Origin of the sequence: Sphingomonas sp. Ag1 (genome assembly GCF_000980895.1) — a bacterium.
Taxonomy (GTDB): Bacteria; Pseudomonadota; Alphaproteobacteria; order Sphingomonadales; family Sphingomonadaceae; genus Sphingomonas; species Sphingomonas panaciterrae.
In genome coordinates this window covers 56,643-114,313 of the sequence record NZ_LAZX01000094.1, presented here as the reverse complement: position 1 = coordinate 114,313, position 57,671 = coordinate 56,643, and the positions used below count along the sequence as shown (strand labels likewise).

Below are 57,671 nucleotides of genomic sequence, written 5' to 3'. Positions count from 1 at the left end.
CGAGGACACCGCCTTTTACCGCTACGGCCGCCTTCTCTCCCGCAATGACGTCGGCTTCGACGCCGGACACATGGCGCTGGAGCCGTCCGCCTTTCACCTGCGCATGCAGGCCCGCGCACGCGACTGGCCAACCGCCATGCTCACCACTGCGACACACGATCACAAACGCGGCGAGGATAGCCGCGCGCGCCTGGCGGTGCTCAGTGCGATCCCCGACCGGTGGGGTGCGATCGTCAGTGACTGGGAGGCCATCGCAGAGCCGCTGTCGCATGGCGTCGATTGCGGCGATCGCTACATGCTGTTCCAGACGTTGCTCGGCGCCTGGCCGGACAGCCTCGACGCATCGTTCGGCGGTCGCATCACCGCCTGGCAGACGAAGGCGCTGCGCGAGGCGAAGCTCCGCTCCTCGTGGGAAGCGCCGAACGAAAGCTACGAGGCGCGTTGCAACGACCTCGCGCTCACCTTGATCGACAGCCCGGCGTTCCGCGCCTCGATCACCGCCTTTTTGGCGGAGATCGCCCCCGCGGCGACCCGCAACAGCCTCGTCCAGGCCGCGCTTCGCTGCACCATGCCCGGGGTGCCCGACCTGTATCAGGGGACGGAGTTCGCCGACCTCAGCCTGGTCGATCCCGACAATCGGCGTCCGGTCGATTATGACGCGCGCATCGCGGCACTCGATCACCCACCCGCCAAGTTGCGGCTGATCGCCACCCTCCTGAACCTGCGCCGGGAGCATCCGGATGTGTTCGCCGGGGGCAGCTATGATCCTGCGAGAGTCGACGGCACCGACCGCCTGCTCGCGTTCGAGCGGCGGCACGGCGATGTGATCTTCCGCTGCGCACTGGCGCTGGACGGGGGTCAGTCGACCGGCGCGATTCGCTTCCACAGCGGCGCAGAGCGCGATGTCGCATCGCTGTTCGCGGACTCACCGATCTGGTTCGAAATGGGCTGATCGGTCACGCCGCTTGCGGCACGCCGAGCGGCGACGACCGCGGCATTGGCCTGCAGATAATCCTGGACCCGCCCGCGCCCGCTGCGCAGCGCGGTGCGCAGCGTCGCCACCTCGTCCAGCCGCTGCATCGCGGCGACCAGCCGGGCGCCAGCCGGCAGTCCCTCCTCCACGGGCGCATGCGCCAGCGAGCACGAGGGCGCAATCTGCACCGTCACCTTGCCGACCAGCGGCTCCAGCTGGTCGAGGATCGCCGACAGGTGCGCCGGCTCGCCATCCCGCCCGTCGACCACGCCGAGCGACAGGACAAGGTCAAGCCGCCCGCCCCGCATCACCTGCGCCAATTGCCCGGGCGCAGCCACCAGATCGAGGTGCAGCCCCGCGACAGGCAGGCCCAAGGCCGCGTCCAGATTGTCACCGATCGCACCGAAATAGCTCGCCAGCATGATCTTCGGCGCGCCTCTCCCGGCCAGCGCCCAATAGGTCGTGCGCAGCGCCGCGCGAACGGCCGGCGATGAATCCATCACCAGCACCGGCTCGTCGATCTGCACCCAATCGGCTCCGGCGAGCTTCAATTGAAGCAGCAGCTCGGCATAGACCGGCAGCAATCGGTGCAGCAGCGACAATGGCTCGACGCCGGGCTCGCGTGACCGCGCGAGGTGCAGGAACGTCACCGGCCCGAGGATCACTGGCCGGCAGTGATACCCCAGCGCCTTGGCCTCGTTGAACGCATCCAGCACGTTGCTGGTCGAGAGACTGAAATGCCGGTCGGCCGACACTTCCGGGACGGTTCCCGGACGGTCGTAGTCAAACCATCGCGCACGACCGGAGGCGCGCTGCATCGTCGGCAGCGCAGCGCCCTCGCCCTCAAGAAAACCACCCGCCATCGCGACATACAGGTCCAGCGACCCAGGTTCTCCGGCCGCACGGAACCGCTCAGGCACGGCGCCCAGCATGATGCTGGTATCCAGCAGCTGACCGGCAAAGGAGAAATCGTTGCAGGGGATGACCTCGATCCCCGCCTGCCGCTGCCGCTCCCAGGCGGCCGCGCGCGCCCGGCGGCCGAGGTCGATCAAATCCGCCGCGCTGATCCGGCCGGCGCGATAGTCCTCCACCGCTGCCGCCACGTCGCCATGCTGCGCCTCATGCGGGAAGCCGAGGCAAGCGGCGGCTATGGTCATCGCGCGTATTCCCCCATGGTCACAAACGCCGGATCGAACCGAAACGCACGAAATGGCAAGAAAGGGTCACGGGCCGGTGACACCGACGCTGAGCGGATGCGTGGCGGCCGGGCCGGACGCCCACTGGCGTGATGCCGCATAGCGGGACCGGCTATCGGGCGCCCGCCTGCGGCTCCCGCCGCCAGCGACCGACGCCGCGCCCTCAAATCGCCGCGCCGGCTCAGGACGGTTCGTCAGCCCCGTAGAACAGCTTCCCGATCTCGATCTCGGGCCGCCCCTGCGACACGCGATGCGCATTGGTGTCGCGCAGCGAATAGACGCAGCCGCAATATTCCTGCTGGTAGAAATGCTCGCGTTTGGAAATCTCGATCATCCGCGCCGCGCCGCCGCCCTTGCGCCAGTTGAACGTCCAATAGCTGAGGTCGGGATAATGCGATGCTGCGCGCTCGCCGCAATCGTTGATCTGCGCCATGTTCTTCCAGCGCGAAATGCCCAGCGACGAGGTGATGACGGGGAAGCCATGCTCATGCGCATATAGCGCGGTGCGCTCGAACCGCATGTCGAAGCACATGGTGCAACGGATGCCCCGCTCAGGCTCCTGCTCCATGCCCTTGGCGCGCTTGAACCAGTTCACCGTGTCGTAATCGGCATCGACGAACGGCACGTCATGCTTCTCGGCAAAGCGGATATTCTCCTCCTTGCGCAGGAGGTACTCTTCCTTGGGATGGATGTTCGGGTTGTAGAAAAAGATCGTGTAATCGATCCCGCTCGCCGTCATCGCTTCCATAACCTCGCCGGAACACGGCGCGCAGCAGCTGTGCAGCAGCACTTTCTTGTGGCCCTCAGGCGGGGTCAGCAGGGGGCGTTCGATCTCGGTCATGGCGCGGCGATATACGGGAAGTCGCGCCGGAGGGCAAAAGCGCGATCTTCGCAAAGTTCGCAGCACCAGCAGCACGCGTCCGCCGATCTTCGCCCTTTAGGCGCGGCGCGTGGGTTGCGTCTTTGCGGATAATGCACAAATGAAGGGACCGTGATCGTACGACGCGACGCGCACGCCCGGGTTAGAGCCTCGTTCCTGTGCGCCGAGCAACGCCAGGTAGAGTTTCGCCCATGAACAAAGCATTCCGCAAACAGCTTCCCGGCACGCCCCCCGGCACCAGTGTCGATTTCTTCGACACGCGCGAGGCGATCGAGGCGATCCGCCCCGGTGCCTATGACGGTCTGCCCTATGTCTCGCGCGTCCTCGCCGAGCAGCTGGTGCGCCGCTGCGATCCCGCCTTGCTCACCGATGCACTGACCCAGATCGTGGAGCGCAAGCGCGATCTCGATTTCCCCTGGTATCCCGCCCGCGTCGTCTGCCACGACATCCTCGGCCAGACCGCGCTCGTTGACCTCGCCGGCCTGCGCGATGCGATCGCCGACAAGGGCGGCGATCCGGCCAAGGTGAACCCGGTCGTCCCGACTCAGCTGATCGTCGATCACAGCCTCGCGGTGGAGCATGGCGGCTTCGATCCCCAGGCGTTCGAGAAGAACCGCGCGATCGAGGATCGCCGCAATGAGGACCGCTTCCACTTCATCGAATGGACCAAGGAGGCGTTCCAGAACGTCGACGTGATCCCCGCCGGCAACGGCATCATGCACCAGATCAATCTGGAAAAGATGTCGCCGGTGATCCAGCTGCGCGACGGCGTCGCCTTCCCCGACACCTGCGTCGGCACCGACAGCCACACGCCGCACGTCGATGCGCTTGGCGTCATCGCCATCGGCGTCGGCGGGCTCGAGGCCGAAACCGTGATGCTCGGCCGCGCGTCGATGATGCGCCTCCCCGACATCGTCGGTGTGAAGCTCACCGGCAAGCGCCAGCCCGGCATCACCGCGACCGACATCGTCCTCGCCATCACCGAATTCCTCCGCAAGGAGCGGGTCGTCGGCGCGTGGCTCGAATTCTTCGGCGACGGCGCGGAAAGCCTGACGATCGGCGATCGCGCGACCATCTCCAACATGTGCCCGGAATATGGCGCCACTGCCTCGATGTTCTACATCGATCAGCAGACGATCGACTATCTCCTCCTCACCGGGCGTGAGCCGGAGCAGGTGAAGCTGGTCGAAACCTACGCCAAGCACACGGGCCTGTGGGCCGACGCGCTGAAGACCGCGCAGTATGAGCGCGTGCTCGAATTCGACCTGTCGACCGTGGTGCGCAACCTCGCCGGCCCGTCCAACCCGCACCGCCGCCTGCCCACCTCCGCGCTGGAGGAAAGCGGCATCGCCGTCGGGCTTGAGGCTGCGCAGGAAGAGGAACGCCAGGGGCTGCTCCCGGACGGCGCCGTCATCATCGCCGCGATCACCAGCTGCACCAACACGTCGAATCCGCGCAACGTCGTCGCCGCCGGCCTCGTGGCGAAAAAGGCCAACGACCTTGGCCTCGTGCGCAAGCCGTGGGTGAAGACCAGCTTCGCCCCCGGCTCGATCGTCGCGCGCCTCTATCTGGAGGAGGCCGGCCTGTTGCCCGAACTCGAGAAGCTCGGCTTCGGCATCGTCGGCTTCGCCTGCACCACCTGCAACGGCATGTCGGGCGCGCTCGATCCGAAGATCCAGCAGGAGATCATCGACCGCGATCTGTATGCCACCGCGGTCCTCTCGGGTAACCGCAACTTCGACGGCCGCATCCATCCTTATGCCAAGCAGGCGTTCCTCGCCTCGCCGCCGCTGGTGGTTGCCTATGCGCTCGCCGGCACCGTCCGTTTCGATATCGAGCAGGACGTGCTCGGCGTCGTCGACGGCAAGGAGATCCGCCTCAAGGATCTGTGGCCGACCGACGAGGAAATCGACGCGATCGTTTCCGCGCACGTGAAGCCGGAGCAGTTCCGCAAGGTCTATGAGCCGATGTTCGGCGCCCGCGCCCGCTCCGCGGAAAAGATCAGCCCGCTCTATGACTGGCGCCCGATGTCGACCTACATCCGCCGCCCGCCTTACTGGGATACCGAGGGCGTCGGCGCGCTCGCCGCGCACCCGCGCACGCTGAAGGGGATGCGCCCGCTCGCCATCCTCCCGGACAACATCACCACCGACCATCTCTCGCCCTCGAACGCGATCCTGCCCTCGTCAGCGGCGGGCGAGTATCTGGCGAAGATGGGCGTGCCGGAGGAGGACTTTAACTCCTACGCCACCCACCGTGGCGATCACCTCACCGCCATGCGCGCTACCTTCGCCAACCCGCAGCTCGTCAACGAGATGGCGGTGGTCGACGGCCAGGTGAAGCGCGGCAGCCTCGCCCGTGTCGAGCCCGACGGTGTCGTCATGCGCATGTGGGAGGCGATGGAAACCTACCACCAGCGCAAGCAGCCGCTGATCATCATCGCCGGCGCCGATTACGGCCAGGGCTCCTCGCGCGACTGGGCGGCGAAGGGCGTCCGTCTCGCCGGTGTGGAGGCGATCGTCGCCGAAGGCTTCGAGCGAATCCACCGCACCAACCTCATCGGCATGGGCGTGCTGCCGTGCGAGTTCAAACCGGGCACCACGCGACTGACGCTCGGCCTCGACGGCACCGAAACCTATGATGTCGTCGGTGAGCGTCGTCCGGGTGCCGAGCTGACGCTGGTCATCCACCGAAAGAACGGCGAGACGATCGAGGTGCCCGTCACCTGCCGCCTCGACACGGCGGAGGAAGTCTCGATCTACGAGGCGGGCGGCGTGCTGCAGCGCTTCGCGCAGGATTTCCTCGCCTCGGAAGCGGAGGCCGCTTGATGGCGGGCCAGGTCCGCATCCCCGCCACCTATATGCGTGGCGGCACCAGCAAGGGCGTGTTCTTCCGGCTGGAGGATCTGCCCGAGGCCGCCCGGGTTCCGGGGCCCGCCCGTGACAAGCTGTTCCAGCGCGTCATCGGCAGCCCCGATCCCTATGGCGCGCAGATCGACGGCATGGGCGGCGCGACGTCAAGCACCAGCAAATGCGTCATCGTCTCGCCCAGCAGCCAGCCGGATCACGACGTCGACTATCTTTACGGTCAGGTGTCGATCGACACCGACTTCGTCGACTGGTCGGGCAATTGCGGCAACCTCTCCACCGGCGCAGGCGCCTTTGCGATCCACGCCGGCTATGTCGATGCGAACCGCGCCGAAAACGGCATGTGCACGGTCCGTATCTGGCAGGCGAACATCAACAAGACGATCATCGCCCACGTACCGGTTGCCAATGGGGAAGTGCAGGAAACCGGCGATTTCGAGCTCGACGGGGTCACCTTCTCGGCGGCCGAGATCGTGCTCGAATTCATCGACCCCGCCGATGACGGCGACGAAGGCGGCTCGATGTTCCCCACCGGCAACCTCGTCGACGAACTCGACGTGCCGGAGGAAATCGTGCCCGGCGGCAAGCTCAAGGCGACGATGATCACCGCCGGCATCCCAACGATCTTCGTGCAAGCCGCCGACATCGGCTTCACCGGGACCGAGCTGCGCGAGACGATCAACAGCAATCCCGACACGCTGCGCCGGTTCGAGACGCTGCGCACGATCGGCGCGCTCAAGATGGGCCTCATCAAGTCGCCCGAGGAAGCCGCCAAGCGGCAGCACACGCCAAAGATCGCCTTTGTCGCGCCGCCGACCGACTATCCCTCCTCCAGCGGCAAGATCGTGAAGGGCGAGGATATCGACTTCCTCGTCCGCGCGCTATCGATGGGCAAGCTGCACCATGCGATGATGGGCACCGCCTCGGTCGCCATCGCCACCGCGGCCGCCGTGCCGGGAACGCTCGTCAACCAGGCGGCCGGCGGCGGTGAGCACCAGGCGGTCCGCTTCGGCCACCCTTCCGGCACCTTGCGCGTCGGCGCGGAGGCGAAGCTGGTCGACGGCCAGTGGACCGTGACGAAGGCAATCATGAGCCGAAGTGCGCGCATCCTCATGGAGGGCCATGTGCGCGTGCCGGAAGGCAGTTTCTGACACCCGCCCCGTCCCATGTCGCACGGCGTCCGTCGATGCCGGCGACCGGAACGGTAGCGCTTGTAACACGCCCGCCGCAGGGCGACCGAACAAGAAGAAAGAGGACCGAAAGAGCATGACCGACACCGCCACCGCTCCCACCTTCAAGCCGAAGAAGTCCGTGGCCCTGTCCGGCGTCACCGCCGGCAACACCGCCCTGTGCACCGTCGGACGCACCGGCAACGACCTGCATTATCGCGGCTATGACATCCTCGATTTCGCCGAGACGGCGGAGTTCGAGGAAATCGCCCACCTCCTCGTCCACGGCTGGCTGCCCAATGCGGCCGAGCTCAAGGCGTACAAGGCGAAGCTGAAGGCGCTGCGCGGCCTGCCGCTCGCCGTGAAGGAGGCGCTCGCCGCCCTCCCCGCCGCCGCTCACCCGATGGACGTGATGCGCACCGGCGTCTCGGCGCTCGGCTGCGCGCTGCCGGAGAAGGACGATCACAACGCACCGGGCGCGCGCGACATCGCCGACCGGCTGATGGCCAGCCTCGGCTCGATGCTGCTCTATTGGTATCACCTGTCGAACAACGGCGTGGAGATCGAGGTCGAGACCGACGATGAATCGATCGGCGGCCACTTCCTCCACCTGCTTCACGGCGAGAAGCCGTCCGAGAGCTGGGTGCAGGCGATGCACACCTCGCTGATCCTCTATGCCGAGCATGAGTTCAACGCCTCGACCTTCACCAGCCGCGTGATCGCCGGCACCGGGTCGGACATGCATTCGTGCATCACCGGCGCGATCGGCGCGCTGCGCGGTCCCAAGCACGGCGGTGCCAACGAAGTCGCCTTCGAGATCCAGAAGCGCTACCAGAACCCGGACGAGGCAGAGGCTGACATCCGCAAGCGGATGGAAGCCAAGGAAGTCATCATCGGCTTCGGCCACCCCGTCTATACGATCAGCGATCCGCGCAACGTCGTCATCAAGCGCGTCGCCAAGAAGCTGTCGGACGAGGCCGGCTCGACCAAGATGTACGACATCGCCGATCGCCTCGAGGCGGTGATGATGGAAGTGAAGAAGATGTTCCCGAACCTCGATTGGTTCTCGGCCGTCTCCTATCACATGATGGGCGTCCCCACCGCGATGTTCACTCCGCTGTTCGTCATCGCCCGTACCTCGGGCTGGGCGGCGCACGTCATCGAGCAGCGCGAAGACAATAAGATCATCCGCCCGTCGGCCAATTACACCGGCCCGGAAGATCTCCAGTGGGTGCCGCTGGCCGAGCGCAAGTAAGCGCCCGCTGACGAAGTGAGAGGATCGGAGGCGCGGCCAGCGTCAGAAATGGCCGCGCCAAGCTGCAAAAGCGCGAAAGCGTACCCAAATCAGACGTCGAATAAACAAGGACCGACAATGCCTTACCTCCTCGCCTCCGACCTCCCCACCGAATCCGCCGGCAAGCGCTTCCGCGCCGGCCTTGAGCGTCCCGGCATCTTCCAGCTGCCCGGCGCGCACAACGGCCAGGCCGCGATCCAGGCGCGCAACGCCGGCTTCGACGGCCTGTACCTCTCGGGCGCGGCGATGACCGCCTCGATGGGCCTCCCTGATCTCGGCATCATCACCGTCGATGAAGTCGCCTTCTTCATCCGCCAGATCGTCCGCTCGTCGGGCCTGCCGCTGCTCGTCGACGGCGACACCGGCTATGGCGAAGCGCTCAACGTCATGCACATGGTGCGCACCTTCGAGGATGCCGGCGCCGGCGCCGTCCACCTCGAGGACCAGATCCTGCCGAAGAAGTGCGGCCACCTGAACGGCAAGAACCTCGTCTCGGCGATGGACATGGCGACCAAGGTTGCCGCCGCGAAGAAGGCCGCACGCGACATCGTCATCGTCGCCCGCACCGACGCCGCCGGCGTTGAGGGCTTCGACGCCGCCGTCGAGCGCGCCAAGATGTATGTCGACGCCGGCGCCGACGCAATCTTCCCCGAGGCGCTCAACACCCGCGAGATGTTCGAGAAGTTCGCCAAGGCGATGCCGAACGTGCCGCTGCTCGCCAACATGACCGAATTCGGCAAGACGCCCTTCTACACCGCGAAGGAATTCGAGGAGATGGGCTACAAGATGGTGATCTGGCCGGTTTCCAGCTTGCGCGTCGCCAACAAGGCGCAGGCAGAGCTCTACGCCTCGATCAAGGAACATGGCGGCACGCACAAGTACGTCGACCGGATGCAGACCCGTCAGGAGCTGTACGACACGATCGGCCTGCACGATTTCGAGGAACTCGACGCCAGCATCATCAAGACGGTGGTGCCGGTGATGCCGCAGGAGGGCTGATCCCTCTCGTCCACCCGGCTGGCCACGCGCCGGCCGGGCAGACACCTGCCTTTTCGCAACATCCGCAAGGCGCTAAGCTCCCCATCCGGTAACGCTGGCTCCCCGCCGGCCGCTGGATGCGAAAGGTGCAAAGGCGCACATGCGGAAAACCTTCATGGGCGTGCGGCTGCGGCGGCTGCGCGAGGAACGTCGGCTGAAGCAGGTCGAGCTCGCCCATGCGCTGGGGATCTCGACCAGCTACCTCAATCAGATCGAGCAGAACCAGCGCCCGCTCACCATGCCGGTGCTGCTGAAGATCAACGCCGTCTTCGGCATCGACGTGCAGCTTTTCTCCGAGGATGAGGAAGCCCGCCTCATCACCGAACTGCGCGACAGCCTCGCCGAGGCGCCCGAGCCGATCTCGCTCGCCGAAATCCGCGAACTCGCCACCAACATGCCTGCGGTCGCACGGACCCTGATCGGGCTCCAGCGCCGCCACCGCGAGATGATCGAACGGACCGAGGCGATGGCCGATCAGCTCGGCAACCAATGGCTTGCCGGCGGCTCGGCACGGATGCCCTTCGAACAGGTGCGCGAATTCTTCCACGCGCATAACAACCATATCGAACCGCTCGACCAGGCGGCCGAGCGCCTCTATCGCGAGGCCGGTTTCGCCCCGCGCATGGTTCATTCCGGGCTGATCGAGCGGCTCCAGCGGCTGCACGACATCCGCGTCGTCCATGCCCAGCCCGGCTCGGTGCAGCGCCGCTACGATCCCGACACCCGCATCCTCCACATTTCACCCGACCTGCGGGCCGGGCAGCAGGCGTTCCAGATGGCGACCCAGTTGGCCTTCCTTGAGGTCGGCGACCTCATCGACGATCTCGCCAGCAGCCCCGTCCTCACCGGCAGCGAGGCACGCCGCCTCGCGCGGATCGGCCTCGCCAATTACTTCGCCGGCGCGCTGCTCCTCCCCTATGCCGACTTCCTCGCCACCGCGGAGGCGCAGGCCTATGATATCGAGCGGCTGGGTCGGCATTTCGGCGTCGGGTTTGAGACGATCTGCCACCGTCTTTCGACGCTCCAGCGTCCCGAGGCGCGCGGCGTCCCCTTCTTCTTCATCCGCGTCGATCGCGCGGGCAACATCTCCAAGCGGCAGTCGGCGACCGACTTCCACTTCTCGCGCGTCGGCGGCAGCTGCCCCTTGTGGAAAGTGTATGAGGCGTTCGCCCAGCCCGGCCGCGTGCTGCGTCAGGTCGCGCAAATGCCCGATGGCCGCACGTACCTGTGGGTCGCGCGCACCGTCCGCCGCACCGCCGGCGCCTTTGGCGAACCGGGCAAGACCTTCGCCATCGCGCTCGGCTGCGACATCCGCCACGCGCATCGGCTGGTCTATTCGCGCGGTTTCGACCTCAGCGATCCGTCCGCCGCCACCCCGATCGGCGTCGCGTGCAAGGTGTGCGAGCGCACCGCCTGCCCGCAGCGCGCCTTCCCGATGATCGGCCGCGCAGTCGCCGCGGACGAGAACCGCGCCACGCTGACCCCCTATCCGGTGGCGCTTCCGGGCAGCGCCGACCCGCGCTAGCCCCGCATCGCCTCCAACGCGTCGGACAGATTGCCACCATGACGTGCCAGCAACGCCGCTGCGTCCGCCGCGGTCGCGCCGCGCGCGATCAGCACCGCGCGCCGTACATCGTCCCCGCCAGCGGCGAGTGAATCGCGCGCCGCTTCCGCCCCAACCCCGGCGATCGTCATGATCATCCGCTCCGCCCGGGCGCGCAGCTTGGCGTTGGACACGCGCATGTTGACCATCAACCCGGCATGGACCAGCCCGCGGCACACCATGATCGTGGTCGAGAACATGTTGAGCGCCGCCTTCTGCGCCGTGCCCGCCTTCATGCGCGTCGACCCGGCGACAATCTCGCTTCCCGTATCCGCCAGGATGGCATGTTCTGCGGCGGTCAGCAGCGGCGCACCGGCATTGTTGGCGATCCCGACGGTCATCGCGCCCGCTGCCCGCGCGGCCTCGATCACCGCCAGCGTATAGGGGGTGCGCCCGCTCGCCGCGACGCCGATCACCACGTCCTCGCGCGTCAGCGAGGCGGCGGCGACGGCGTCACGCGCCTTCTCTGGATCATCCTCCGCCCCTTCGGCGCTCTCGATCAGCGCGCGCGTGCCACCCGCCATCAGGAACAGCAGCCGCTCGCGCGGCCAGTTGTAGGTCGGGTACAGCTCCACGCCGTCCTGCACGGCCACCCGGCCCGACGTGCCCGCCCCCGCGTAGATCAGCCGCCCGTGATCGCCGAGCCGCCGGGCGGCGGCATCCGCCGCGGCAGCAATCGCCGCCACCTGGCTCTTCAGCGCCGCAACCGCGGCCAACTGCCCCTCCAGCATCGCCTCGACGGCGCTCGTCGCCGGCCAGCGATCGATCGCGGTGTAACGGGGATCGGCGGTTTCGGTACTCACGATTGACGCTCCTCCGCCCAGACACCGGCAAAGCCCGCCAGCCGCAACGCCCCGTGCAATGCATCTCCCTTCGGCTCGCTCAGTCTGGCGGACGTGCGCTCGCGCAGCCACGGACGAAGATGCGGGGCAAGCCCGCCGAGCAGCGCGCAGGCGGGCGCGCCACGCGCAAAGATCGTGTCGATGAAACACTCCACATGCCCCACCGCATCGGTCACGATCGACCGCGCAATCGCATCGTCCCGCTCGGCATAGTCGATCACGATCGGCGCCAGCGCGGCGTAATCTGCCGGCCCCGCCTGATCCATCCAGGCGATCGCGCGCGGGATCGCTTCGTCGAAGCGCGCGGTGATCGCACGGGTCAGCGGCGTACGCTCGCTGCGCCCGTCCAGCGCGCGCAACGCATGGCGCATCGCCGACAGGCCCAGCGCCGCGCCGCTCCCCTCGTCTGAAATCGGAAAGCCATATCCGCCGATCGAGGAATCCTCCCCACCGACGCGAAGCTGAGCGATGCTGCCAGTGCCCAGGATCAGCGTCGCGCCGTCGCCCCCGTCATGCGCACCGATATTCGCGATTACCGCGTCGGACGTCCAGGCGACCTGGCCCAGGCCAAGCGGCATCGCCTGGAGCGCGGCCTCGCTGCCCGATCGGGATATCCCCGCGATGCCGACCCCTGCCGCCACATCGGCGCGCGCCTCGCCGGTCAGTCCCGCCGCCGCCATCGCCTGGTCGATGACCTCTTCAAGCGCGGCGCGCACCGCCTCCATGCCAAGGCGCGTGCTGGCCGGGCCGCTGTGACCCGTGCCGACCACCCGTCCGGTCGGATCCACCAACCGCGCGCGGCAATGACTGCCGCCCGCATCGATGCCGAGATACCATTTTACCATGGCGGGCAATGTGTCTCTCCCGGGGCACGAGGGCCCATTCCCTTTGACCCCGCCGGTATAACCGCCAGTGATGCAGCCCGCCTATCGGGCGTGTCGCGGGATTGACGCGAGCGCCGTCGCGTAGAACGATCCCGCCATGACGCATATCGCCGCCGCTGCGGCGCCCGACCAAGCCGACATTACCCGCGCGCCCGTCAACCGGCGCGGCATGGCGTTGTACGGGCTGCTGGGCTTTGCCGCTGGCCTGCCCTTCTACATGTTCTCCACCGTGCTCGCGCTGCGCTTGCAGGCGCATGGCGTGGCGCTGGCGGTGATCGGCTTCTTCGCCTGGGTGCAGCTTCTGCCGACGCTGAAGTTTGTCTGGGCGCCGTTGCTCGATCGCTATGCCGTCCCCGGCTTCTCGCGCTTCTATGGCAAGCGGCGCGGCTGGCTGATGCTGGCGCAGCTCGGCATTTTCGCCTCGATGCTCGGCATGGCGTTGACCGCCGGCGACGGCAGCCTGGCGGTCACCGCCCTGTTCGCGGTGCTGCTCGCCTTCTGGACCACCACGCTCGAAATCGCCGCCGACGCCTGGCGTATCGAGCTGTTTCCATCGCAGGACGAACAGGGGCCGATCGTCGCCGCCAACCTGTGGGGATATCGCAGCGCGATGGTCGCGGCCGGAAGCGGCGCGCTGCTGCTCGCGGACTGGAGCGGCTGGACGCTCGCCTATCTCGCCATCGCGCTCGCCGCTTTCCTGCCCTTCCCTGTGCTCGCCGCGATGCGAGGCGCGGATGATCGCGACGTGGAGCGGGTCACCTCGCTCGCAACCGGCATCCTGGCGAGCGTCATCATCCTGGCGCTGACCACCGTGGCCACCATGGCGGTCGGCTGGGTGATCCTGCGCGCCGCGGAAGGGGCAGGCATCGACGCCGGCTCCAACGTCACCCCCTGGGTGCTCGGCCTGTGCATGTTGCCCTTCCTCGCGATGGCGGCGGCGCTCCCGCGCATCCGCCGCGCGCCGCCCACCTCTGCCTTGCGTCGCTCGGTCGCGCTCGGCCCGTTTGTCAACTTCTTCTGGCGCTTCGGCTTCGGCGCGCTGGTGCTGATGGCGTTCGTCTCGCTCTACCGAATGGGCGACGTCCTCGCGCTCAACCTGTCAAAGCCGATGATCAAGGATCTGGGCTATTCGCTCACCCAGATCGGCCGCGCGGACAGCCTCGTCGCACTGCTTTCCAGCATCGTCGGCGTCGGCCTCGCCGGCTGGCTTGTCACCCGCTGGAGCATGACATGGGCGCTGGCGGTCGGCGCGCTGCTCGCGGGCATCGGCAACTTCGCCTTCGTATGGCTGGCGCAGCAACCGGTGGATGAGGTGCTGCTCTACGTCGCGACCGGCCTTGACCAGTTCGGCAACGGCTTCGCAGGCACCGTCTTCGTCGTGTACCTGTCGCTGCTGGTCAATCCGCGCTTCGCCGGCGCGCAATATGCCTTTCTCACCGGCTTCGCCTTCATGCTCCCGCGCCTCCTCGCCGGCGCTGGCGGCACGATCGTCGGCGCGATCGGCTATGACAATTTCTTCCTTCTCTCGGGCGCGCTCAGCGTGGTGACCATCGTGTTCCTCCCCGCGCTCGCCCGCATCCATTCCCGTCCGGACGATGACGCATGATCGATACCGTTGTTGAACAAGCCTTCCGCCCGGCCGCAGAGGCCGTGGCATCAGGGCGGATCCCCGGCGCGGCGCTGGGGCTGGTCACGGCAAGCGGCGAACGCGCTGTCCGCCTGACGGGCGCCGCGCAAAAGGTGCCGGTGGAACAGGCGCTGAACCGCGACCATTGGTTCGATCTCGCCTCGCTGACGAAGGTGATCGCCACCACCAGCTTCATCCTGCGCCTCGCCGACGAAGGGCGGATCGACCTCGATCGCCCGTTGACCGACGCGATCCCGGACCTGCGGCAATATGACGTCGCCGGCGCGCCCGAACGGCGGCTCACCTTCCGCGACTGTCTCGTCCACCGCACCTTCCTGCCCGCGGTGGAGCCGATCTACACGTACGGCGATGATCCCGCCCGCCTGCGCGCCTTCGTGCTTCAGCGCGAATGGCGCCACGGCCCGCCGGTCTATTCCGACATCAATTTCATCCTGCTGGGCATCGCGCTTGAGCGGCTGACCGGCGCCGGGATCGACGCCCTCCCGATCGGCAACGGCCTCAGCTGGGGCCCACCGCCGGGCCCCGCCGTGGCGACCGAATATTGCCAGTGGCGCGGGCGCGTCCTCGTCGGCGAGGTGCATGACGAAAATTGCTCCGCCATGGGCGGCACGATCGGCCATGCCGGCCTGTTCGGCACGATCGACGGCGTGCTCGATTTTGCACAGGGCCTGCTCGACGGCACCGGCGCGAGCCCCGCGATGCTCGACGCGATCAGGACGCCGGTGGAGGGACACCGCACGGCGGGCTGGGAAATCCGCTTCCCCGGCTGGTCGGGCGGGCAATCCTGTTCGCCCGGTACGATCGGCCACACCGGCTTCACGGGCACCGGCCTGTGGGTCGATTTCGATCGCGGCCTCGCCTGGACCTTGCTCACCAACCGCGTCCACCCGACGCGCCACTTCGACAGCGGCATCTTCACGCTCCGCCCCGAGACGGGTGAGGCACTGATCGACGCCTTCGACGCCGCCTGATCCCGGGTTGGATCCGGCCGGGGCTGCCCGCCCCGGCCATTCGATCAGTTCGCTTCCGCCACCGCCACCAGCGCGGCGTCGATCGCCTTGGTCGCGCTGACATCGCCCGGCATGTCATTGGCATAGGCCGCAAAGGTGAACGTGCGCCCGCTCGCCGTGGTCATGTAACCGGCCAGCGCGTTTGACGCGTTCAGCGTCCCGGTCTTGGCGAACAGCCGCCCGGCGAGCGGCGTCCCCTTGAAGCGGTTGGACAAGGTGCCATCGACACCCGCCACCGGGAAGGTCTCGCGCCACGCCGGGCCCCATTTCTGCGTCGCGCCCCAGCGCAGCAGGGTCACCGTCCCGCGCGGCGTCACGCGGTTGTAGTTCGACATGCCCGACCCGTCGGCAAAGTCATATTGCCACGGCGACAGCCCCGCCCGGTCGAGCACCCGGCGAACCGCACGCTGCCCGTCCGCCACCGATCCGCTGCCCTCCACCGCGCCGACGCGCCGCAGCAGCAATTCGGTGTGAAGGTTCTGGCTCACCTTGTTGGTGTGGATCAAATCATCGTTCAGCGGCGGCGGCGACAGCTTGGCCAGCACCTGCGGCTGCGGCGCGCGTGCCGCCGGCGCGGTGCCGCGAACGTCGGGATCATCGCCCGGCATCAACGGGCGGTGCCGCACCGCCACGTCGCCGGTCACCGTCACGCCCTGCTCGCGGAGTAGCCCGGACAGCAGCCACGCCGCGCGATGCGCCGGATCGTCCAGCCCCACCCGCATTTCGTATGGCGCCGTCCCGGCCGGGATCGTTCCGGTCAGCCGCAGCAGGTCACTGCCCGGCTGGCGTGTCGCGCTGATCGACCTTTTGCCCCCGGCCGGCACCGTGATCACCCGGTTGTCGATCGTGAAATATCCGTCGCCGGCCACGACTGCCGATCCGCCGACCGCACCCGGCGCGACCGACAGCGCCACTTCATTGTCGTCGATGGTCAGCGCGGAAACGGCGGTGCCATATTTCCCGACCATGTTGTTCCAGCTCATCCCCGCCGGCCAACGCTCGTCGGGAAACGCGGTGTCGTCGCCGATCACATGGCGCACCCGCCGCGTCTTCTGCGCCACCGCTGCCGCCAGATCTTTCAGGCAATCGCGCGTGCAATCTGCCGCGCTCGACAGCCGCGCATCACCCGCGCCGCTGAGGATCACGTCGCCATCCTCCAGCCGGACGCTCGCGCCCGCCGCCTCGTCCGCGCCGCTCGTCTCCAGCAGGGCAAAGGCCGCCGCCGTCGTGTAGAGCTTGGTATTGGATGCCGGGACAAATCGCTCGTCGGGCCGGATCGCGACCACCTCGCGCCCTTCCTCGTCGACCACCAGCAACCCCAGCCGCGTCCCCTGTGCCGCCTGCGCGATCGCACTGGCGACCGGCGCCTCAACGGGGGGCGCAGCAGCCGCAGGACTGTGGGCGATCGCCAGCAACGGCAGCAGGACGAGCATCATTCGGCGTCAATCTCCTCTTTCAGTACCGCCAGGAACTCGCTCGCCAGCGCCGAGGGTGGCCGGTCGAGCAAGTGGATCGCATGGAGGTCGAACGTCAGCGACGGGCGCAGCGGCCGCATCGCGAGACCGGGGCACATCCACGCTTCGGCGGTGAAGCTGTCGACCACGGTCACCCCCACGCCCGCACGCACCAGACCTGCGGCGATATAGAAGGTGCGCGCCGCGACCACCTCGGTCAGTTCCAGTCCCAGCCGGTCGAGCTCGTCGGTCAGCAGCGTCCCGATCGGGCCACTTCCGGCCAGCGAGATGAACGGGCGGTCGGTGAGCTCGGACAACTCCACCCGCGCCGGCGCGTCCGGCATGTCGGCCTCGCGATACAGCACGACCAGTTCGCCCTCGCCCAGCCAGGTGGTGTTCAGCGCCGCGCCGCGCGGCGGCTCGCTCGCGATCGCGATGTCCGCCTCGCGCTCGTACAATTTGCGCAGCAGATCGTCGTGATGGACGGTCTGCAGGTCGAAATGGACCTTGGGGTGCTTTTGCAGGAAGCGCGATACCGCCATCGGCAGCACGCCCAGCGCCAGGCTCGGCAGCGCGGAGATGCGCAGCCGCCCGCCACCACCGCTGCGCATGTTGCGCCCCGCCTCGCGCAGCGCACGGACGCGCTCCTGGATCTCGGCGACGTCGGCAAACAGGTTGCGCGCGTCCTCGGTCGGGACCAGACGCCCGCCGGTGCGCTGGAACAGGTCGAAGCCGAGCAGCGTCTCGGCGTGGCGCAGCGTCTTGGAGACGGACGGCTGCGACACGTTGAGCGCACGCGCGGCGGCGGAGACGGAGCCGTTGACGTACACGGCATGGAAGATTTCGATATGGCGCAGGTTCACCGGCAAGGTCCTACCGCTGATGCCATCACTCTACCACCCGCCCCCTGAACCTGGCTTCGTCCAGCGCGCCTTCGGCCTTCGCCACCAGCGTCGCGACGGTCAAATTGGCGGAGGCTGACGGCACGGTGCGCGTCATGTCGAGCAGCCGGTCGAACGGCAGCACCAGCCCGACGACCAGCGCGGTCTGCTCGGGCGATACGCCCACCGCCGACAGCATCGCCGCCAGCATGAACAGCGAGGCGGAGGGCACCGGCGCCGTGCCAAACGCCGCCAGCGCCCCCGTCGCCAGCATCACCACCAGCATCTGCGCATCGGGAATGATGCCCAGCGCCTGAAGCGCGAACTGACCCAGCAGCCCGACGTACATCGCCGTCCCGTCCTTGCCGATCGCCGCACCCAGCGGCAGCACCGTTGAGGCGACGGGCCGCGCCACGCCCAGATTGTCGTGCGCCACCCGCAGCGCCACGGGCAGCGTCGCGGAGGAGGATGCCGTCGAGAATGCGATCGCCAGCGCGTCGACGATGCCGCGGAAGAACCGCACCACCGGCAGCCGCGCGACCAGCGCGATCAGCCCCGCATGCACCACCAGCATCTGCGCCAGCGAGGCGACGATGACGCACAGCGCCAGCCAGCCTACATTGACGAACACCGCCGCGCCGTTCGCCGCCACCGCATTGGCGATCAGCGCGAAGACACCGAACGGCGTCACTTCCATCACGATCCGCACGATATGCATCAGCACCGCGGCCAGACCCTGAAGCAAGGCGACGACCGGCTTGCCCGCCTCGCCCGCCAGCACGCTGCCGATCCCCAGCAGGATGGCGGTGAAGATGATCGCCAGCATGTCGCCGCGGGCCAGCGCCTCGATGATGTTGGCCGGCACGATCGACAGCAACTGGTCGCTTGGCGACACCGCCGCGCCCAGTACGTGCGGCGCGACGCTCGCCAGCGCGATCCCCTCGCCCGGCTGGACCAGCAGGCCGACCGCCATGCCCAGCGACACCGCGATCAGCGTCGTCAGCGCGAACAGCCCGATGGTGCGCCCGCCGATCGGCCCCAGCCGGCGCGGGTCGCCCAGGCCGGCAATGCCCGCGGCGATGGTGATCAGCACCACCGGGACGACCAGCATCTTGATCAGCCGGACGAACAGGTCGCCGACGATCTTCACCGCCGGCGCCGCGTCGGGCCAGAACATGCCGAGCAGCGCGCCGAGCACCAGCCCGGCCACCACCCGCTTCCACAAAGTTATCGCGAACCATCCACGCAGGATGGTCACGCGGGCGTTCCCCAGAAACCGGGCGCCGGCGGCTGCATCCAGCCGGCCTCGTCACGCACCCCGCCTTCGCGATCAGCGGCCAGCCACAAGGGCCCGTCCAGATCGACGAACGACGCGCGCTCCGCGACCAGCATCGCAGGTGCAATCCCTAGCGACGACGACACCATGCACCCCACCATCAGGCCAAACCCCATCCCCAGCGCCGCATCGGCGAGCGCCAGCGCTTCGGTCAGACCGCCCGTCTTGTCGAGCTTGATGTTGACGTAATCATAGCGGCCACGCAGCCGCGGCAGGTCCGCACGGGTATGCAGCGCCTCGTCGGCGCAGATCGGGATCCGGCTGCCCAGCCCTTCCAGCCCGGCGTCATCATCCGCCGGAACCGGCTGTTCGAGCAGGTCGACACGGTGCGCCAGCAACATGTCCTGCCAGCGCGCGACATCCTCGACGCGCCAGCTTTCATTGGGATCGACGATCAGCCGCGGCAGCGGCGCGACTGCGCGGACGGCGGCCAGCTGCGCCTCCGCTTCCTCGCGGTTCAGCTTCACCTTCAGCAGCGGCACCGACGTGTGGCGCTGCGCCACCGCCGCCATCGCCTCGGGCGTATCGATCCCGATCGTGATCGCGGAGGCCAGCGCCTCGGGCGCCCGGCATCCCGCCAGCGCGGCGACGCTCGTGCCCGCGCGCTTCGCTTCCAGGTCCCACAATGCGCAATCGATCGCATTGCGCGCCGCCCCAGCCGGCATCGCCGCGGCGAGTTCCTCGCGGGACGCGCCTGCCTCCACCAGCGCGCGCATCCCGGCAATCGCCACCAGCGATCCGTCGACCGTCTCGCCATAACGCGGATAGGGAACGCCCTCGCCGCGCCCGACCAGCTCGCCCTCGCGCACCGTGACGGTCACCACATCGGCGACCGTCTTCACCCCGCGCGAGATGCGGAACGGGGTGTGCAGCGGAAAGCCGTCGTGGCGGGCGTCAAGCGTTCGGCGCATCGGTCGCCAGCAGATGGTCGATGATCGGATCGGCACCAAAGCGGAACGGGTCGGTGCATGGCAGGCCATGCGCCTCGCTGGTCGCGGCCAGCAGGTCGCGGGCCTCGCCCTCGCCCAGCTTGGCGGTGTTCAGCGCAATCCCGACGAAGCGCACCGCCGGGCTGGTCAGCCGCGCGACGCGCAGGTTCGCGTCGATGCACTCGGCAAGGTCAACCAGCGGATAATGCGGCAGGCCGCGCATGTGCGGGCGGGTCGGATCGTGGCACATCACCAGCGCCTGCGGCTGCGCACCATGCAGCAGCCCGGTCGAGACGCCGGCGAACGCCGGGTGGAACAGCGAACCCTGCCCCTCGATCAGGTCCCAGCCATCGTCGGTGCGCGCCGGCGACAGGTCCTCGATCGCGCCCGCAATGAAATCGGCCACCACCGCGTCGAGCGGCACCCCGTCGCCGGCGATCAGGATGCCGGTCTGCCCGGTCGCCCGGAAATCGGCGGTGATCCCCCGCGCGCGCAGCGCATCGCGCAGGCACAAGGTGGTGTACATCTTGCCGACCGAACAATCGGTGCCCACCGTCAGCAGCCGCTTGCCCGCCCGCTTCTTGCCGTTGCCGACCGGAAGATCCGGCCGGGGATCACGAATGTCGAACAGCTGCACGCCAGCGGCCTTGGCCGCCTCGACCAGCCGGGGCTCATCCTTCAGCCGCTGGTGAAGCCCGCAGGCCAGGTTCATCCCCGCCGCGATTGCCGCCAGCGCGTCGGCCATCATCCACTCGGGGAAGCGTCCGCCCGCATTGGCGATGCCCAGCACCAGCGTGCGAGCGCCCGCCGCCGCCCCGGCCGCCGCGTCCATCCGCGGCAGGTCGAAACTGAATGGGCAATCGTCATGCCGCCACTCGCCGACGCAATCCTCGCGTCGGAACGTGGCGAGGCCGCGCGAGGTTTTCAGGCCGAATTCGTCGTCCGAATGGCCCAGGTACAGCAGATATGGTGCCGGAATGGTCATAGCGCAGGACGATAGATGCCGCTGACGGTGCCCCGCCAATCATGCTCGCAGCTTTGCCTATAACGCAAGGCTATTCCCCGCAATTTGCCGGCCGCGGCCGCAGCAGCGCCCGCCCCGCCGCCGCCCCGGTGACGGCCCCGTCCTTCAACGCCAGCTTGCCGTTGACGAACAAGGCGCTGACGCCGGCACTCGGCTCGCGCGGGCGGATGTAATCGGCCCGCGGCGTATAGCCGACGGGATCGAACACCACGACATCGGCAAAGGCGCCGGGCTTCAGATAGCCACGATCCTTGATGCGATACATGTCGGCGGTCGCCCCGCTCGATCGGCGGATGAACTGCGCCAGCGTGATCACCGGCCGCTTCACGACATAATCCTGATACAGTTTGGGGAAGGTCGCATATTGCCGCGGATGCCCGTTCGATCCGTCGGAGGAGGTGACGACCCACGGCTGCTTCATGATCAGGTCGACGTCGCCCTCCGCCATGTTGAAACTCGCGACGCCAGCGCCGGCGGGATCGGTGCCCTTGGCATTGGCCACCCGCAGGATGCGGATTGCGGCATCGATCGGGTCGAGCTTCCACGTCGCCGCCATCTGCGCCAGCGTCTTGCCGGTCCACGGCTGCCCCTGAGAGATCAGCAGCAGCGATTCCGCCCCGCCGCGCCGGCGCAAATTCTCGCGCATCTCGGACCTGATCTTCGCCATGGTCGCGGGCGTGTCGAACCGCTTGATCATCGCCTGATAGCCGCCATCGACCGCCCAGGCCGGGACCAGCGAGGCATCGACGCTCGAACCGCTGGCCAGCCAGGGATATTGATCGGCGGTCACATCCTGCCCCGCCGCACGCGCTTCCTCGATCGTGCGGATCAGTTCGGGCGCCTTGCCATGCAAATCGACGCCCAGCGCCTTCAGATGCGCGAAATGCACCGGCGTCCCGGCGCGCCGCCCGATCTCGATCGCTTCCTTGGTGGAGGCGATCAGGCCGATATTATAGTTGGATTCGTCGCGCTGGTGGCTGTCGTACATGCCACCGCGCTTCCCCACCTCGGCCGCCACCGCCGCAACCTCGTCGGTCTTGGCAAAGCTCTGCGGCGGATAGAACAGCCCGGCGGACATGCCATAGGCACCCTCGCACATCGCGTTCGCCGCCAGCCTTTTTTCCTCCGCCAGCTCGGCCGGCGTCGGCGCGCGATCGGCCTTGCCCAGCACGCGCTGCCGGATCCCACCAAAGCCGACGAACGGCACCACATTGGTCCCGATCCCGCTCGCCTCCAGCTTGCGTGCATCGTCGCCCACGTCGGGCGTGCCATAGCCGTCGACCCCGATCACGATCGTCGACACGCCCTGCGCCAGCCACGGCAGGTTCAACCGCACCTTGGGATCATCGGAACGGATATAGCTGTCGGGATGGGTATGCGCGTCGATGAAGCCGGGCGCCACGATCTGCCCCTTGGCCTCCACGATCTGCCCGGCGCGCGTACCCCGGCTCGGGCCGACATAGACGATTCGGTCGCCGGCGATCTCGACGTCGCCGGTGATCGGCGGCGTCTCGGCGCCGGTATAGATCGTCCCGCCGCGGATCACGACATCGACGTTCGGCCCGCTCGCGGCGCCCAGCGCCAGCAGCGATCCGATCGCCACGCCGGCCTTCAATGCCACGCGCATCACTTGCCCTTCCCCTTCGTCGCCGACCCCTGCGGCATCAGCGTCGACCGGCTGGCCGCCACCGCATCCACCGCCGCGCGGCTGAACGGCATCGGCTGCATCTCGCCCTTGATCCACGGCGCATACTGATCGCGATAATGCGGCGAGCGCGGGTCGTTCGACTGGCCCGGCAGGTTCAGCATCACCGATTTGTCCCAGTCGCCCACGTCGATGACATGGAGGTAGCTTGCGCCGCCGCCGGTGCGCCAGCCTGGCCCATTGCCCAGCCAACGCGCCATGACGGTGTAGCTGTCGCCGCCCGATCCCTCGCCCTCGATCGCCGGAAAGGCCGCGGCGATCGCCGGAATGCTCGACAGCGGATGCGCGATCCGCACCTGATGCAACGTGCCCCAGCGCCAGGCGGCGGGATCGCTGCCCATCAGCCGCTGCGCCTCGGCCCAGCCGCTCGCCAGCGCGGTGTCCACCATCGCCGGACGGCTCGCCGCGCGGCGCAGCAGCTCGGACGGCGCGATCTCGTCGACCAGCCCCTTGGCCTTGTCCGGCACGATCTCTGCCAGCATCCGCTTGCCAAGGTCACGCCACACGATCTCGTACAGCGCCGCCGCGCCGCTATCCCGGTCGAGCTTCGCGTCCCATCCGGACAGCATCTTCACCGCCGGCGCCGCGCCCGCGGATGGCTGCTTGGGCAGCAGCGCCAGGAACTGCTTGGCCGGGGTCGACAGCGTGTCGAACTGCAACGCCACGCTGCTGGCGACCGAATGGCGCTGGTGCGAGCCAAGCACCTCCGCGACGCGCTCGTAGCGATAGGGATCGCGGAACGAGAAGGCCGGGATCTTGTCGCGCGGCCAGTCGGCCGGCAGATTGTTCTGGTTGGCGGACGCGAACCAGCCCTTCTGCGGGTTGAACTCGCTCGGCAGCGCGCGGAAATCGCGATAGCTGTTCCAGTCATACCGCCCGTCGCCGGGGACCGGCATCAGCCCGTCGCCCTTCTTGCGCTGGGGCACGAACCCGATCACCTGCCAGCCGTGATTGCCGTCCACATCGGCATAATGGAAATTGGTCGGCGACGGGTGCAGCTTGAACGCTTCCTTCAGGCTGTTCCAATCGCGCGACAGGTTGATCGCCACCATCGCGAACGATCCGGAACCGCCCGGCTGCATCCCGATCGAGCCGAGCGCGGTCGCCCGCCCCTTGGCCGGATCGTGCATGATCACCGGCCCCTGCACGGCATAGCGCAGCACGACCTTCTGCGCCGGCCCGCCCTTGACCGGGATCACTTCCTCGACCCGCTCGAACCTTTTCCATCCGCCCTCGTGGCGATACCGCTCGGGATCCTTCGGATCGAGCTCGAGCACGAACAGGTCCTGCTGGTCGATGTGGAAGTTCGTCCGGCCAAAGGCGAAGCGATCGGTATGCCCCTGCATGATGCCCGGCAGCCCCGGTGCGCCGCCGCCAATCACGTCCAGCCCCGGCGCGGTCAGGTGCGCCACGTGCCGCGGGCCAAAGCCGCCGATGCCCAGATGCGGGTCGTTGGCCAGGATCGGGCGCCCGGTGGTGGTGCGGCTGCCCGCGATGGTCCAGGCGTTCGACCCCGCCTGCGCCCGGTCCAGATCCTCCTCCGGCTCGCGCGTCGGCGTGTCCGGCCCGAACGGCAGCCGGCCGAGCTGAAGCACGCCGAGGTCCGCGTCGCTCACCTTGGACGTATCCAGTCCCTCTGGCACCGCCAGCTTCCAAGTGGGACGAAGCGGCGCGATCACCGCGTCCAGCTCCAGCATCCCCATCGCGGCCAGCTCCGCGCGGCGGATTTCGTCATCGGCATTACCCATCGAGCTGCCACGCGCGCGCACCAGGTCGCGGATGTCCCAGCGCAGCGGCTTGACGCCGAGGATGCGATATTCCGGCGGCAGCAGCGCGGGGTCCTTCTCCACCTCCGCGATCCGCGCGTTGATCCCGGCGATATAGCCGGCGACGGCGTCGCGCACCTCCTTGGGCACCCGCGCCAGCTCCGCGTCCAGGTCGCCGCGGTAATGGAACAGCCGCGCCACCGCATCGTGCTTCGCGAATTCGGGGCCGAACGCTTCGGCCATCCGGCCCAGTTCGCGGCGATGCGCCAGGTCGATCTGGAACAGCCGGTCGCGCGCCACGACATAGCCCTGGCCGAAGAACGCGTCCGGCTTCGTCTGCGCGCGGATATGCGGCACGCCCCAGCGGTCGTCGATGATCTCGATCGGTGCGGACAGGCCGGCAACGCGGGTGGGTCCTTGTGCCGGCGCCGACTGGCCGTGGCAGGCAGCAGACACCAGCACGGTCGCCGCCGAACCAAGCAGAAATAGGCGCCGGTCGAGCATTGCTATCCTTTCCTTGTGGGTATGCCGCAGGCTAACCGCGTGAGGCGGGCCGCGTCCATGACAAGCAGGTCACGCCTTATAGCGGCCGGTTATGCGCCGCCCTACGGCTCCTACCCATATGCCTGATCTATGGATCAACAAACACAGGTAGGCCGATCTTCCCTTGACGGCTTTCTGCTCCTACCGGCACGTTCCACCCTATCGGCGATCTGCGACAACAGCATGACGCATGCAGGTAGGCACAGGTAACAAAAGCTCTCGGGGGACGGCACGTGCGTGATATTATCTTGTCCAGAACAATGCTCACGGGAACGGCGCTGCTCGCGCTCGCTTCGGGGCTCGCGGCGCCTGCTGCTGCGCAGACGCAGCCTTCCAGCACCGCCACCGCGCAGATCGGCGATCCGGCACCCGGGACCAGCAACGACGGCAATGGCCCGGACGTCATCGTCACCGGCACGCGCATCGTCCGTGATGGCTTCCAGGCGCCCACCCCGCTGACCGTCCTGACGCAGCAGGAAATCCAGAATTCCTCGCCGTCGAACAACGTCGCCGATTTCGTCAATCAGCTGCCGTCGCTGGCGGGCTCCACCCGCCCGGCGAACTCTCGCCTCAACCTTTCCAGCGGTCAGGCCGGCATCAACGCGCTGAACCTGCGCAACCTCGGCGAAACGCGCACGCTGGTGCTGCTCGACGGCCGCCGCTCGGTCGCCTCGACCGTCACCGGCCTCGTCGACGTCAACACGATCCCGCAGGCGCTGATCAAGAGCGTGGAGGTCGTCACCGGCGGCGCCTCGTCCGCTTACGGTTCGGACGCGGTCGCCGGCGTGGTCAACTTCGTCCTCGACAAGAAGTATTCGGGCCTCAAGGTCGCGATCGACAGCGGCATCACCGACAAGGGTGACGGCGGCAATTACTCGTTCAGCGTCACCGGCGGCCTCTCCTGGGGCAGCGAGGGCCGCGGCCACCTGCTGCTTAACGCGGAGCTCGCGCATCAGGACGGCATCTTCCGTGTCGATCGCGACTGGAACGCCACCGGCTACGTCCGCATCCAGAACCCGAACTGGTCCGCCAACAGCACCGAGCCGCAGTTCCTGATCCGTCGCCAGGTCGGCGCGGCGAACTCCACGCCGGGCGGCCTCATCACCGCCTCGACCGGCGCGCGCGCGAACAGCCTGCGCGGCACCTATTTCGGCTACAACGGCGCGATCGGCCAGTATCAATATGGCGCGCTGACCTTCCCGTCGCCGACCGGCACGGCCCCGCCGACGCTGACGCAGGGCGGCGACTGGCGCCTGAATGACTCCGGCCGCCGCATCGGCCTCAGCCCGGAGGACGACCGTCGCGGCATCTTCGCACGCGCCAGCTACGAAATCGCCGACGATATCGAGGTGTTCGCGGAGGGTTCGTACAACACGCAGGAAATCTTCTTCAACGCCGGCCCGAACCTGCAGACCGGCATCGCGCTGAACGCAACCGGCTGCACCACCGTGCCCGTCGGTTCCAACTGCAACGCGTTCCTCTACAACACGCTTGGCCCGGCGGCGCTGACCGGCATCACCGGTGTGACGCTCGCCACCACCGCGGCTGACCTGCCGTTCCGCGCGATCAACAACAAGCGCGAGGTGCAGCGCTACGCCATCGGCGCAGAGGGCAGCACCGAGGTGTTCGGCAGCAACGCGGTGTGGAACGTCTTCGGCCAGTACGGCCGCGCGGACCTGCGTGAACAGCTGCGCAACATCATGAACATCAGCCGGATGGCCAATGCCACCAACGCGGTGTTCGCGCCCGCCGGCAATCCGGGCAACTTCGCGACCGGCTCGATCCAGTGCGCGATCAACGTCGACAGCAATCCCAGCAACAACGACCCGAACTGCGTTCCGCTGAACCGCCTGGGCCTTGGCGTCGCCAATCCGGCCGCCTTCAACTACGTCCTCGGCGATCCGTACCGTGACGAAGTGGTCGAGCAGTACAACGCCGGCTTCAACGTCTCTGCCTCGCCGTTCCGCACCTGGGCGGGCGAGGTCAGCGTCGCGATCGGCGCCGAATATCGTGAGGAAAAGATCCGCGGCTTCGTGCCGACCGAGTTCCAGCCGATTGCGACCACCAACGCCGCCGGCAACCCCACGACGTCCAACGCCTGGTCGGTCGGCAACTACCTGCCCACCAACGGCAGCTACAATGTGAAGGAGGTTTTCCTCGAAACGGTGGTGCCGCTCGGCGCCGGTCTCGAGTTCAACGGCGCAGTCCGCGCGACCGACTATTCCACGGCTGGCTATGTCACCACGTGGAAGGCCGGCGCCACCTGGCAGCCGATCGATGACTTCCGCGTCCGTGTCACCCGCTCGCGCGACATTCGCGCGCCCAACCTGAACGAACTGTATCAGGGCGGCTCCGCGAACAGCGATTCGGTCCGCAACCCGGCCTATACCGCCGACGGCGCCAATGGTCCGGCCAGCTTCGGCTACTCGGGCCTCGTCACCGGCAACCCGCGCCTGGGCGTGGAAAAGTCGGACTCGTGGAATGCCGGTGTCGTCCTGACGCCGCGCTTCATCCCCGGCTTCGCCCTCTCGGTCGATTACTTCGACATCGACATCAAGGACGGCATCACGACGTTCAGCGCGCAGGACATCGTCAACCTCTGCGACTCCGGCAACACGGCCCTGTGCGACGCGATCTCCGAGGATCCCGCGCGCTCGGTCCCGGGCCAGCCGTACCTGCTGATCCGCAGCCAGCCGTTCAACGCGGCGAGCCAGGTCGTGCGCGGCGTCGACATCGACGCATCCTACCGCCTGCCGCTCGACCGCCTGTTCGGCGACACGGACGGGAACCTCACCCTGCGCGGCGTCGCCACCCGCTATATCGACAATATCCTCGACAGCGGCGTGCCGCAGGCGGTGATCACGAACTCGGTCGGCGTGAACGGCGGCCAGTCCACCACCCCGGATTGGATCTATCGCTTCACGGCAACCTACGACACGCCGAACTTCGCGATCACGGCCACCGGTCGCGGCGTCAGCGCGGGCAAATATGTCGCCACCGGCATCGAATGCACCAGCGGGTGCCCGATCTCGACGCCGCAGCAGCCGACCTATGACGTGAACCGCGTGTCGGGTGTGTTCTACGCCGATCTCAACCTGACGCAGAAGGTCCGCTTCGGCGACGCGGACGCTCAGTTCTTCGTCAACGTCACCAACCTGTTCGATCGTTGGCCGCTGCTGCTCCCGGAAACGGGTCTGGCTGCGAACAGCACCTATTCGGACCTGCTGGGTCGTCAGTTCCGCATCGGTCTGCGGATGCAAACCCGCTGATCGCAGATGCGCCGCTACGCTCCTCCGGGGGCGTGGCGGCCGCTGCTCCCAAGGCAACGCAACGTGACAGCATCACCTCCGCCACTTCGGGGGTGATGTTTTGCATCAGGGCTTCGCCCCACCCAGCGACCGTCTCCAGGTCCAGCGTCCACCAGCGTGACCGGGCGATCCGATCCGCCATCTCGGGCGAAAAGCGCCGGCCGATCACCCGCGCGGGCACGCCGCCAACGATCGAGAACGGCGCCACGTCACGCGTGACCACTGCCCCCGCCGCGATCACCGCGCCGTCGCCGACCGATCGGCACCCGCCGACGATCGTCACGCGATCCCCGATCCACACGTCATTGCCGATGGTCAGCGGATTATCGGCCTCCGCGCCGATCGTGTCGCGCGGCACCAGCCCCAGCTTCGCATTGTAGAAGAACGGATGCTGCGTGATCCGCCCGATCGGATGGTCCCGCCGCCGCACGATCAGCCCCTGCCCGACCGAACACCATCGCCCCACCTGAGTCCCACCGGGCAACAGGCCGGGTCGCAGAATGGGCCCATAGGAATAATCACCCACCGAAACCCCGTGCTGCCGTTGCAGCATCGCACGCAAATGACGGGAGTGGAGCTCGCCCCCCTCCCAGCGCTTGATCAGCCGCAGGTACCAGCGATGCGTCCGCCGGCCGCCGTACAAACGGCGCAGCAACATTTCGCGCAGATCCACGATCAATGCCCCCTCCCGGCCGACTGTCTGCCCCGCTGAATATCGGCCATTCGCTCCGACGCGGTGCGAGGTTGATCCGTTCCTGCGCTAACTCCTGCCGGCAGTGGCGCGGCGCGGTTAGAGACATCCCCGGATCTGCGAAGGGGGGAAGGGTCGAGCGTTCATGTCGGCACATGTCATCCCGCCCCTGTTCGGTCTGGCGACGATCTTCCTCGCCAGCACCTCGGTCGTCACCGCGCCCGATAAGCGTGAACTGATCGTCAGCACGGCGCCGCAACTGGTCGCCGCGGTACGCCAGGCACGGGGTGGGGAGCGCATCCGGCTCGCGCCGGGGCTTTACCCGCCCGTCACCCTGCAAAACATCAGTCCGGGCCGCGTGGTGACGCTCACCTCGCGCGATCCCGCCGACCCGGCGATCCTCACCGGGCTCTTCCTGCGCAACAGCGGCAATCTCACGCTCTCCGGCCTCACCCTGCGCAGCGCGGGATCACCGGTGCAGCATGGCTTCACCCTGCACCGGGTGCACGATGTGTCGCTCGATCAGGTTCGAGTCACCGGCCGCCCCGGTCCGATCGGCCGCGCGCAGGACAAGCTTCTGCTCGTCCGCGACAGCCGGGATGTCGGCATCACCCGGTCGGAATTCACCAATTCCTTTACGGCCATTTCGCTGCTCGACACGCATAACGCGACGATCACCGGCAATTACCTTCACCATCTGCGGATGGATGGCGTGCGCGGCGGCGGCAATTCGCACATCGTCATCGCCGAGAATGTGATCACCGATTTTGCCCCGGCGCCGGGCGATCACCCCGACGGCATTCAGATGTGGACCTCGCGTCAGGGCAGCGCCGCATCGAACATCACGATCCGCGGCAACATCATCGATCGCGGGGCCGGCGCTGCAATGCAGGGCATCTTCCTGCGCGATGAAAAGTCCGGCCTGCCCTATCGCGACGTCGTGATCGCCGACAACATCGTCATCGGCGCGATGTACAATGGCATTGCCGTCCTGTCGAAAAGCCCCTCGCTGGTGGTGAAGGACAATGTGGTCGCGCGCTTCCCCGATCAGAAAAGCTGGATTCGGGTTCAGGAGGGCGCTCGCCTCACCGGCAATGCCGCGCCGCTCTACCTGATCGGCACGGCCGCCCCGGTCACGCCGCCCAGCAACACGGTCATGCCGGTCACCGGCGACCGCGGCCGATCCGCGCTGCGCCGCTGGATCAGCAACCGCTCGATGGCCGGTTATCATGCGACGTGGCGGCAACAGGCGCCCGGCCTGTGACGCGCCGCGCGCCGCCGGGATGGCAGCCTGCCAGTGACTGATCTGAACCGGCCGCTCGCGCTCCGCCGCCCTATGGTGACGCCCGCTTCCCGTGCGCGTGGGCCTCAGCGCAAGGGGCCGCTCGTCCGCGTCCACAATGGGCGGCTCGTCCGTACCGATACGGCAGTGGAGCGGCAGCCGCTCGATACACCCTTGCTGCCGACGGAGATGGCGGCAGCACCTGCGCATTCGTCGCTTGCCCGCCGGCTGATGATCATCGGCTTCACCGCCACTCTTTTCCTGCCGTCGCTCTACGATGTCGGATCGATCCGGCTCTCGCCCTCCTTGATCCTCCTGATCGTCACCTTGCCGGTAACTTTGGGCCTGTGGGCAGTCGGCCGCGCGGGGCAGCGGTCGGTGATCGACGCCCTCGTGCTGGCCTTCGCCATCTGGGCCGCCGCCACCCGCTTCCTCCTGCTCAACCCGCGCGACGCGATCGAGCCGGCCGGCGTCGTATTGCTGCAAAGCGCCGGCGCTTATTTCGCTGGCCGCGTGCTGGTGCGCGACGCACCGTCGATGCGCTACACCTTCGCCGTCGCGATCGTCGGCGTCATCCTGCTCGCCCCCTTCCTCATCTGGGAATCGGTCAGCGGAACGAAGCCGCTGCTCGACCTGGCCGGCCGCTTCGGACAGGCACTCGCACCCACCTATATGGAGGAACGCTGGGGCTTCAGCCGCGCGCAGGGCGTGTTCGAACACCCGATCCTCCTCGGCGTCTTCTGTGCAACCTTGATGGCGCCGGCAATCTACATCACCGCCGCCCGTCGCACGCTCGCGTTCCGCAGCGGCATCGCGTCGACCGTGGCCATAGCCACGCTGACCTCGCTGTCCACCGGCGCGCTGCTCAGCATGAACGTCCAGTTCGCGCTGATGACCTGGAACCTGCTGCTCCGCCGCGTCCAGCGCCGCTGGATCATCCTCATCGCCCTGTGCGTCGCCGCCTTTGTCGTGACCGACCTGCTGTCGGATCGAACACCGTTTCACCTCTTCGTCGACTACGCCACCTTCAACACCCGCAACTCCTACAACCGCATCCTGATCTGGGAATTCGGCACGGCAGACGTGATGCGCAGCCCGCTGATCGGCCACGGCACCGACGAATGGGAACGGCCGGCGTACATGAGCAACAGCATGGACAATTTCTGGCTCGTCATCGCCTACCGTTACGGGCTGGTAAGCCTCGCCCTGCTGGCGTCCGTGTTCATGCTCACATTGTTCCGCGCATCAAAGGGCGGCACAGCCGGGGACGATGAGGCGGCAATCCGCCTCGGCTACGTCTTCGCCGTCGTCGCGACGATGGTCGCCATCGTCAGCGTTCACCTTTGGAACAACAGCTACATCTGGCTGATGTTCGTGCTCGGCGCGGGCGGCTGGCTGGTCGAGGCCGCTCGCCCCCGGAACGAGGCCAAAGTGCGCCGGGGACAGGCCGCTCCCCCCGTCGTCGCCGGCCATTTCGCGCCACTGCCATCCTGATCCAAGGCAAGGAATCCATCACCGTGCGCTTACTGCGATCAGGATCGATCGTGCTGTTCAGCAACTGCGTGGACGTCGCCGCGGTCCTCGTGCGCAACGTCCTGCTCGCCCGCTTGCTCTCCGTGACGGAGTTCGGCCTCGCCGCCACCTTCGCCATACTGATGACGATTGTGGAGACATTTCAGAACGTTGGCCTGAACCGTCTCGTGGTGCAGGATCCCCGTGCCGACGATCCTGCCTTCGTCTCCAACCTCCACGGCGCGCAGCTCGTGGTCAGCTTCATGGCGTCCATCCTTCTCATACTGGTCGCCTTCATCTTCGCCGCGGCCACCAATACTCTCAGCCAGACCGGCGACTACCTGATCCTCACCGTCGTTCCGCTCATCAACGCCTTCACAAACCTAGATATTTTCCGAATGCAGCGCGATGGACACTTCGCTCCGCAAGCGCTGCGGTCGCTGCTCTCGCAACCCCTGGGCCTGCTCGCCATCCTGCCAGCCTATTGGTTCTTCCACGATCACCGCGTCGCCCTGGCCGCCATCCTCACGCAGCAGGTGAGCGCCGTCGCCCTCTCCCACGTCGGTGTCCAGCATAGCTATCGGGTCAGCTTCGACGGCACGATCGCCCGGCATGCCTTCCGCTTCGGCTGGCCGCTGGTGGTGAACGGCCTGTTGATGTTCTTCATCCTCAACGGCGACCGGATGATCGCCCTCAATAGGTTCGGCCCGGAATCCCTGGGGTGGTTCAGCGCGGCGCTGATGCTGACGATGATCCCCAGTAATCTCGCCGCCAAGTCCCTCCAGACGCTGGCGCTGCCCGCACTGGCGAAAACACAGGCAAGGCCGCAGGATCATGCACATCTCTACACCGTCCTGATCGCCCTTTCCGCGCTGTTGGCAATGACCTTGACGGTGGGCGCACTGCTTCTCGGAGCGGTCGTGCTCGACCTCCTGTTCGGCGCCCGCTTTCATGCCGCGGCTGCGTACATCGTGCCGCTCGCTTGCCTGAACGCCTTGCGACTATTTCGCGCCGCGCCCGCGATTGCTGCCCTTGCCTCTGCCGAAACGCGCAGCCCGCTTTACGCCAATATCGTGCGGCTCGCCGGCGTGCCGGCCGCACTGGCGATCGCCGCAACAACCGGCAGGATCGACGCCATGATCCTCGCGGGGATCGGCGCGGAACTCGCCGCTGCCTACTGTGCTGGCCTGTTCACCAACGTGCCCCATGGCCGCATGCACGATGGCTATTATGCCACGCTGGCGCTTCTTGCTGCCTCGATCACGCTCGTCCTGCTCGCACACTATGTGAACGGCTATTATGCGCTGTTGCTCGCCGCCCCTTTCGCCATTGTCGGGCTGCGGCTCGCGGGATTGACGGCAAACCGCTCTGCAATCCCTCGGCTCGGCCAGCACAAAGCGGCGGAACAAAGCAAGATCTATCCATAACGGACCAGCCCGCTTGCCGGAACCCGCCCCCAGCATCACCGATGCTGCACGGTAAAATGAGCGGAATACGATATGCGATGGTGGTCTTCCCTGTTCGGCCAGGCACAAGAGCAGGCGACCACGCCGGAAATCGGATCGGCGCCGCACATCGAGCAGCCGGTCGCAACGCCGCGCCGCACGGCGCATGTCCTTCCCCGTTTCCGCGGCACAGCGGTCGATCGCGTCGCCCCCAGCACCAGCAGCTACGACCAGCTTCGCCTCCGGCTAAGGGCGGCCTTCACGCCCGCCCGACCCGTCATGGATCCAACGAGGTTCGCTGGACGGGGTGAATTGCTTCGAACCGTCATACGGGCGGTGGAGGATCAATATTTGCACGTCGTGCTCTTCGGTCCGCGGGGCATCGGCAAGACATCCACGCTGCACGTCCTGTGCGGTATCGCCCGCGAATCCCGTTATCTCGTACGCTACGTATCCTGCGGTGAACGCAGCAATTTCGACGCCTTGTTCCGCGCGATCCTGGCGGACACGCCGCTGTTGTTCCACGACAGCTATGATCCCACCGCCAATGAGATCGAATCCGGCCTCAGCTTCAAGGACCTGCTCGACGATCAGCCGCTGACGGTGGATCTCGTATCCGACATCTTCGATCGGCTTGCCGGAACGAGGCTGCTTGTGGTCCTCGATGAATTCGACCGGGCGGGCGATGCGGATCTGCGCCGGTCGATCGCAGAGCTCATCAAGAACCTGTCCGACCGCGGCAGCCGTGTTCAGCTGATCATCGCGGGAGTCGCGCAGAACCTGACCGAGATCATCGAGCATGTACCCTCGATCCGGCGCAACATCCTGGGCCTGCTGCTGCCCAACATGACGCAGGACGAGATCGCCGACTTGATCAACGCTGGACAACAAGCCAGCGGGATGAGCTTCACGCCCAAGGCGCTGCAGCTCATCAGCCTGGCGGCACTGGGGCTTCCTTATCTGGCCAGCCTCATCGCCCAGCATGCCGGGTTTGCGGCGCTCGAGCGACGCTCCGACCGGGTGGATCACAATGACGTCGAACGAGGAATGGGTCAGGTGCTTGACCATCTCCAGCTACGCATCGCGTCGGGCACCAGATTGCGTGTGGACGAAGCGATACGGGACGGTCACGAGCGGGCATTGGGCAGCCTCGCGCAGGTGTCCCTGATCAACAGCTTTCGACTGCCCGTGGCGCAGATCCCGCGTGATCCGGCCGGCCAGCCGAATACGTCAGCCCTCCTGCAGCCGCTTCATGACAGATATGGCCTGATCGTTCCCGTCGTCGACGAACCAGACACTTATGTGTTCAGCGACGATGGCGTACCCCTGTTCCTGTGGGTACGACTGATGCTCGCTCATGCGCGCAGCTGCAGCGACGCCGCAACCTGACCGACCAATGCTCTCGCCAACGTAGCGCGCGTAGGCCGTCTTAGCCCAGCTTGTTCACTTTCTCCTGAAGGCGGGACAATTCCGCCTTCAGCGCGGCGATCTCATCATCCTTGCTCGCGGGCGGCGCTGCCGTCGCCGCCGGCTTGAACGCGCTGGTCGCGGCTTCGAACATCGCCATGTTGCGCTTGGCCATTTCGGCAAAGGGCGATCCGGCAAAGGCGCCCTCGACCGCCGACTTGAACTGCGCCTGGTTGCGGCGGAAGCTTTCCATCGACGCTTCCAGATAGCCGGGCACCATGGCCTGCATCGAGTCGCCGTACATCGAGATCAGCTGCCGCAAGAAGTTCACTGGCAGCATCGGCTGATCGCCACGTCCCTCCTCCTCCATGATGATCTGGGTGAGGATGCTGTGGGTGATATCCTCGTCGGTCTTGGCGTCGACGACCTTGAACTCGCGGCCATCGCGGGTCATCGCGGCGAGATGCTCGAGCGTGATGTAGGAAGAGCTTTCGGTATTGTAGAGGCGCCGGTTGGCGTATTTTTTGATGATGATCACGCCATCTACGCTATGCTGCTTCTTCATCGCGCTGCCCCGCTAATGATGTCTTTCCGCGGTACAGCATCCCATATGGCGCTGCAACAAGTCTGACCTTTGAGACATCGGTGTCATGCTGCGCAAAAGGCGTGCAGCATGCAGAAACTTAGCTTCACTCGATCGTAGCAAGACCTGACGGCAGCTTGACGGCAGGCGCCGAATTCATGCCTGGGCGCGAAGAGCGCCGTCTGCGCGTCATTGGCCATGCTGCGCAGCATTACCCGGCGACCACGAAGCTGAGGGTCGCCGACCCCGTGGTAGCCACGTACGGCAAGGCTTCCAGAAAACCCGCCACGCGGCAGTCCACCAGACCCGGGCCGCCGCGGCTCAGTCCGGGCGAACGTCCAGAATCGTGATCGCATCCTCGCGTCCGTTGAATGCCATCACCTCGTCCGCAGCTCCGCCGATCAACGCACGGGCGAGCGGTGCCGAGAACGCGACCTTCCCGGCTGCCGGATCGGCCTCGTCATCACCGACGATGACGATCTCCTGCTCCTTGCCGTTGAGCGTGAAGCGGACGCGGCTGCCAAACGCCACCTCGTCCTCCGGCGGCCGCGGGGCGAGCACCGCCGTCACGCGGCGCGTATTCCAGTAGCGAAGCTCGCGCGCGATCTCGGTCGCGCGCATCTCGTCCGCGCCGGATTGTTCCTCGGTCAGCGCCGCGATCCGCTCCTCGATCAGCGCAAGGCCGCGCTCGGTGACGAGATTGGGGCCGCTGGGCAGCGGCAGTTCGAACCGCGGCTCCCGATGCTCCTCGTCGCTCTCCCGGCGAAAGGCGACGCTCACGGCTTGTCCTGAAGCGTGCGGATGATCCCGGAGAAATCGGTCGCCGCGTTGCCACCATTGACGAACGAGGAGTACAGCTCGGTCGCGTGCGTGCCGAACGGCAGGTCGACGCCCGCCTGCTCTGCCGCCCCCATGGCGAGGCGAAGATCCTTGAGCATCAGCGCAGCGGCGAACCCGCCCTCATAATTGCGGTCGGCGGGACTCTCCGGGCCGACGCCCGGCACCGGGCAATAGGTGTTGAGCGACCAGCTCTGCGCCGTCGCCTTGCTGGCGATGTCGTAGAAAACCTGCAGGTCCAGCCCCAGCCGCTCGGCCAGCGCCAGCCCCTCGCAGGTCGCAATCATCGTGCCCGCCAGGATCAAATTGTTGCACATCTTCACGGCCTGCCCCGCGCCGCTGTCGCCCGCATGGATGACCGCCTTGCCCATCGCTTCCAGATAGAGCTGCGCCTCTTCGAACCCCTTTGCGGTGCCGCCGACCATGAATGTCAGCGTGCCGCCATTAGCGGCGGCAATGCCGCCGGATACGGGCGCATCGACGGCCTCAAGCCCGCGTGTCGCCGCCGCCGCGGCCAGCTCACGCGCGGTTGCGACGTCGATGGTGGAACAGTCGATCAGAACGGCCGACGGCGCCGCATTGCTGAACACGGCCTCCTTGTACGTCGCGGCGACATGGGCGCCAGCGGGGAGCATGGTGATGACGGCCTCGGCGCCGACCACGGCCTCTGCCGCGCTTTGAACTGGCAGGCATCCCGCCTGCTTCGCCCGATTGAGCGCCTCGGCATCGAGGTCAAAGGCGCGCACATCATGGCCGGCCTTGGCCAGGTTCGCGGCCATGCCGCCGCCCATGTTGCCCAGGCCAATGAATGCAACGCGTGCCATATTCTTCTCCTTAGCGCCGCGCCGCTGCGGCAGGCGCCTTGTCCCGCGGAGCTGAGATTACCCGCCCCGCTCTTCAATGGTGGTTCGTCCGGATGAGCCGGCGGGGGCTCAGCGCCCCTTCCAGACCCCCTGCCGCTTCTCGACGAAGGCTGCCATGCCCTCCGCCTTGTCCTCGGTCGCGGTCAGGATCTGGAACAGGCGACGCTCGGTCAGGATGCCCTGCGCCAGCCCGGTCTCAAAGGCCGTGTTGACCATTTCCTTGTTCACCATCGCGGCCATCGGCGGCATCGAGGCGATCAGTTCCGCGGTCTTCAGCGTCTCTTCAAGGAGCGAGGCGAGCGGCACCACTTTGGCGACGAGGCCCGAGCGTTCCGCTTCGGCGGCATCCATCATCCGGCCGGTGAGGCACATTTCCATCGCCTTGGCCTTGCCGATCGCACGCGTCAGCCGCTGCGATCCGCCCATCCCCGGCGCGACGCCAAGCTTGATCTCGGGCTGGCCGAACTTCGCCGTGTCGGCCGCGTAGATGAAGTCCGCCATCATCGCGAGCTCGCACCCGCCGCCCAGCGCAAAGCCGTTGACCGCCGCGATCCACGGCTTGCGCGTCGCCACGACGCCGGTCTGCCAGCCGGCGAAAAAGTCCTGCAGGAAGAAATCGGCTGCGGCCATGTCGGCCATCTGCTTGATGTCCGCGCCGGCGGCGAACGCCTTCTCGCCCGATCCGGTGAGGACGAGGCAACGCTGGCTGTCGTCCTTGTCATACGCACCGAACGCCGCCGACAGATCGGCGAGCACATCACTGTTCAGCGCATTCAGCGACTGCGGGCGATTGAGCGTGACGAGCGTGACGGCACCGCGCTGCTCGACGAGGATGTTGGCGTAGTCGGTCATCATTCTCTCCCCATCCCTCGCCGCGGCACTGCCAGCGGCGAACGGTTCATTGGTCAATCGTGCGGCGTCCACGCCTCGGCATCGGGCAGCGGCGCGAAGATCTGGTCGATCACATGATCGCTGACGCCTTCAGGTGTCGCCGGATCCCATTTCGGCGCATTGTCCTTGTCGACGATCACCGCGCGGACACCTTCGAGGAAGTCGTGGCGCTGCACCACGCGTGCGCCGACTGCATATTCCTGGCGCATTTCGTCGGCAAAGCTCGCCATCGCCTTGCCGTCCTTCAGCAGCTTCAGGCTGACCTTCATCGTCTGCGGCGACTTGGTCTTCAGCGTCCCGAGCGTCGCGGTGGCGAACTCACCGCCGTCCGCCTCCAGCGCGGCGTAGATGTCCTCGAGCTTGTCCGATGCGAACAGCCGGTCGATCTCGGCGCGCTTGTCGAGCAGCGCCGCCGGCCCCGGCTCGGCGGACAGCGTATCCAGCGCCTCAACGATCGCGCCGGGATCGGCAGCGATGCGGCGCTTGGCCTCCTCGACCTGATCCGCCGGCAGGTAGTGCGTGGCGAGGCCCAGCGCGAAGGTCTCCGCGCCGTCGAGCCGGTGGCCGGTCAGCGCCAGATATTGTCCGATCCGCCCCGCAAGGCGCGACAGATACCAGCCGCCACCGACATCGGGGAACAGGCCGATGCCGGTTTCGGGCATGGCGAACTTCGTGTTCTCGGTCGCCACGCGATAGCGGCATGGCTGCGAAATGCCGACGCCGCCGCCCATGGTGATGCCGTCCATGAAGGCGACCGTTGCCTTCACATAGGTGAACAGGCGGTGGTTCATGCGATATTCGGTGTGGAAGAATTCACGCGCCTCCGCGCCGTCCTTCGCGCCGCTTTCGGCGAGCATGCGGATGTCGCCGCCGGCGCAGAAGCCACGGCCTTCCGCGTGATCGACGATGATCGCCCGGACGCCATCGTCGCCGCGCCATGCCTCCAGCGCGTCGAGCACGGCGACGCACATCGGGGTGGTGAGCGCGTGGATCGCCTTCGGGCGGTTCAGCCGGATGCGGCCGATCGGCCCGTCGACAAAGGTCAGAACGTCACTGGTCATCCGCAAAATTCCCGAAACTTGTGCGTGAGAGAGAGAAGATAAAGACGTTCGTTTCGCAGGCGATCCTATCTTCTCTCCCACGTACCGCGTGTAGGACAGTTACTGGCGCGTCAGCTCACGCCCCACGATCATCCGCATCACCTGGTTGGTGCCCTCCAGGATCGAATGGACGCGCAGGTCACGCCAGAAACGCTCGATCGGATAATCCATCAGATAGCCATAGCCGCCGTGCAGTTGCAGCGCGCGATCGACCACCGACGAACCGGTGTCGGTCGCCAGTCGCTTCGCCATCGCGGCAAAGCGCGTCTTGTCGGGCGCGTTGGCCGTCACCTTCGCGGCGGCGACGTAGAGCAGGTAGCGCGCCGCCTGAAGCTCGGTATCCATGTCGGCGAGCGTGAACTGGGTGTTCTGGAAATCGGCGATCGGCTTTCCGAACTGCTGGCGGTCCTTGGTGTAGGCGATCGCCTCGTCCAGGCAGCGCTGCGCGCCGCCGAGCGAACAGGCGCCGATGTTCAGGCGACCGCCGTCAAGGCCCATCATGGCGAAGCGGAAGCCTTCGCCTTCCTGCCCGACGCGGTTCGCCACCGGGACCTTCACATTGTCGAACAATACCTGCCGGGTCGGCTGCGCATGCCAGCCGAGCTTGCGCTCATTCGCGCCGAAGGAGACGCCCGGCATGTCCTTGTCGATGACGAGGCAGGAAATGCCCTTGGGGCCATCGGCGCCGGTGCGCACCATCGTCACATAGACTTCATTCTCGCCCGCGCCGGAAATGAACTGCTTCGATCCGTTGACGATATAATGATCGCCCTCCAGCCGCGCGCTGGTCTTCAGCGCCGCCGCGTCGGAGCCGGAGCCCGGCTCGGTCAGGCAATAGCTCGCCATCTTGTCCATGGTGACGAGGCTGGGCAGATAGCGGCCCTTCAGGTCATCGGAGCCGAAGCGGTCGATCATCCACGACGCCATGTTGTGGATCGAGATGAAGGCGCTGGTGGCCGGGCAGCCATAGGCCATCGCCTCCATGATCAGCGCGGCTTCCAATCGGCCGAGATTGATCCCGCCGCTTTCCTCGCTGACATAGATCGCCGCAAAGCCAAGCTCCGCGGCGGCCTTGATCGTCTCGCGCGGGAAGATGTGCTTCTCGTCCCATTCGGCAGCGAAGGGGGTGATACGGTCCGCGGTGAAGCGGCGCGCGAGATCCTGAATCTCGCGCTGGTCGTCGGTAAGATCAAACTGGTCAGTCATGTTCCGGCTCTAGCGAAAGACAACGGTGCGTGCACCATTGCGCAGGACGCGGCGCTCCGCGATCCAGCGAACCGCCCGCGCGAGCACCTGCGCCTCGATATCGCGCCCGATGCCGATCAGTTCCTCCACGGTCGCACGATGGTCGACGCGCTCCGCCGCCTGTTCGATGATCGGCCCTTCATCGAGGTCGGTGGTGACGTAATGCGCCGTCGCACCGATCAGCTTCACCCCGCGCGCATGCGCCTGGTGATAGGGCTTGGCCCCCTTGAAGCTCGGCAGGAAGCTGTGGTGGATGTTGACGCAGCGCCCGGCGACCTTGGCCACCAGGTCCGCCGACAGGATCTGCATGTAACGCGCCAGCACCAGTAGCTCGGCCCCGCTGCGCTCGAACAGGTCGAACAGCGCCTGTTCCTGCTCCGCGCGGTTGGCGGCCGATACCGGCAGGTGATGGAACGGCAGGCCATGCCATTCCGCCAGCCCCTGCAACGTCGTGTGGTTGGACACCACGCCGACCGGCTCGATCGGCAGCGCGCCGATCGACCAGCGGTGCAGCAGGTCGTTCAGGCAGTGCGAGGTGTTGGAACAGGCGATCAGCACCTTGGGGCGATGATCGGCCGGCACCAGCGTCCAGTCGAACCCGAACCGCGCCGCGACGCGCGACAGCCCCTCTCGGCAGTCCGGCCCGCGAAACACCAGCCGCATGAAGAAGCGGCCGCTCTCAAGATCGGCATATTGCTGGCTGTCGAGGATGAAGCCATCAGCCTCCGCCACGCAGCCGGCGACCGCGGCCACGATCCCGCCGCGGTCCTCGCAGGAAAAGGTCAGGATCCAGCCTGTCGCGCTTCCCCCGCTCATGCGCCGCACCGCGTATATTGCAGCTTGCGACCGTCGACGAGGCGCGTCAGCGTGACGCCATCCTCACCGAGGATCAGGGGTGTTTCCTGCGTCCACTCCTGCCCCTCGCCGGTGAAGGTCAGCGTCACGCGGACCTCCGTCGGGGAGATCGCCTGAAGACCGCGCACCGCGGCGCGCGATTCGTAGAAGGTCAGGAGGTCCGGCGCGATCACCATCAGCCCGGCATTGTTCCCGGCCGTGCCCGTGCAATCCTCCGCCGTCAGGCCCCAGCGCCCGATGAAGGGCTGGGGCAGACGGTTCACCGGCGGCTTGATCTCGACGGGAACGATCGCAGCGATATTGTCGACCGCCACGATGTTCTCCGCCGCTTCCAGCGCATTGTTGCCGATCTCCTCGACCGGCGTGCCGCAGGCGGCGAGTGACGCCGCGGCTGCGGCAGCAAACAGGAAGTTACGCGCCAAGGTACCTCAGCCCATCGTCGGGATAACGAACGCATCCTGCACGCGCGACGGGCCGCCGTCCTCGCTGCCGCGCGGCAGATCAGCGGAGCCGTCCGGCCAGCGCTGGGTCACGGTCTTCACCTTGGTCCAGAACTTCACGCCTTCCATGCCGTGCTGGTTGGTGTCGCCATAGGCGGACCTCTTCCACCCGCCAAAGGTGTGATAGGCGACCGGCACCGGGATCGGCACGTTGATGCCCACCATGCCGACATTGACGCGCGCCGCAAACTCGCGCGCGGCATGGCCGTTGCGGGTGAAGATCGCGACGCCATTGCCGTATTGATGATCGCTCGGCAGGCGAAGCGCGGTCTCGAAGTCAGGCGCGCGGACGATCTGCAGCACCGGGCCGAAGATTTCCTCCTGATAGCTCTTCATCTGCGGCGTCACCCGGTCGAACAGCGACGGGCCGACGAAGAACCCGTCCTCATGCCCCTGCAGCGTGAAGCCGCGGCCGTCGACGACCAGCTCCGCGCCCTCGTCGACGCCGGTCTGGATCCACTGTTCGACGCGCTGCTTGTGCGCGGCGTTGATGACCGGGCCGTAATGCGCCTCCGCATCGGTCGACACGCCAACACGCAGCTTCTCGATCGCGGGGATCAGCTTCTCGCGCAGCGCATCGGCGGTCTTGTCGCCGATCGGCACCACCACCGGCAGCGCCATGCAGCGTTCGCCAGCCGAGCCGAACGCCGCGCCCGACAGGTCGGCGACCACCTGGTCGAGGTCAGCGTCGGGCATGACGATGCCGTGGTTCTTCGCGCCGCCCATCGCCTGCACGCGCTTGCCCGCCGCGACACCGCGCCGATAGACGTAATGCGCGATGTCGGACGATCCGACGAAGCTGACCGCGCCGATCGCCGGATGATCGAGGATCGCGTCGACCATCTCCTTGTCGCCGTTGACGACCTGGAAAATGCCCTCCGGCATTCCCGCCTCGCGCATCAGCTCGGCAAGGCGCACCGGCACCGACGGGTCACGCTCCGACGGCTTCAGGATGAAGGCATTGCCGCAGGCGGTGGCGACCGCGCCCATCCACAAGGGGATCATCGCCGGGAAGTTGAACGGCGTGATGCCGGCACCGATGCCGATCGGCTGGCGCATCGAATAGACGTCGATGCCCGGCCCCGCGCCCTGGGTGAACTCACCCTTCAGCACATGCGGGATGCCGCAGGCGAATTCGACCACTTCCAGCCCGCGCTGAATATCGCCCTTGGAATCGGCGATCACCTTGCCGTGCTCGGACGACAGCAGATGCGCCAGCTCGTTCATGTTCGCCTCGACCAGCGCCTTGAACGCGAACATCACGCGCGCGCGGCGCTGCGGGTTGGTCGCGGCCCAGGCCGGCTGCGCTGCCTCGGCGGCCGCGACCGCCCGGTCGAGATCAGCCTGCGTGCCCAGTGTCACCTGCGCCTGAACGCGCCCGGTATTGGGGTCGAACACCTCCGACACGCGCCCGCCGGCGCCACCCTGATGGCCGACGATGTGATGGTCGATGACGCGCATGATACTCTCCATTGTTCCGCCGAGCCTTTAGCGTCGGCGCCTCCGCACCGACAACCCATCGCTTGCAATCTGGACGCGCCGCCGCCTGGTCAGGCAGGCGCGGAGTCGCGCACCACTTCCGGCAGGATCGCGTCGAGCAGCAGCATCCCCTGCTCGCTCACCGTCAGGCGGCTGCCGTCGAGCCGGATCAGTTCGGGCAGCCGAGCGATCGCGGCGAGATCGACGATGTCGGCCATGCCCCGCCCGGCGAGCGCCGCGATCCGCGCGAGATCCACGCCTTCGCGCAGCCGCAGCCCCATCAGCAACGCCTCCGACGCCTGCGTCGCCGGGGCCAGCGGCTCCTCCGCCTCCATCCCGTGCCCGTTGCGCTCGATCGCGGTCAGCCAGTTCTCCGGCTTCTTGCGCCGCACGGTGGCGAGCCCCTGCCGCCGGCCATGCGCCCCCGGGCCGACCCCGGCATAGGTCTGGTAGCGCCAATAGGCCAGATTGTGCCGGCTCTCCGCACCCGGCCGGGCATGGTTGCTGATCTCATAGGCCGGCAGGCCCGCCGCCGCGGTGATCGCGCGCGTCATCTCGAACAGGTCCGCCGCATCGTCGCCATCAGGGATCGTCAGCCGTCCCGCCGCCGCCTCGGTGGCGAAGCGCGTGCCCGGCTCGATCGTCAGCTGGTACAGCGACAGATGCTCGGTCCCGAACGACAAGGCACGGCGAAGCTCCGCCTCCCATTGCGCCAGCGTCTGCTCGGGCCGGGCATAGATCAGGTCGAAGCTGACGCGCGGGAACACCGATTGCGCGATGTCGAGCGCGCCCAGCCCCTCCGCCACGTCATGCGCGCGCCCCAGGAAATGAAGCGCCGCGTCGTCCAGCGCCTGCAGCCCCAGCGACACGCGATTGATGCCCGCCACCGCCAGATCGGCGAAGCACGCCGCCTCGACCGACGACGGGTTCGCCTCCAGCGTAATCTCGATCCCCTCGTCGAACCCCCAGTGCCGCTCCGCCGCGTCGAGCAAAGCGGCAACGGTGGAGGGCGGCATCAGCGAGGGCGTGCCGCCACCAAAGAAGATCGAGCGCAGCTTGCGCCCCGGCAGCACCGCGGCCTCGTGCGCGAGGTCGATCAGCAGCGCCTCGCGCCACTTCTCCTGGTCGACGGCGGCGCGCACATGGCTGTTGAAGTCACAATAGGGGCATTTGGAGACGCAGAACGGCCAATGAATGTAGAGCGCCAGGGCATTGTCGAAGGGCATGGTGCCGCCGATATGGCCGCGATGCTCCTCCGACGCCACCTCGCCGCGCTCGTTCTTTTTCTTTCCGGGTGCGCGCAAGGCCCCGAACGGGTGTATGAGGAGAAGGTGTCCGAGGCGCCCGCCCCCCGCGGCAGCGCGTTGCTGCGCGAGGTCATGCTATCGGCGCACAATCGCGCGCGGGCTGAGGTGGGCGTGCCCCCGCTCACCTGGGATCCGGCGCTGGCCGCATCGGCCGGTCGCTATGCGCGTGAACTGGCGCGCACCCGCCGCTTCGCCCACGCACCGCAGCCGCAGGGCATGACGCGTGAGGGGGAAAATCTGTGGACCGGCACGCGCGGCGCCTATCGCTTCGACGAAATGTCCGGGCATTGGGTGGCCGAGCAGCGCTATTTCGTGAACGGCGTCACGCCCGCGTTCAGCCGCACGGGCAAGTGGCGTGACGTGTCGCATTATACCCAGATCATCTGGCGCAACACGACGCGCGTCGGCTGCGCGATCGCGTCCAACCGGCGCGACGATTATCTGGTTTGCCGGTACAGCCCACCCGGCAACGTGGTGGGCCAGCGCACGCTCTGACGCGCGCCGGCCCGCCATTGTCAGAAAATGGCGGCAACCATCTGGCGGAACGCATCGGCGCGGTGGCTGATGGCGTGCTTCGCCTCTTCCTCCATCTCGCCGAACGTCAGGTCATGTCCGTCGGGCAGGAACATCGGATCATAGCCGAACCCCTTGGTCCCGCGCGGCGGCCAGACGAGCGTGCCGTCGACGCGCCCCTCGAACCATTCGACATGGCCGTCGGGCCAGGCCAGCGCCAGCGCGCAGACGAAATGCGCGTCGCGCGGCGCATCCTCGATCTCCGACACGCGCGCGTGGACTCGGCGCATCGCCTCGCCGAAATCCTTCGTCTCGCCCGCCCAGCGCGCGGAGAAGATCCCCGGCTCGCCGTTCAGCGCATCGACGCAGATGCCGCTGTCATCGGCCAGCGCCGGAAGGCCCGACAGGTCGGCCGCCGCCTGCGCCTTCAGCTCGGCATTCATGACGAATGTCGTGCCGGTCTCTTCCGGCTCGGGGAGGTCGAGCTCGGCGGCCGACACCACTTCCAGGCCGTGCCCTGCCAGCAGGGCCGCGATCTCGCGCACCTTGCCGGGATTGTGGCTGGCGATCACCAGCTTGTCGGGCTGCAGCTTGCGGATCGCCTGCGGCTCGTTCCCCTCGCCGCTCATGCGCCGATCGCCCGATCCTGCGCGGCGAAGATCTCGTTGCAACCGATCCGGGCGAGCCGCAGCAGGCGCAGCAGCGCTTCCTCGTCATAGGTCGCATGTTCGGCGGTCGCCTGCGCTTCCGCGATATGCCCGTTCTGCAGCAGCACGAAATTGGCGTCCGCGTCCGCGTTCGAATCCTCGTCATAATCGAGGTCGAGCACCGGCTGCCCCTGGAAGATGCCGCAGCTCACCGCCGCGACCTTCTGGGAAATCGGGTCCTTCTCGATCTTGCCCGCCGCCATCAGGCTGTTCACCGCCATGCGCAGCGCGACCCACGCGCCGGAAATCGACGCCGTCCGCGTGCCGCCATCCGCCTGGATCACGTCGCAATCCAGCACGATCTGCCGCTCGCCGAGCGCCTGCATGTCGGTGACGGCGCGCAGCGAACGGCCGATCAGCCGCTGGATTTCCTGCGTCCGGCCGGACTGCTTGCCCTTGGCCGCCTCGCGGCTGCCGCGGGTGTGGGTGGCGCGCGGCAACATGCCATATTCCGCCGTCACCCAGCCCTGGCCCTTGCCGCGAAGGAACGGCGGCACGCGCTCCTCGACGCTGGCGGTGACCAGCACCTTGGTGTCGCCGAAACCGATCAGCACCGACCCTTCGGCATGACGGGTGAAGTTCGGCTCGATGGTGATGGCGCGCATCTGGTCGGGCGCACGGCCGCTGGGACGCATGATCATTATTCTCCGCAGATCATCCGACACCATCTGCATGGGCGCTGGTTTCCGGGAGGAAGGCGACCATCGGCAAATGTCATCAGGATGTTGATGTGCAACCGCGGTAGCCGCTTGGCAATTGTCGCGCCAGCCTGTCTTCCCTAGATTTGCGTTGTGAGTGCATCCCCTCCCATCGCCGAATTGTCGGATCGTGCGCGCGACATCTTCCGCCGCGTGGTCGACGGCTATCTCCACAGCGGCCAGCCGGTCGGATCGAAGACGCTGGCGCAGGCCGGGCTCAACCTCTCGCCCGCCTCCATCCGCAGCGTCCTCGCCCAGCTTGAGGAGGCCGGGCTGCTGGCCGCGCCGCATACCTCGGCCGGGCGGATGCCGACCGATCTTGGACTGCGCCTGTTCGTCGACGGCATGATGCAGGCGCTGGAGCCATCGGCCGAGGAGCGCGCGACGATCGAGGCGCGCGCCGGTCTCGGCGGCCCGGTTGAGGAGGCGCTGGCCGCGACCACCGCCGCCCTGTCGGGGCTGTCGGCCTGCGCCGGGCTGGTCATGGTGCCCAAGCGGGAACAGGTGCTGCGCTCGATCGGCTTCGTGCCGCTGTCCCACGGTCAGGCGCTGGCGGTCCTCGTCAGTGAGGATGGCGCGGTCGAGAACCGCGTCATCGACCTGCCGCCGGGCGTCGGGCCCGCCGCGCTGATCGAGGCGGGCAATTACATGTCCGCCACGCTGTCGGGGCTGACGCTGGCGGCGGCGCGGGCGCGGATCGACCAGGAACTGGCGCGGGACCGCGCGGCGCTCGACAGCGCGGCCCGCACCCTGATCGAACGCGGCATCGCGGTGTGGAGCGAAGACGGCGAACGCCGGCCGGTGCTGATCGTGCGCGGCCAAGGCCGGCTGCTCGACGATGCCGCCGCCGCCGATCTCGACCGGGTGCGCGACCTGCTCGACGATCTCGACGGCAAGCAGGAAATCGCCGCGCTGCTCGATTCCGCTCGCGCGGGCGATGCGACCCGCATCTTCATCGGCGCGGAGAACAAGCTTTTCGCGCTGTCCGGCTCCTCCGTGATCGCAAAGCCCTTCCGTGGCAGCGACGGGCGCGTGGTCGGCGTGGTGGGGGTGATTGGCCCCACGCGGTTGAACTACGCCCGCGTCGTGCCCATGGTGGATTTTACGGCAGCAACGCTCGCTCGCCTGATGGGTTGAGCAGCCAGATGATGACAGGGAAACAATGACCGACACGCAAAGCAACACGCCGGCCGAAGATCTGCGCGAGGAAACCGCTGCGGAGGCACCGGAAGTCGCCGAGCATGATCGCACGGCCGAGCTGGAGAGCCAGCTGGCGGAGGCGAAGCAGCAGACGCTGTACGCGCAGGCCGAGATCCAGAACGTGCGCCGCCGTGCCGAAAAGGACGTGGCCGATGCCCGCGCCTATGCCGCGACCAACTTCGCGCGCGACGTGCTGAGCGTCAACGACAACCTCGAACGCGCTTTGTCGTCGATCCCCGCCGAATTGCGCGAGGATGAGCGGGTGAAAGGGCTGATCGCCGGGATCGAGGCGACCGGGCGTGAACTGGTCAACGTGTTCCAGCGCAACGGCCTGACCCGGATCGAGGCGATGGGCCAGCCGCTCGACCCCAACCGGCACCAGGCGATGATCGAAGTGCCTTCGGACGCGGAGCCGGGCACGATCGTGCAGGAAATGCAGTCGGGCTGGATGATCCGCGACCGGCTGCTGCGCCCCTCGCTTGTCGGCGTCGCCAAGAAGCCGGCCTGAGCTCCCGGCCCCCGCGGCCTGCCTGCCGTCAGGCGGGCCGCTACCGGCTGGTGCCCTGCCGCACCGCCATGCCGTCGACCAGATTGGCCAACATCAATGGCGCGCGCTGGCGCACGCCCGCCGCAATTTCCTTCAGCCACGCCTGATCGCGTGACGCCGCGGCTCGGGTCGCGGCAATCGCCTCGGCCGCGCTGACCAGCTCGAACCGCACCGCCTCGCCGGGGGGCAGCTGGGCGAGCGCATCGATATCCGGCTCTATCACCACCGCGATGCGCGGGTAGCCGCCCGTCGTCTGATGGTCGGCAGTCAGCAGGCTGACCCGCCCCTCGCCATCAATCTGTAGCGCGCCGCGCACCGCCGGCCCGCTCGGCATGTCGATCCGCAGCGGCTGGAGCGCCGGCCCGTCGAGCCCCCGCCCCATGCGATCGAAGCGGCTCGTCGCGACAAAGCTGGCCGACGTCAGCAGCGCGAGCGCCTGCTGGCCAAAATGATCCTGCTGGGGGCCGAGCACCGCGCGAAAAAGGCCGCGCACAGGCCGATCCGGCGGCGCCGGCAACATCGCAAAGGCCAGGTTTTCGCGCGCCTGCGTGATTTCCACCACGTCGCCCGCGCCCAGCCGCCCCCCGCCCAGCCCCGCGATCAGATGCGTCGACTGGCTGCCGAGCCACGACGGCGCCCGCAGCGTTCCGGCGAAGGCAACATAGCCCCAGCACGCCTGCTCGACCCGCACGACGCATGTCGCCCCCTGCGGCAACGTGAAGCGGCTCCATCCCCCAAGATCGACCCCGTTGACGGTGGTTCGCGCAGCGCCGGTGACCGCCACGGCGACAGCGCCCTCCTCGCACATGACCGTCACGCCACCCGGCGCGACCTCGATGCCGCTGGTACTGCCTCCGCACGCCGCCATCCCAGCGGCAAAGGCGCGCCGGTCGACCGGTCCCGAGGGCGGCACGCCGAAGCGGCGCCAGCCGGGCCGGCCGCCATCCTGCACACTGGTCATCGGGCCGGCATCAACGATCCTGAGACGCGCCCGGCTCACCCGAACATATCCCCGTGAACCCGCGTGAAGCGCACCCGATCGCCGGGGTCGAACAGGAACGGGCGCTCGGCATCGGCATCCAGCACGCGCACCGCTGTGCGCCCGATCACCCACCAGCCGGTCGGCATCGGCAGCGTCGTGATCAGGCATTGCGCGCCCGCGATCATGACGCTTCCCACCGGATAGCCGCGTACCGCAGCTGGCTTGCGCGGCAGGTGAATCGCATCGGGCACCCCGCCGAGATAGGCATATCCCGGGGCGAAGCCGTACATGTACACTCGGTAGTCGCCCGCCAGATGCTGCTCGATCAGCGCCTCCGGCGTAATTCGCAGCGCCTCGGCCGCCGCCGCGAGGTCGGGTGCCGCCTTCCCATCATAGCAGACCGGCACGTCATGGACGCGGGGCGGCGCCGCCAGCCTCTCTGCGTTCGTCACCAGCCGGAGTGCATGGCGCCCCACCGCTTCGTGGTCCGTCACCAGCGGATCGAACACCAGCAGGAGGCTGGCGTACGCCGGCACCGTCTCACACAGGCCCGCCGGGGGATCGGCCTGCACGGCCTGATCGAGCGCCACGACATCGGCATAGACCGCATCGTCGATAGTTTCGCCGAAGTCGACCAGCAGCGCCGCCGCACCCGCCGGCCGAAGCACCGGGCTCGTCATGCGTCGTGCACGAAGGAGGTGATCGCGATGCCGTGTTCGCTCAGCGCCGCGCGGATCGACCGGGCCATGTCCACCGCGGCGGGATTGTCGCCGTGCACGCAGATCGAATCCGCCTGTAGCGGGACCTGCCCGCCATCGACGGTGAGCATGGCGCCAGTTTCGAGGAAGCGCAGCAAGCGATCGGTCGCCTCCGCCGGATCGTGAATGATCGCGCCGGGCTGATCACGCGGCACCAGCAGGCCGGCCGCGGTGTAGCCGCGATCGGCGTAGATCTCACGGTACACCGTCATGCCGAGCGCACGGGTCGCGAGCTCAAGCTGCGTGCCCGCGATGGCGAGGATGCCGAGCTGCGGATCGATCGCCTGAACCGACCGCGCGATGGCATCGGCCACGTCGCGCTCCACCGCCGCGACATTGGCGAGTGCGCCATGCGGCTTCACATAGCGGACGCGATGCCCAGCGAGCGCACCGATCGCCACCAGCGACCCTACCTGCGCGGCGACGAAACGAGTGATCTCCTCAGGCGGCGCGATCAGCCGACGACGACCAAAGCCGGCCATGTCGGGGTAACTTGGATGCGCGCCGACGACGACCCGCCGATCGCGCGCCATCTCCAGCGTGCGGAACATAGTCTCCGGGTCGCTTGCATGGCCGCCACAGGCGACATTGGCACTGGTGACGAGCGACAGCATCGCCGCATCATCGCCCATCGTCCAGGGGCCGAAACCTTCCCCCAGATCGGCATTCAGATCAATCGTCCGCACCGCGCCTGCTTACGCGTCCAGCATCGGATTGTCGAAGCCGCGTGGTTCAGAGTGACTGGCCGTCGTCGATGTCGATCACCGACCCGGTCACCATCGCGCTCGCGTCCGAGGCGAAATACAGCAGCTGGGGGTCGAGGACGTCGATCGGCATGAAGCGGCGGCGATGCCAGCCCGCGACCTGCCGGGCGCCGCCCTCGGTCTCGAACCAGTCGCCGGCGATCTCGGTCTGGATATAGCCGGGCTGAAGCACGTTCACGTTGATGCCCAGCCGCACCCATTCGCGCGCCAGATTGCGGCCGAGATGCGCGACGGCCGCCTTCGACGCGGCATAGGCGCTGTCGCCATGGCCGGTGACGTGCGCGGTGATCGACCCGATCAGCACGATGCGGCCGCGGCCACTCTCACGCGAGCCGGCGGCGATCATCCGCCGCGCCCCCTCTCGCGCGGTCAGCAGCACGCCGGTGAAATTGGTATCGATCGTCTGGCGCAGCTTGTCCGCGGGGATGTCGATCGCGCGGCCACCATTGGCAACACCGGCATTGGCGACAACCGTGTCGATCGCGCCGAAATGCGCTTCGGCGGCATCATAAGCGGCGGTGATGGAGGCTTCATCCAGGACATCGATGGCGACCGGCAAGGCACGATCCCCGAGCCGGTCGGCAAGGTCGCGCACCCGATCGACACGGCGCGCGCCGATCACGACCCGCGCACCCGCAGCAACGAAGATTTCAGCGAAGTGAGCGCCCAGGCCCGACGATGCGCCGGTAATCAGCGCGGTGCGCCCCGTGAGATCGAAACTCATCTCGCCCCTCCTGACGCCCATCATGGCGCCAGTCCGGCGAAGCGGGCTTTTAGCTGGTGACCCCTACGGGACTCGAACCCGTGTTTCAGCCGTGAAAGGGCCGCGTCCTAACCACTAGACGAAGGGGCCAGCGAGGGGGCTGCTAGAGGGGCCAAAGCCGGCTGTCAACGCCCCGATGCATCAATCTGCCCATGCAGCATCATCAATATGCAATTCTGCGGCAGGCCGCTGCGCCCAGTCATCCACCTTGGCGCGCCCGGCGAGCCACAAGCGACGGTGCGAGGGCGCGCCGAGCAATGCGGCGCCGAGCGCGGTATCCGCCGCGCGGAACGCCATCGCCTTCAGGCTGCGCCCGTCATCCCCGGCGACGATCGCACGGACATGGCCGTTACCGACGACATCGACGCGTACCGGGCGGACGCGGCCGATGGCGACACGCGGGCTCGGCCACCCGGCGCCATAGGGCCCGCCCGCCTCCAGCGCATGGACCAGGTCGGGCGTCACCCCGCCGGGGGCGTGAACCGAATCAACCAGCAGCGCGCGGTCAGCCACGGCCGCGGCGATCCGGTCGCGCAGCAATTCTTCGAGGAAGTCGGCAAAGGCGGGAATCTGGTCCGCCGCAATCGTCAGCCCGGCTGCCATGGCATGGCCGCCGCCAGCGACGATCAGCCCGGCCTCCTTCGCGGCGTGGATGGCCTGCCCCAGATCGACGCCGGTGATCGAGCGTCCGGAGCCCTTGCCGACGCCGTTCTCGTCGATGGCGATGACGATCGCTGGCTGACCCAGTTTCTCCTTCAGGCGGCCAGCGACGATGCCGATGACGCCGGGGTGCCAGCCGACACCCGCGACGACGGTCATGCTGCGGCCCGCGGCGCACATCGTCTCGGCCTCTGCCTGAACCGCCGCCTCGATCGCGCGGCGCTCCTCGTTCAGCCGGTCGAGCTCAGCGGCGATCCCGCGTGCCTCCGCCGGATCGTTGGTGGTGAGCAAGCGCACGCCAAGATCTGCTCGCCCCACCCGGCCACCCGCGTTGATGCGCGGTCCGAGGGCAAAGCCAAGATCGGTCGCGGTCGGTGCGCGGGTCAGCCGCGAAGCCTCGATCAGCGCGGCGAGGCCGATGTTGCGCCTGCCGGCCATGACCTTCAGCCCCTGCGCGACGAACGCCCGGTTCAGCCCGCGCAATTGCGCGACATCGGCGACGGTGCCCAATGCGACGAGATCGAGCAGGTCGAGCAGCCGCGGCTCTGCGCGGGCGGCGAAATAGCCGCGCCCGCGCAGAACGCGGAGCAGCGCTGCACCGAGGAGGAAGGCGACGCCGACCGCTGCCAGATGGCCGTGTGCGGCCCCTTCCCCTTCGTCGAGGCGGTTGGGGTTCACCACGGCATGCGCCAGCGGCAGCTCGCTCGAACATTGGTGATGATCGACGACGATCACATCCACGGGGACGGCGTGGGCGGCAGCAAGCGCGTCAAACGCCTGCGCGCCGCAATCCACCGTCACGATCAGCGACGCGCCTTCGTGCGCCAGCCGGGTCATGGCCGCGACGGTGGGGCCATATCCTTCCGTCATCCGGTCGGGAATATAGACCCGCGCCCCGATACCGAGCTGACGCAGGAGGATGAGCATAAGCGCGGAGGAGGTCGCGCCATCCACGTCATAATCGCCGAAGATGGCGATGCTCTCGCCGCGCTCGACCGCATCAGCCAGCCGCATTGCCGCCGTGTCCATGTCGCGGAAGATCGACGGGTCAGGCATGAACGCGCGGATCGAGGGCGCGCGATGATCATCGAGCGCCTCGGGCGGACACCCCCGCGCCAGCAGCAGTTGGGTGACGAGATCGGTGGGGGCAAGATCCTCCGCCGCGGTCGCGCGCCAGCGCCACGGCTGGCCCAGGATCGAGCGTTCGACACCCAGCACATGTCTCATGACGTCACGCCGCCGGGGTCCAGGGCGCTTCGCGGAACCATTTGGTGATGATGTACTTCACGCCCTCCGACACCGACGTCCCCTCGTGCAGGGTCGCGGTGTTGGGGCTGCCATCGGGGTTCATGTTGTTCCAGGCGAGCAGCGTGCCCCGCTTTGGCTTCACGCGCACGCCGGCCTGTGGAAACCATGTCGCGCCGCCCTCGTCGACGTCGTTGAGGAAGATCATCGCGGTCCACACGCGCTGCCCGCCGGACGCCTTCATAGACGGCCAGTAGCTTTCGCCCTCGTGAAAATAATCGTGATGCGCCTTGAAATATTGGCCGGGGGCGTAGCGTTGCCCCTGCATCGTCTCGCCCCAGGCAGGGTCAATGCCCAGCAGGTTGGCGAGGCCCACGTCGATCGGCTCGATATCGGGCGCGCGGCGGTTCATGTCGCAGCTTTCCGACGTGCGGAACGAGCTGTCGCCGCTGTCCGACAACAAGGTCGAGGGGCGCCGATTAGCGTCGATCATCGCGACCAGCCGCTTGCACGTCGCAACGTCCAGATAGTTCGGAATCTTCCACGCCGCCGCTTGCTCGCTGGGCAGCCGGATCGATCGGGGGTCCGCATCAAGCCGTGCTGCCACCGCAGCGCCGATCGCGGCGCGGTGAGCGGAAGGATGACCGGGTACGCTGGTGATCGCCATGACGTCTATTTGCGCGCCAGTCCGACGATAGCAAGACGAAGGTCGATCGGGGATCGGCGACACGCCTTCGAACAGCGGGCCGAACGGAACGGGTGGGGAGCTTCTGTTGCCCGGCGCTCCCCGTGCCGCTGGAATCCGCTTCTGTTGCCCGGTGCGGTCCAACCGCGCTATTTTGGTGTAACCTTAGGCCGTTAAGCCGTCAGGTTACGCCGCAATCGCGAGTGCTTCGTTATCGTTGGCACTTGTGTATGGGCCGTCACGGTGGTCCCATTCCGAGCAAAAACCAGCGCTTTTCAACACACGTCGATCCTGGTTCGGCCCCGTCAACGTCCCTGCTGAAAGCAGAAGCGATGGTGGAGCCGCCGGGTACTGCCCCCGGGTCCGCTGTGCCTATTCTTCGCCGGCGTTTATCGCCATAGCCGCGGGGCAAGCCCCGCGAGCCCGACCCATATAGGATGGCGGACAGAAAGTTGGAAGGGCTAGAAAGTTGGCCGGCGCGCCTTCCAGTCGCCATAATGCGGGTGCATATAACAGGGTATCATGCTTACCCAGCGTTCCCGTTACGGCCTCCGCTCGATGATCTTCCTCGCGACGACACCGGCCGGCGGCCCGCCCGTGCCGATGAACCGCATCGCCGTAGAGGCGAATGTGCCGCGCAAGTTTCTTGAGCTGATCCTCGCCGATCTGCGCGATGCCGGGTTGCTGCACAGCCATCGTGGCAAGATGGGCGGGTACATGCTCGCCCGGCCAGCACACCTCATCTCCCTGGGCGAGATCATCCGCGTGATCGAAGGGCCGCTCGCGCTGGTGCCCTGCGTGAGCCGCACCGCTTATCGCCCCTGCAAGGACTGCAAGAGCGAGGCGGACTGCGCCATCCGGCACGCGATGGCGCGGGTTCGCGACGAAACCGCACGGATCCTCGACGGCACCAGCCTGGCCGACGCGACGGCAGAGGAGATGGCCGCGGCCTGAGCAGGCTGCGGCCGCCCCCGGCGATCATGCAGGGGGACGCGCCTTCAGTTCGTCGCGGATCTCGCGAAGAAGCGCGATTTCAGCCGCTTCTGCCTTCGGCTCCTCGGCCGCCTGCGCCTTTTCCTTCTCGAACATGGCCATCGCGCGGTTCACCGTCCGCAGCAGCATGAAGATGATGAAGGCGACGATCACGAAATTGACCGCCTGCGTGACGAAGGCGCCATAGCCGATCAGCGGCACGCCGGCCTGCTTCAGCGCGACATAATCGGTGGAGCCAGCGAGGTTCGGCGGAATCTTGCCCAGCGGTATGAAATAGCTCGAGAAATCGAGCCCGCCGAAGATCCGGCCGATGATCGGCATCAATACGTCTTCGGTCAGGGAGGTGACGATCTTCCCGAATGCGGCGCCGATGATCACCGCCACGGCGAGATCCAGCACGTTGCCCCGCGCGATGAACGCCCGGAATTCCTTGAGCATGGCTCATCCCTTCATCGTTTCCGCGACGATATCGGGGCATTGCCCTATCGCCAAGAGCGCACACCGTCCTATATTGATCATACAGTGTTTTCTTGGAGACCCACGCCCATGACGTTCCGTCCCCTGCTTCTTGTCGCTGTTTCCGCGAGCCTCGCCGGCTGCGGCATCAACAGCGTGCCCACCGCGGAGGAGAATGCCAAGGCTCGCTGGGCTGATGTGCAGAACCAGTATCAGCGCCGCGCCGATCTGATCCCCAACCTGGTGTCGACCGTGAAGGCGGCCGGCGCGCAGGAGAAGGAGATCCTGACCGAAGTGACCCAGGCCCGCGCCTCGGCCAACCAGATCCAGGTCTCGCCCGAGGAGCTGAGCGATCCGACCAAGATGCAGGCGTATCAGCGCGCGCAGGCCGGCCTGACGCTGTCGCTGCAGCGGCTGCAGGAAGCGTATCCGGAGCTGAAGAGTCAGGGCAATTACACCACCCTGATGAGCCAGCTCGAGGGTACCGAGAACCGGATCACGATCGCGCGCAACGACTACAACACCGCGGTGCAGGAATATAACACCAGGATCCGCACCTTCCCGGATGCGATCGGCGCCAAGATCTTCTACGGCGCGAAGCCGATGGTGCCGTTCGCCGCGACGACGCCGGGCGCGGAGACAGCCCCCAAGGTCGATTTCGGGGCCTGATCACCGAATGACCATCTCCGTCCCCGTTCGTTGGAATGCCGGATCGTTCGTCGCAGGTGTCGCTGCCGGCACCGGCGGATTGACCCCGTTGGTGCTGCGCGCCTGGATCGTCCGGCTGCTTGCCGCGATGATGATGGTGCTGGCGTTCGTCGCCAGCCCGTCATCAGCGCAGACCTTCCCGAAGTTCACCGGGTTTGTCGTGGATGCCGCGAACGTCCTGCCACCCCAGGTGGAGGCGGACCTGACCACCAAGCTCGACGCGCTTCAGCGTGACACGAAGCGGCAGCTGGTGGTGGTCACGGTACCTAGCCTCGAGAATTATCCGATCGAGGAATATGGCTACAAGCTGGGACGCGAATGGGGCGTCGGCCTGAAGGATGTCGACAATGGCGCCATCCTTCTCGTCGCGCCGAATGAGCGCAAGGTGCGCATCGAGGTCGGTTACGGGCTGGAACCCTTCATCACCGATGCACTGTCGAGCGTGATCATCAACCAGGCAATCCTCCCGCGCTTCAAGGCGGGTGACCTGCCGGGCGGCATCGCGGCGGGCACCGATGCGCTGGTGACTCAGCTGCGCTCCTCGCCCGAGGAGGCGCAGGCGCGGCTCGATGCGGCGGTGAAGCAGTTCGATCAGGCCAACAAGGCGCAGCGCACCGGCGGCGACGGCGTGCCGATCGGCATCGTCTTCTGGGGCATGGTCGCGCTCTTCGTCTTTCTGTCGGTCGCGCGTCGTCGCGGCGGTGGCGGCAAGCGCTATCGCGGCGATGGCAGCGGCGCTCTCCCGGTCGTGCTCTGGTCGATCGCCAACGAGATTGGCCGAGAGGCCGGCCGTGGCGGCTGGGGCGGTGGCTCCGGCGGCGGCGATTGGGGTGGCGGCGGTGGCGGCTGGGGTGGCGGCGGCTTCGGCGGCGGCGGCGGTGGCGGCTTCGGCGGCGGCGGCGCCTCGGGGGATTGGTAATGCATCTGAACCCCGAAGATCATGCGGCGGTAACCGCTGCGGTTAAGGCTGCCGAAGCGAATACGAGCGGGGAGATCGTCACGATCGTCGCCGGCCGGTCGGACAGCTATGTGGACATCGGCGTCCACTATGCCGCGCTCGCCATGCTGCTGGTGCTGGCGGTACTGGCGACCTTTCCGGAATGGGTCGATCACCTCCACGCGCTGATCCGCGATCCCTGGACCGATCATGTCTCCACCGGCGCGGCGCTCACCATTGCGACCGCGCTGGCGGCGCTGGCCTTTGTTGCGGTTCGGCTGATCCTGACGGCTGCGCCGCTTCGGATCGCGCTGACGCCGCGCGCGACCAAGGCGCGCCGCGTGCGCCGCCGGGCGCTGGCGCTGTTTCGCGCCTCCGCGGAGCATCGCACGATGGCGGCCACCGGCGTGCTCCTGTACCTGAGCCTCGCCGAGCATCGCGCGGAGATCATCGCGGACGTCGGTATCCACGAGCGTGTGTCGCCCGACGTCTGGGGCCATGCGATGGCGGCGCTGATTGCTGGCGTGAAGGACGGCCGCGCCGGCGAGGGCATGGCCGCGGCGGTCGAGGAGATCGGCGTCGTGCTGGCCGAGCATTTTCCCCGCAGCGGCAGCAATCCGAATGAGCTGCCCGACCGCCTGATCGAGCTCTGACGATGGCAGATGAACCGCCCGCCACGATGTGGGAAGGCCGCTTCATCAAGGTGCT

The 57,671-nt window shown here is 67.4% G+C and carries 51 protein-coding genes, 1 tRNA gene and 1 other RNA gene (2 of these 53 cut by a window edge); 21 read left to right on the top strand and 32 right to left on the bottom strand.

The genetic code is table 11. From position 1 onward, the window contains the following. Positions 1 to 952, top strand: the 3' end of a protein-coding gene (gene treY, locus XM50_RS13370; protein WP_046410186.1) for a malto-oligosyltrehalose synthase. Its footprint begins 1,334 nt before the window's first position; the window shows 952 of its 2,286 coding nt (coding positions 1,335-2,286); the start codon falls outside the window, past its left edge; its stop codon occupies positions 950 to 952. On the opposite strand, the gene XM50_RS13365 is transcribed toward treY, so the two are convergent. Both XM50_RS13365 and XM50_RS13360 read right to left on the bottom strand, forming a co-directional pair. Continuing rightward, the gene (locus tag XM50_RS13365; protein WP_052742573.1) at positions 859 to 2,130 is read right to left on the bottom strand and encodes a hypothetical protein; all 1,272 of its coding nucleotides are present in this window, start codon (positions 2,128 to 2,130) and stop codon (positions 859 to 861) included. The genes treY and XM50_RS13365 overlap by 94 nt on opposite strands. A 220-nt stretch (positions 2,131 to 2,350) precedes the next feature. Continuing rightward, entirely contained in the window at positions 2,351 to 3,010 is a 660-nt protein-coding gene (locus XM50_RS13360; protein WP_046410184.1) for an epoxyqueuosine reductase QueH, read from the bottom strand. Between the two features lie 230 nt (positions 3,011 to 3,240). On the opposite strand from XM50_RS13360, the gene acnD reads away from it, so the two are divergent. From acnD to XM50_RS13335, 5 genes are all read left to right on the top strand, one after another. Further along, entirely contained in the window at positions 3,241 to 5,877 is a 2,637-nt protein-coding gene (acnD, locus tag XM50_RS13355; RefSeq protein WP_046410183.1) for a Fe/S-dependent 2-methylisocitrate dehydratase AcnD, read from the top strand. Then, positions 5,877 to 7,067: a 2-methylaconitate cis-trans isomerase PrpF gene (gene prpF / locus XM50_RS13350; RefSeq protein WP_046410181.1), complete on the top strand. Its 1,191-nt coding sequence runs from the start codon at positions 5,877 to 5,879 to the stop codon at positions 7,065 to 7,067. The genes acnD and prpF overlap by 1 nt, the downstream gene beginning before the upstream one ends. A 115-nt stretch (positions 7,068 to 7,182) precedes the next feature. Then, positions 7,183 to 8,340 (top strand): bifunctional 2-methylcitrate synthase/citrate synthase, encoded by a 1,158-nt coding sequence (gene prpC, locus XM50_RS13345; protein WP_046410180.1) that lies wholly within the window; start codon positions 7,183 to 7,185, stop codon positions 8,338 to 8,340. Between the two features lie 117 nt (positions 8,341 to 8,457). Further along, positions 8,458 to 9,378, top strand: a complete 921-nt coding sequence (gene prpB / locus XM50_RS13340; protein ID WP_046410178.1) for a methylisocitrate lyase — start codon at positions 8,458 to 8,460, stop codon at positions 9,376 to 9,378. 139 nt (positions 9,379 to 9,517) lie between these two features. Beyond that, positions 9,518 to 10,942, top strand: a complete 1,425-nt coding sequence (locus XM50_RS13335) for a short-chain fatty acyl-CoA regulator family protein (protein WP_046410177.1) — start codon at positions 9,518 to 9,520, stop codon at positions 10,940 to 10,942. Here the strand turns inward: XM50_RS13335 and XM50_RS13330 are convergent. Both XM50_RS13330 and XM50_RS13325 read right to left on the bottom strand, forming a co-directional pair. Beyond that, a complete protein-coding gene (locus tag XM50_RS13330; RefSeq protein ID WP_197075555.1) occupies positions 10,939 to 11,823 on the bottom strand; it encodes an N-acetylmuramic acid 6-phosphate etherase in 885 nt (294 codons plus the stop codon). The genes XM50_RS13335 and XM50_RS13330 overlap by 4 nt on opposite strands. Beyond that, positions 11,820 to 12,707, bottom strand: coding sequence for a BadF/BadG/BcrA/BcrD ATPase family protein (locus tag XM50_RS13325; protein WP_046410175.1), 888 nt, complete (start codon positions 12,705 to 12,707; stop codon positions 11,820 to 11,822). The genes XM50_RS13330 and XM50_RS13325 overlap by 4 nt, the downstream gene beginning before the upstream one ends. 136 nt (positions 12,708 to 12,843) lie before the next feature. Between XM50_RS13325 and XM50_RS13320 the strand changes: the two genes are divergently transcribed. Continuing rightward, positions 12,844 to 14,352 (top strand): permease, encoded by a 1,509-nt coding sequence (locus tag XM50_RS13320; RefSeq protein WP_231621975.1) that lies wholly within the window; start codon positions 12,844 to 12,846, stop codon positions 14,350 to 14,352. Continuing rightward, positions 14,349 to 15,365: a serine hydrolase domain-containing protein gene (locus XM50_RS13315; RefSeq protein WP_046410174.1), complete on the top strand. Its 1,017-nt coding sequence runs from the start codon at positions 14,349 to 14,351 to the stop codon at positions 15,363 to 15,365. The genes XM50_RS13320 and XM50_RS13315 overlap by 4 nt, the downstream gene beginning before the upstream one ends. Positions 15,366 to 15,409: 44 nt before the next feature. Here XM50_RS13315 and dacB read toward each other — a convergent pair whose 3' ends face one another. The 7 genes from dacB to XM50_RS13280 all read right to left on the bottom strand — a co-directional run bounded on the left by dacB (position 15,410) and on the right by XM50_RS13280 (position 25,003). Beyond that, on the bottom strand, positions 15,410 to 16,840 hold the full coding sequence (gene dacB / locus XM50_RS13310) for a D-alanyl-D-alanine carboxypeptidase/D-alanyl-D-alanine endopeptidase (protein ID WP_331386569.1): 1,431 nt from the start codon (positions 16,838 to 16,840) through the stop codon (positions 15,410 to 15,412). After that, on the bottom strand, positions 16,837 to 17,721 hold the full coding sequence (locus XM50_RS13305) for a LysR family transcriptional regulator (protein ID WP_046410172.1): 885 nt from the start codon (positions 17,719 to 17,721) through the stop codon (positions 16,837 to 16,839). The genes dacB and XM50_RS13305 overlap by 4 nt, the downstream gene beginning before the upstream one ends. A 25-nt stretch (positions 17,722 to 17,746) precedes the next feature. Beyond that, positions 17,747 to 18,997 (bottom strand): dicarboxylate/amino acid:cation symporter, encoded by a 1,251-nt coding sequence (locus tag XM50_RS13300; protein ID WP_046410171.1) that lies wholly within the window; start codon positions 18,995 to 18,997, stop codon positions 17,747 to 17,749. Next, entirely contained in the window at positions 18,994 to 19,986 is a 993-nt protein-coding gene (gene dgcA / locus XM50_RS13295) for an N-acetyl-D-Glu racemase DgcA (RefSeq protein WP_046410169.1), read from the bottom strand. The genes XM50_RS13300 and dgcA overlap by 4 nt, the downstream gene beginning before the upstream one ends. Beyond that, complete coding sequence (dgcN, locus tag XM50_RS13290; RefSeq protein ID WP_046410168.1) at positions 19,970 to 20,989, bottom strand: N-acetyltransferase DgcN; 1,020 nt, start codon at positions 20,987 to 20,989, stop codon at positions 19,970 to 19,972. Before dgcN ends, dgcA begins: the two co-directional genes overlap by 17 nt. A gap of 70 nt (positions 20,990 to 21,059) precedes the next feature. Beyond that, a complete protein-coding gene (locus XM50_RS13285) occupies positions 21,060 to 22,655 on the bottom strand; it encodes an N-acyl-D-amino-acid deacylase family protein (RefSeq protein WP_046411656.1) in 1,596 nt (531 codons plus the stop codon). Then, positions 22,655 to 25,003: a penicillin acylase family protein gene (locus XM50_RS13280; RefSeq protein ID WP_046410166.1), complete on the bottom strand. Its 2,349-nt coding sequence runs from the start codon at positions 25,001 to 25,003 to the stop codon at positions 22,655 to 22,657. Before XM50_RS13280 ends, XM50_RS13285 begins: the two co-directional genes overlap by 1 nt. A gap of 287 nt (positions 25,004 to 25,290) precedes the next feature. On the opposite strand from XM50_RS13280, the gene XM50_RS13275 reads away from it, so the two are divergent. The 5 genes from XM50_RS13275 (at position 25,291) to XM50_RS13255 (ending at position 34,669) form a co-directional block, all read left to right on the top strand. Beyond that, positions 25,291 to 28,311, top strand: a complete 3,021-nt coding sequence (locus XM50_RS13275) for a TonB-dependent receptor plug domain-containing protein (RefSeq protein ID WP_231621974.1) — start codon at positions 25,291 to 25,293, stop codon at positions 28,309 to 28,311. Positions 28,312 to 29,186: 875 nt separating this feature from the next. Then, entirely contained in the window at positions 29,187 to 30,305 is a 1,119-nt protein-coding gene (locus tag XM50_RS13270) for a right-handed parallel beta-helix repeat-containing protein (protein WP_046410163.1), read from the top strand. Between the two features lie 33 nt (positions 30,306 to 30,338). Continuing rightward, positions 30,339 to 31,817 (top strand): O-antigen ligase family protein, encoded by a 1,479-nt coding sequence (locus XM50_RS20885; protein WP_231621973.1) that lies wholly within the window; start codon positions 30,339 to 30,341, stop codon positions 31,815 to 31,817. A 23-nt stretch (positions 31,818 to 31,840) separates the two neighbouring features. Beyond that, positions 31,841 to 33,262 carry an oligosaccharide flippase family protein gene (locus XM50_RS13260; RefSeq protein ID WP_269430583.1) on the top strand — a complete coding sequence of 474 codons (1,422 nt, stop codon included), beginning with the start codon at positions 31,841 to 31,843 and terminating at the stop codon, positions 33,260 to 33,262. Between the two features lie 72 nt (positions 33,263 to 33,334). Further along, positions 33,335 to 34,669: an AAA family ATPase gene (locus XM50_RS13255; protein ID WP_052742572.1), complete on the top strand. Its 1,335-nt coding sequence runs from the start codon at positions 33,335 to 33,337 to the stop codon at positions 34,667 to 34,669. Between the two features lie 40 nt (positions 34,670 to 34,709). On the opposite strand, the gene phaR is transcribed toward XM50_RS13255, so the two are convergent. The 10 genes from phaR to hemW all read right to left on the bottom strand — a co-directional run bounded on the left by phaR (position 34,710) and on the right by hemW (position 44,266). Further along, positions 34,710 to 35,252, bottom strand: coding sequence for a polyhydroxyalkanoate synthesis repressor PhaR (gene phaR, locus XM50_RS13250; protein WP_046410158.1), 543 nt, complete (start codon positions 35,250 to 35,252; stop codon positions 34,710 to 34,712). A gap of 339 nt (positions 35,253 to 35,591) precedes the next feature. Next, positions 35,592 to 36,050, bottom strand: a complete 459-nt coding sequence (locus tag XM50_RS13245) for a GreA/GreB family elongation factor (protein ID WP_046410157.1) — start codon at positions 36,048 to 36,050, stop codon at positions 35,592 to 35,594. Beyond that, a complete protein-coding gene (mmsB, locus tag XM50_RS13240) occupies positions 36,047 to 36,964 on the bottom strand; it encodes a 3-hydroxyisobutyrate dehydrogenase (protein ID WP_269430582.1) in 918 nt (305 codons plus the stop codon). The genes XM50_RS13245 and mmsB overlap by 4 nt, the downstream gene beginning before the upstream one ends. A 75-nt stretch (positions 36,965 to 37,039) precedes the next feature. Beyond that, the gene (locus XM50_RS13235) at positions 37,040 to 37,822 is read right to left on the bottom strand and encodes an enoyl-CoA hydratase-related protein (RefSeq protein WP_046411653.1); all 783 of its coding nucleotides are present in this window, start codon (positions 37,820 to 37,822) and stop codon (positions 37,040 to 37,042) included. Between the two features lie 53 nt (positions 37,823 to 37,875). Beyond that, a complete protein-coding gene (locus tag XM50_RS13230) occupies positions 37,876 to 38,922 on the bottom strand; it encodes an enoyl-CoA hydratase/isomerase family protein (protein WP_046410153.1) in 1,047 nt (348 codons plus the stop codon). A 99-nt stretch (positions 38,923 to 39,021) separates the two neighbouring features. After that, complete coding sequence (locus XM50_RS13225; RefSeq protein WP_046410152.1) at positions 39,022 to 40,167, bottom strand: acyl-CoA dehydrogenase family protein; 1,146 nt, start codon at positions 40,165 to 40,167, stop codon at positions 39,022 to 39,024. 9 nt (positions 40,168 to 40,176) lie between these two features. Further along, positions 40,177 to 41,022 carry a formyltetrahydrofolate deformylase gene (gene purU / locus XM50_RS13220; protein ID WP_046410150.1) on the bottom strand — a complete coding sequence of 282 codons (846 nt, stop codon included), beginning with the start codon at positions 41,020 to 41,022 and terminating at the stop codon, positions 40,177 to 40,179. Further along, the gene (locus XM50_RS13215) at positions 41,019 to 41,483 is read right to left on the bottom strand and encodes a hypothetical protein (RefSeq protein WP_052742571.1); all 465 of its coding nucleotides are present in this window, start codon (positions 41,481 to 41,483) and stop codon (positions 41,019 to 41,021) included. Before XM50_RS13215 ends, purU begins: the two co-directional genes overlap by 4 nt. Positions 41,484 to 41,489: 6 nt before the next feature. Then, on the bottom strand, positions 41,490 to 43,022 hold the full coding sequence (locus XM50_RS13210; RefSeq protein ID WP_046410149.1) for a CoA-acylating methylmalonate-semialdehyde dehydrogenase: 1,533 nt from the start codon (positions 43,020 to 43,022) through the stop codon (positions 41,490 to 41,492). A gap of 89 nt (positions 43,023 to 43,111) precedes the next feature. Beyond that, on the bottom strand, positions 43,112 to 44,266 hold the full coding sequence (hemW, locus tag XM50_RS13205) for a radical SAM family heme chaperone HemW (protein WP_046411649.1): 1,155 nt from the start codon (positions 44,264 to 44,266) through the stop codon (positions 43,112 to 43,114). A 12-nt stretch (positions 44,267 to 44,278) separates the two neighbouring features. Between hemW and XM50_RS13200 the strand changes: the two genes are divergently transcribed. Beyond that, positions 44,279 to 44,842, top strand: coding sequence for a CAP domain-containing protein (locus XM50_RS13200; RefSeq protein WP_046410147.1), 564 nt, complete (start codon positions 44,279 to 44,281; stop codon positions 44,840 to 44,842). Positions 44,843 to 44,862: 20 nt separating this feature from the next. Here XM50_RS13200 and rdgB read toward each other — a convergent pair whose 3' ends face one another. Next, the gene (gene rdgB, locus XM50_RS13195) at positions 44,863 to 45,489 is read right to left on the bottom strand and encodes an RdgB/HAM1 family non-canonical purine NTP pyrophosphatase (protein ID WP_046410146.1); all 627 of its coding nucleotides are present in this window, start codon (positions 45,487 to 45,489) and stop codon (positions 44,863 to 44,865) included. Continuing rightward, entirely contained in the window at positions 45,486 to 46,202 is a 717-nt protein-coding gene (gene rph / locus XM50_RS13190; protein ID WP_046411647.1) for a ribonuclease PH, read from the bottom strand. The genes rdgB and rph overlap by 4 nt, the downstream gene beginning before the upstream one ends. A gap of 156 nt (positions 46,203 to 46,358) precedes the next feature. Between rph and hrcA the strand changes: the two genes are divergently transcribed. After that, entirely contained in the window at positions 46,359 to 47,402 is a 1,044-nt protein-coding gene (gene hrcA / locus XM50_RS13185) for a heat-inducible transcriptional repressor HrcA (protein WP_197075554.1), read from the top strand. 25 nt (positions 47,403 to 47,427) lie between these two features. Then, entirely contained in the window at positions 47,428 to 47,973 is a 546-nt protein-coding gene (gene grpE / locus XM50_RS13180; protein ID WP_046410144.1) for a nucleotide exchange factor GrpE, read from the top strand. 40 nt (positions 47,974 to 48,013) lie between these two features. Here the strand turns inward: grpE and XM50_RS13175 are convergent, their stop codons facing one another. The 8 genes from XM50_RS13175 to ssrA all read right to left on the bottom strand — a co-directional run bounded on the left by XM50_RS13175 (position 48,014) and on the right by ssrA (position 54,331). Further along, positions 48,014 to 49,012, bottom strand: a complete 999-nt coding sequence (locus XM50_RS13175; protein WP_046410143.1) for a biotin-dependent carboxyltransferase family protein — start codon at positions 49,010 to 49,012, stop codon at positions 48,014 to 48,016. Next, positions 49,009 to 49,674: a 5-oxoprolinase subunit B family protein gene (locus tag XM50_RS13170; RefSeq protein ID WP_046410141.1), complete on the bottom strand. Its 666-nt coding sequence runs from the start codon at positions 49,672 to 49,674 to the stop codon at positions 49,009 to 49,011. Before XM50_RS13170 ends, XM50_RS13175 begins: the two co-directional genes overlap by 4 nt. Continuing rightward, positions 49,671 to 50,438 carry a LamB/YcsF family protein gene (locus tag XM50_RS13165; RefSeq protein ID WP_082103060.1) on the bottom strand — a complete coding sequence of 256 codons (768 nt, stop codon included), beginning with the start codon at positions 50,436 to 50,438 and terminating at the stop codon, positions 49,671 to 49,673. The genes XM50_RS13170 and XM50_RS13165 overlap by 4 nt, the downstream gene beginning before the upstream one ends. 46 nt (positions 50,439 to 50,484) lie before the next feature. Continuing rightward, positions 50,485 to 51,240 carry an SDR family NAD(P)-dependent oxidoreductase gene (locus XM50_RS13160; protein ID WP_046410139.1) on the bottom strand — a complete coding sequence of 252 codons (756 nt, stop codon included), beginning with the start codon at positions 51,238 to 51,240 and terminating at the stop codon, positions 50,485 to 50,487. Positions 51,241 to 51,294: 54 nt separating this feature from the next. Then, positions 51,295 to 51,369, bottom strand: a tRNA-Glu gene (locus tag XM50_RS13155). Positions 51,370 to 51,420: 51 nt separating this feature from the next. Further along, the gene (recJ, locus tag XM50_RS13150; protein ID WP_046410138.1) at positions 51,421 to 53,166 is read right to left on the bottom strand and encodes a single-stranded-DNA-specific exonuclease RecJ; all 1,746 of its coding nucleotides are present in this window, start codon (positions 53,164 to 53,166) and stop codon (positions 51,421 to 51,423) included. Positions 53,167 to 53,170: 4 nt separating this feature from the next. After that, positions 53,171 to 53,851, bottom strand: coding sequence for a prolyl hydroxylase family protein (locus XM50_RS13145; RefSeq protein ID WP_046410137.1), 681 nt, complete (start codon positions 53,849 to 53,851; stop codon positions 53,171 to 53,173). Positions 53,852 to 53,981: 130 nt separating this feature from the next. Then, positions 53,982 to 54,331, bottom strand: a transfer-messenger RNA (tmRNA) gene (gene ssrA / locus XM50_RS19750). A gap of 60 nt (positions 54,332 to 54,391) precedes the next feature. On the opposite strand from ssrA, the gene XM50_RS13140 reads away from it, so the two are divergent. Continuing rightward, the gene (locus XM50_RS13140) at positions 54,392 to 54,823 is read left to right on the top strand and encodes an RrF2 family transcriptional regulator (RefSeq protein ID WP_046410136.1); all 432 of its coding nucleotides are present in this window, start codon (positions 54,392 to 54,394) and stop codon (positions 54,821 to 54,823) included. A gap of 24 nt (positions 54,824 to 54,847) precedes the next feature. Here XM50_RS13140 and mscL read toward each other — a convergent pair whose 3' ends face one another. Then, complete coding sequence (gene mscL / locus XM50_RS13135; RefSeq protein WP_046410135.1) at positions 54,848 to 55,300, bottom strand: large conductance mechanosensitive channel protein MscL; 453 nt, start codon at positions 55,298 to 55,300, stop codon at positions 54,848 to 54,850. Positions 55,301 to 55,408: 108 nt separating this feature from the next. On the opposite strand from mscL, the gene XM50_RS13130 reads away from it, so the two are divergent. From XM50_RS13130 to XM50_RS13115, 4 genes are all read left to right on the top strand, one after another. Then, positions 55,409 to 55,987: a LemA family protein gene (locus tag XM50_RS13130; RefSeq protein WP_046410133.1), complete on the top strand. Its 579-nt coding sequence runs from the start codon at positions 55,409 to 55,411 to the stop codon at positions 55,985 to 55,987. A 127-nt stretch (positions 55,988 to 56,114) separates the two neighbouring features. Further along, a complete protein-coding gene (locus XM50_RS13125) occupies positions 56,115 to 56,945 on the top strand; it encodes a TPM domain-containing protein (protein ID WP_046411642.1) in 831 nt (276 codons plus the stop codon). Continuing rightward, positions 56,945 to 57,616, top strand: coding sequence for a TPM domain-containing protein (locus XM50_RS13120; protein WP_197075552.1), 672 nt, complete (start codon positions 56,945 to 56,947; stop codon positions 57,614 to 57,616). The genes XM50_RS13125 and XM50_RS13120 overlap by 1 nt, the downstream gene beginning before the upstream one ends. Before the next feature lie 2 nt (positions 57,617 to 57,618). Next, positions 57,619 to 57,671 carry the beginning of an NUDIX hydrolase gene (locus XM50_RS13115; protein ID WP_046410130.1) on the top strand. The gene runs 469 nt beyond the window's last position, so only the first 53 of its 522 coding nucleotides appear in the window; it begins with the start codon at positions 57,619 to 57,621; its stop codon lies off the right edge, out of view.

Coding starts and splice junctions, on each gene's coding strand:
- XM50_RS13365 (WP_052742573.1), bottom strand. CDS start 2,130: ATGACCATAGCCGCCGCTTGCCTCGGCTTCCCGCATGAGGCGCAGCAT.
- XM50_RS13360 (WP_046410184.1), bottom strand. CDS start 3,010: ATGACCGAGATCGAACGCCCCCTGCTGACCCCGCCTGAGGGCCACAAG.
- acnD (WP_046410183.1), top strand. CDS start 3,241: ATGAACAAAGCATTCCGCAAACAGCTTCCCGGCACGCCCCCCGGCACC.
- prpF (WP_046410181.1), top strand. CDS start 5,877: ATGGCGGGCCAGGTCCGCATCCCCGCCACCTATATGCGTGGCGGCACC.
- prpC (WP_046410180.1), top strand. CDS start 7,183: ATGACCGACACCGCCACCGCTCCCACCTTCAAGCCGAAGAAGTCCGTG.
- prpB (WP_046410178.1), top strand. CDS start 8,458: ATGCCTTACCTCCTCGCCTCCGACCTCCCCACCGAATCCGCCGGCAAG.
- XM50_RS13335 (WP_046410177.1), top strand. CDS start 9,518: ATGCGGAAAACCTTCATGGGCGTGCGGCTGCGGCGGCTGCGCGAGGAA.
- XM50_RS13325 (WP_046410175.1), bottom strand. CDS start 12,707: ATGGTAAAATGGTATCTCGGCATCGATGCGGGCGGCAGTCATTGCCGC.
- XM50_RS13320 (WP_231621975.1), top strand. CDS start 12,844: ATGACGCATATCGCCGCCGCTGCGGCGCCCGACCAAGCCGACATTACC.
- XM50_RS13315 (WP_046410174.1), top strand. CDS start 14,349: ATGATCGATACCGTTGTTGAACAAGCCTTCCGCCCGGCCGCAGAGGCC.
- dacB (WP_331386569.1), bottom strand. CDS start 16,840: ATGATGCTCGTCCTGCTGCCGTTGCTGGCGATCGCCCACAGTCCTGCG.
- dgcA (WP_046410169.1), bottom strand. CDS start 19,986: ATGCGCCGAACGCTTGACGCCCGCCACGACGGCTTTCCGCTGCACACC.
- dgcN (WP_046410168.1), bottom strand. CDS start 20,989: ATGACCATTCCGGCACCATATCTGCTGTACCTGGGCCATTCGGACGAC.
- XM50_RS13285 (WP_046411656.1), bottom strand. CDS start 22,655: ATGCGCGTGGCATTGAAGGCCGGCGTGGCGATCGGATCGCTGCTGGCG.
- XM50_RS13280 (WP_046410166.1), bottom strand. CDS start 25,003: ATGCTCGACCGGCGCCTATTTCTGCTTGGTTCGGCGGCGACCGTGCTG.
- XM50_RS13270 (WP_046410163.1), top strand. CDS start 29,187: ATGTCGGCACATGTCATCCCGCCCCTGTTCGGTCTGGCGACGATCTTC.
- XM50_RS13255 (WP_052742572.1), top strand. CDS start 33,335: ATGCGATGGTGGTCTTCCCTGTTCGGCCAGGCACAAGAGCAGGCGACC.
- phaR (WP_046410158.1), bottom strand. CDS start 35,252: ATGAAGAAGCAGCATAGCGTAGATGGCGTGATCATCATCAAAAAATAC.
- XM50_RS13235 (WP_046411653.1), bottom strand. CDS start 37,822: ATGACCGACTACGCCAACATCCTCGTCGAGCAGCGCGGTGCCGTCACG.
- XM50_RS13230 (WP_046410153.1), bottom strand. CDS start 38,922: ATGACCAGTGACGTTCTGACCTTTGTCGACGGGCCGATCGGCCGCATC.
- XM50_RS13225 (WP_046410152.1), bottom strand. CDS start 40,167: ATGACTGACCAGTTTGATCTTACCGACGACCAGCGCGAGATTCAGGAT.
- purU (WP_046410150.1), bottom strand. CDS start 41,022: ATGAGCGGGGGAAGCGCGACAGGCTGGATCCTGACCTTTTCCTGCGAG.
- XM50_RS13210 (WP_046410149.1), bottom strand. CDS start 43,022: ATGCGCGTCATCGACCATCACATCGTCGGCCATCAGGGTGGCGCCGGC.
- hemW (WP_046411649.1), bottom strand. CDS start 44,266: ATGCCCTTCGACAATGCCCTGGCGCTCTACATTCATTGGCCGTTCTGC.
- XM50_RS13200 (WP_046410147.1), top strand. CDS start 44,279: ATGGCCGCGATGCTCCTCCGACGCCACCTCGCCGCGCTCGTTCTTTTT.
- rdgB (WP_046410146.1), bottom strand. CDS start 45,489: ATGAGCGGCGAGGGGAACGAGCCGCAGGCGATCCGCAAGCTGCAGCCC.
- rph (WP_046411647.1), bottom strand. CDS start 46,202: ATGCGTCCCAGCGGCCGTGCGCCCGACCAGATGCGCGCCATCACCATC.
- grpE (WP_046410144.1), top strand. CDS start 47,428: ATGACCGACACGCAAAGCAACACGCCGGCCGAAGATCTGCGCGAGGAA.
- XM50_RS13170 (WP_046410141.1), bottom strand. CDS start 49,674: ATGACGAGCCCGGTGCTTCGGCCGGCGGGTGCGGCGGCGCTGCTGGTC.
- XM50_RS13160 (WP_046410139.1), bottom strand. CDS start 51,240: ATGAGTTTCGATCTCACGGGGCGCACCGCGCTGATTACCGGCGCATCG.
- recJ (WP_046410138.1), bottom strand. CDS start 53,166: ATGAGACATGTGCTGGGTGTCGAACGCTCGATCCTGGGCCAGCCGTGG.
- XM50_RS13145 (WP_046410137.1), bottom strand. CDS start 53,851: ATGGCGATCACCAGCGTACCCGGTCATCCTTCCGCTCACCGCGCCGCG.
- XM50_RS13140 (WP_046410136.1), top strand. CDS start 54,392: ATGCTTACCCAGCGTTCCCGTTACGGCCTCCGCTCGATGATCTTCCTC.
- mscL (WP_046410135.1), bottom strand. CDS start 55,300: ATGCTCAAGGAATTCCGGGCGTTCATCGCGCGGGGCAACGTGCTGGAT.
- XM50_RS13130 (WP_046410133.1), top strand. CDS start 55,409: ATGACGTTCCGTCCCCTGCTTCTTGTCGCTGTTTCCGCGAGCCTCGCC.
- XM50_RS13125 (WP_046411642.1), top strand. CDS start 56,115: ATGATGATGGTGCTGGCGTTCGTCGCCAGCCCGTCATCAGCGCAGACC.
- XM50_RS13120 (WP_197075552.1), top strand. CDS start 56,945: ATGCATCTGAACCCCGAAGATCATGCGGCGGTAACCGCTGCGGTTAAG.